The sequence below is a fragment of the Pseudoalteromonas sp. bablab_jr011 genome (assembly GCF_016464045.1).
GTDB classification, from domain to species: Bacteria; Pseudomonadota; Gammaproteobacteria; order Enterobacterales; family Alteromonadaceae; genus Pseudoalteromonas; species Pseudoalteromonas lipolytica.
On sequence record NZ_JACDWU010000166.1, the window covers coordinates 1 to 57671 of the forward strand.

A 57671-nucleotide genomic window follows, 5' to 3' on the forward strand; every position below is an offset into this window, starting at 1 on the left:
GTTACGTGCTCATGAACAGCAGGCAATGTTAAGAGAAGAGCAAAATATTTTAAGCTACAAAAAAGCCGCGCTATAAAATTTTATAGCGCGGCTTTTAAATGTTTAATAATACCAATCCGCAAAAATACTTAATCATTTTGAATGATCAAACCAGTCGCTACCTGCGTTAAAAATTTCTGATTTAGAACAACTAAATAACTAAATTTTTGCCTTGTTATCAACGCGGTTTTATTGCCTCAAAATAGACCACTTAATTAAGCGGAATGGTATAAGAAGTGTTATTTAACTTCTTTACCTGCTGCCTGTTGATCAGCATGGTAGCTTGAGCGAACAAACGGGCCACATGCAGCATGTGTGAAGCCAATTTCGTCAGCATAAGCTTTTAAGCCATCAAACTCGGCTGGTGGCACGTAGCGTTTAACCGGTAAGTGGTGCTTTGAAGGCTGTAAGTATTGACCTACCGTGAGCATATCTACGTTATGTTCACGTAAATCACGTAATACTTCTTCAATCTCACTGATTTCTTCGCCTAGACCGACCATTAGGCCAGACTTTGTTTTCACTTCTGGGTGCGCTTCTTTAAAGCGACGAAGTAGCTCTAATGACCATTTATAATCAGCCCCCGGACGCGCTAGTTTGTATAATCGTGGTGCCGTTTCTAAGTTGTGGTTGAACACATCTGGCGGCGTTTCAATTAAGATATCAAGCGCTCTGTCCATACGGCCACGAAAATCAGGTACTAGAATTTCAATGGTGATATTTGGGTTATGCTTACGAATTTCACGAATACAGTCAGCAAAGTGTTGTGCACCGCCATCACGTAGGTCATCACGGTCAACAGACGTAATAACAACATAGCTTAACTTCATATCTTTAATCGTTAGAGCTAGTTTTTCTGGTTCTGCCGCATCAGGCTTTAATGGACGCCCATGCGCAACATCACAAAACGGGCAGCGACGCGTACAAATTGCACCAAGAATCATAAAGGTTGCTGTACCGTGATTAAAGCATTCTGATAGGTTAGGGCACGATGCTTCTTCACACACAGAGTGTAAGCCGTGTTTACGCATGGCACTTTTAATACCATCAATACGCTCTGTTGATTTTGGTAAACGAATTTTAAGCCATTCTGGCTTACGTAACATTTCGTTTTTTTCTGTTGGTAAAACTTTCACTGGGATCAGCGCCATTTTCTCAGCATCACGCAGTTTTACGCCTGGTTCCATTTTGACTGGTTTATTCATTCGTTTTCAAACCCTTCAGTGTGCTTAACCACAGTAGCATTAAGCTTTTTAATCATGTGTTTAATAAGCCCTGAACCTGCTTGCTCTAGGTTCTGTGGGCCATTGAGATCGGTTGTCTGCACCATGTTCATACCAGCATAACCGCATGGATTGATACGTAAAAATGGGCTTAGGTCCATATTTACATTCAGTGCTAAACCATGGAAAGAGCAGCCGCGACGAACGCGTAAGCCTAACGATGCAACTTTACTGTCGTTAACATAAACGCCAGGTGCATCCGCCTTTGCATAGGCTTCAATATCATAATCTTTAAGTGTATCGATAATACACTCTTCCAACCAAGTGACGAGTTCACGAACGCCAATATTTAAACGGCGAAGGTTAAACAGCACGTACATCATTTGTTGACCCGGTCCGTGATAGGTCACTTGACCACCTCGGTCTACTTGAATCACTTCAATATCACCGGTGTTTAAAAGGTGCTCTGCCTTACCTGCCTGACCCTGTGTAAATACAGGTTCGTGTTCCACAAGCCAAATTTCATCAGCTGTGTGCTCATCGCGGGTATCGGTAAATGATTGCATTTTTTGCCAAATTGGCATGTAACGCTGTCGCCCTAATTGGCGAACGATTAATTCTCTCTCGCTCACGATTTACTCCGTAATCAGTCTATAGCATATGACGTACGTCATCGATGTTGCTGATCACGTTATAGATTTCTTCGATGTGCTCTTTGCTTGTTACCGTAGCAACAAGTGTGACTGACTCATAATTCCCTTTACTGCTTGGTTTGATCTTAGGTGCGTAATCGCCCGGTGCAATGGGTTGCAGCTTTTCTAGGATCTGATCTGTCAGATTTACATTAGCTAAGCCCATGATTTTAAATGTGAATGGGCAAGGGAAATCTAAATACTCGTCAAACTTAGTATCTTTTACAGGTTGAACCACGACGGTGACTCCTCAAACAATGGTCTGCTTAATAGACGTTTTCTTTGCCATTTCTTGGCGTTAAGCAAACTGGATTACGACGCACTCGACCCAGCGCGACTGATATGGGGCGCATTCTATCATTTTTCAGGCAAAAAAAAACGCCTTGCAGTGCAAGGCGTTTATAATCTTTTTTACGGGTTTACATTATTTGTAAACGTAAGTAATCGTAAATTTTGCTAAAGAAGCTACCTTCTTCCACTTCTTCTAAGGTAACAAGTGGATATTGCGCAATTTCTTCACCTTCAAGCTGTAAGAAAAGTGTGCCTACTTTAGTGCCTTTCGCCAGTGGGGCTTCTAAGGTTTTATCAAGCTCAAAGTTCGCTTTTAAGTTTTTACGTTGACCGCGTGGGATAGTAATGGGTGTATCTTCTAAAATACCTAACGATACGTTTTCTTTATTACCCATCCAAATACGTTGCTCTGCAAAACTGTCACCTGCTTTATAGGGTGTGATTGTTTCGAAGAAACGGAAACCGTAGTTAAGTAGTTTTTTACTTTCTACCTTACGTGCACGCTCGCTTTCAGTTCCCATTACAACTGCAATTAAACGCATATCATCTTTGGTTGCTGAGGTAACTAAGCTATAACCCGCTTCTGAGGTATGGCCTGTTTTAATTCCGTCTACGTTTAAGCTCTCATCCCATAACAATGAGTTACGGTTGTATTGTTTAATGCCGTTATAAGTAAATGATTTTTTTGCATAAACTTCATATTCATCAGGTACATCACGGATAAGTGCAGCGCCTAATGTTGCCATATCACGTGGCGTGGTAAAGTGCTCGTTGGTATCTAAACCATGGCTATTAACAAAGTGACTGTTGCTCATGCCTAGTTTTTCAGCATGGGCATTCATTAAATCAGCAAATGCACTTTCGCTGCCTGCAATGTGCTCTGCCATTGCTACGCACGCATCATTTCCTGATTGGATTATGATACCGTGGTTAAGATCATCAACACTGATTTGTTTACCCACTTCGATAAACATTTTTGATGACTCTGGAAAGTTCTTTGCCCATGCTTTTTCGCTCACTGTTACCATATCGGTCGGTGAGATATTACCTGCTTTAATTTCTGTACCAATGACATAACTGGTCATCATTTTGGTCAGACTTGCTGGTGCTAGTTTTGTATCAGCTTCGCCTTCGGCAATTACTTTTCCTGTGGTGAAATCAACCAAAAAGTAACCTTTAGCATTAACTTGAGGTGGGGCGGGGATGATTTGGGCTGTTGCAGAAAATACGCTAGCAGTGCAAACAAGGCCACAAACGCCACTTAAGATTTTATATTTTATAGATTTCATCGTACTCATTAATGGTTGAAGTTAAACATGTCGCGTTAACCTATTCTAAAGGTCTTACTCACTGTAAAGCAAGAACGCGTTCTGAAATTGGTTTTGTTTTAATTTATCTAAAACGGATTGTGCTTCTGCAGCATCTTTAATTGGCCCTAGACGCAGACGATAGATCCCGTCTTTTTCAACAATGTTTGTTGGCACATGGTATTGCTGGCGAAGTTGAAACGCGAGCGCTTCGACATTAGAAAGAGTACTTCCCGCTGCAACCTGTATGTAACTTAAACGAGGGGCAGAATTTGCAAGTGTAATAGCTTCAACCTTAACACGGGCTGTACCTTGACGATAGTAGCCAAGCTTATATGCTGCAGAATAAGATAAATCGATCAGTCTATCGTCATGAAAAGGGCCGCGATCATTAACACGCACAATCACTGATTTGCCATTATCTAAATTCGTGACGCGAGCAAAACTTGGCAGCGGCAGTGTTTTGTGAGCTGCAGTCATGGCAAACATATCGTATATTTCGCCGTTCGAAGTGTGGTAGTTGTGAAATTTTCGACCATACCAAGAAGCGATGCCTTCTTCTGAGTAGCCCGTTTCATCTAGCATGGGCGTGTAGCGCTTTCCTCTCACCTCGTAGGGGCGGCTTGCACTGGCGCTTTTGATAACAGCAGTGACCACAGCATCTTGCATTTCAAGTTCTGTCGGTGTTCGCAATGGCGCTGCATCATGCTGCATTGCATAGCGTCCTTGTTGTGACGACGGTGAGCTACATGCGCTGAGCACAACACAGATAAGCGCGATTAAAAGGGCATTTATTAAGTGGGTCATTATTTTAACAGCATCCTTTTATCGGTGGCGATAGACATAATAATGCCAAATCCAGCCATCAGGGTCACCATAGAAGTCCCCCCGTAACTAATTAAGGGTAAGGGGACACCAACGACAGGTAATAGGCCAGAAACCATTCCTATATTCACAAACACATAGACAAAGAAAGTCAGGGTTAAGGCCCCTGCGAGTAGTTTACCAAATGCGTCTTGTGCATTAACGGCAATGTACAAGCCACGCCCAATAATAAATAAATACATGCACAGCAGTAAGCAAACACCAAATAGACCAAATTCTTCACTGAGTACCGAAAAGATAAAGTCAGTATGGCGTTCGGGTAAAAACTCAAGTTGTGATTGAGTCCCTTGCAACCAGCCTTTACCTTCAATTCCCCCGGAACCAATGGCTATTTTTGATTGAATAATGTGATAACCCGAGCCTAAAGGGTCACTTTCTGGGTCTAAAAAGGTAAGTACTCGCTGACGTTGATAGTCATGCATTCCGTAATGCCAAAATGGCCATGCAGCGAGTGCAACAACGGCTGAGAAAAAGCCAATTAAGCGCCAGCTTAAGCCTGATAAAAACAACACAAATATACCTGAACTGGCAATTAAGATTGACGTTCCTAGGTCTGGTTGTTCTTTAATTAAAATGGTCGGCACCATCACAATTACAAAACCAATGATTAAATGAATCGCGCGTGGGGGCAGGTGATTACGGCCAATGTACCAGGCAACCATCATTGGCACGGCTATTTTCATTAATTCGGAAGGCTGGAAACGCGTGATACCTAAATTAAGCCAACGTTGCGCGCCTTTGGAACTGACACCAAAGAACAACACGCCAACGAGCATTAATAAGCCCAAGCAATACAGAGGAATGACCATGCTTTTTAAGGTATTCGGTGAAAACTGCGCCAGAATAAACATGCCCAGTACAGCACCAAACATACGTGTAGCATGGCGGATCATCATCGCAGAATCTTGACCACTGGCACTGTATACAATAGCAAGGCTTGCGACCATCATGAGCATGAGCGCAATCAGTAAAGGTACATCAAGATGAAGGCGCTGCCAAATCGAGCGTTTTTTATTTAATGGGATCATGGCGCATCACTTTGAGCAAGTTTTATAGGGTTAGCAGAAAAGTAGTAATCCATTAATTGGCGCGCAATTGGCGCACCAACAGTACTTCCCCCACCGGTATTTTCGACGACCACCGACACCACAATTTGTGGGTCATTATAAGGGGCAAAGCCAACATATATTGCGTTATCTCGTTGGCGTTCTTTGAGTGATTCTGCATCATATCGCTCGCCTTGAGCAATACTGACTACCTGCGCCGTTCCGGTTTTACCGGCTGGGTCATAGGTTGCACCTTTAAACGCTTTGTGTGCTGTACCGGTTACTTTATGCACTGTGTTGTGCATTGCATCGAGGGCCATTTGCCAATGATGTGGGTTTTTAAGTTGTACAGGGGGCTTTTCATCATTATTGATTTGCGTTACTTCGTTTTCTTTTTTGGCTACTTGCACAAGGTGAGGTGGATGATCAATGCCTTTATTCACCAAAATGTTAGTTGCATTGGCTATTTGCATCGGGGTCGCGGTCCAATAACCTTGTCCGATCCCCACCGAGATTGTATCGCCTCGCCACCATGATTCTCTGAAACGGGCTTCTTTCCATTCTTTAGATGGCATAATTGCCGTTGTTTCTTCATGAATATCAATACCAGAGAGCTCGCCAAAGCCAAATTGAGTCATAAAGTCACTGATTTTAGTGATGCCTAGTCGGTAGGCAACATCGTAAAAGTAGGTATCACATGACTCTTCAATCGCTTTGTAAACATCGACATGACCATGGCCCCAACGTTTCCAGTCACGCCATTTGTGTTCAACATTCGGAATTTGGAAAAAGCCCGGATCCCACATCTGTGTTTGTTCTGTTACCAAACCTTCTTCGAGGGCTAAAATGGCCATATGGGGCTTAACCGTCGATGCCGGAGCATAGCGACCCTGCGTAGTACGGTTAATAAGTGGGCGGTCTGGATTTAATAATTCTTTGTAGTTTTTACTGCTAATGCCATGCACAAATAAGTTTGGGTCATAACTTGGGTTTGAATACATTGCCAGCACGCCCCCGTCTTTTGCATCAAGCACGACCACTGCGCCACGCATGTCTTTTAAGGCATGCTGGGCTATTTGTTGCAAGCCAATGTCCAAGGTTAACACTAAGTCGTGGCCAGGCTCTGGCGGAGTCAGACTGAGAGTACGGATAACGCGACCACGGTTGTTTACTTCAACGCGTTGTGAGCCAACAACACCGTGTAGTAACTCTTCATAGTATTTTTCGATACCAAGCTTACCAATGTCATGAGTGGCGCGGTAATTCGTTGCTTGGTCTTCGGCTTCAAGTTTAGTGAGTTCTTTTTTGTTTAGCTTGGCAACATAACCTAAGGCATGAGTGAGTGTATCGCCATACGGGTAGTAGCGGGCTAAACGCGCTTCAATACTGAACCCTGGAAATTTATGTTGGTTTACTGAAAACGTGGCTACTTCGGTTTCGTTTAACCGTGCTTTAAGCACTTGGCTTTTAAAGCGGCGATTATGTTTGATATCGTCTAAAAAGTCGGCTTTTTGTTGTTCGCTTATCGTAATTAGTTGCTCAACAGCAGCCAATGCTTTGTCAAGATCATCAACTTCTTCAGGAATGACTTCAAGGTTGTAAACGGGCTTGTTCTCGGCAAGTAACACCCCATTTCTGTCGTAAATCAGGCCTCTATTAGGCGCAATTGGTATTACTTTTATGCGGTTGTCGTTTGAACGTGTTTGATAGTCTTGGTGATCAATAACCTGAATGTTATATAAATTTGATAACAAGACACCAATAAGCAGGGTAACAAACACAAAACCCACAAATGCTCGACGGGCAAATAAATTTGCTTCAGCCGAGTGGTCTCGAATGGTGGGTCTGTGTTTTCGCATGGGCTTTACTACTCGCGATGATAAGGGTGGTTGTTATTTAAGCTCCAGCCACGATAAAGGCTTTCAGCAACAATAATACGCACCAACGGATGCGGTAGCGTTAGGTTCGATAAAGACCATTTTTGCTCTGAGGCTGCGATACACTCAGGTGCAAGCCCTTCAGGACCGCCAATCAGTAGGCTGACATCTCGGCCATCAAGCTGCCATTTTTCCATACTTTTAGCGAGCTGATGCGTATCCATCGGCTTACCGGTTACTTCAAGTGTAACAATGCGGTTTCCTTTGGGGATAGCCGCCAATGTCTTTTCACCTTCAAGTTGTAAAATACGTTTGATATCCGCATTTTTACCACGCTTTCCTGCTGGGATTTCAATGAGTTCTAACGGCATATCACGCGGAAACCGGCGTTGATATTCCGTAAACCCTGTTTCTACCCATGCTGGCATTTTCGTGCCAACGGCAATCAATTGTATCTTCAAAATGCTTTACCTATGTCCTTGCTAAGGGTTAGCCCCAAAGTTTTTCTAGATCATAGAAGTCGCGAGTTTGGTCTTGCATTACATGCACAACCACATCACCGAGGTCTACCAGTACCCATTCACCTTCATTTTGGCCTTCGTAGCCGAGTGGCTCTTCACCAGCATGGCGTGCTTCTTTTGCGACATGATCAGCAATAGACTGAACGTGGCGTTTAGAATTACCTGAACACACCACCATGTAGTCAGTAATGTCAGATTTTCCACGAACATCAAGTTGTACCACGTCACGGGCTTTCATATCGTCGACTTTATCAAGGGCAAATGCGAGTAGTTGTTTAGAATCCAAAGTGTTTTCTCAAAAGTAAATAATCGTAATGTGTTATTTTATCACGCAGATAGTATTTATTCATCTGTTTGGTAAAGATGATGCTGCGCAATGTATTGACTGACGCTAGCGGGTAAAAGTTCCGCGGCCTGTTCATTTAAATATAATTGTTTTCGAATCTGACTCGATGCAGCATCTACTTGTAAGCCATTTAAAAAGAATAACTTGCCAGCAGGTGATTGTTTTAGTTGCGCGAGTTTGTCAGTCAACGCATCGGCTTTGTAAGCGGCCAGTTCACCCTCAACATGGCATATTTGGCCAGGGCGCTGATACACCACAATATGGCACAGTGTGACTATTTCTTGCCATTGATACCATTTATCTAAGTTATTAAACGAATCCATGCCGATTAAAAACAGAATAGGGGCGGTCGGGTGTTCGCTGCGAAGCTCTTTTAAGCTCAGTAATGAATACGATGCACCGCTGCGGTTAAGCTCTCTGTAGTCGATGGCAAATTGCGGGTTAGACGCTATCGCAAGCTTGAGCATATTAATCCGATGCTCGTCGCTTATCCCCGGTTTTGCTTTATGAGCGGGGATAGCGCAAGGCATAAAATAGAGGGTATTCAATTGGCACTGTTTAACACACTGTTCAGCCATATTTAAATGGCCTAAGTGAATGGGATCAAACGTGCCACCGAAAATAGCAATCATCAGTTACGACTCTCAGTCAGAATGTGGATGACAAGGTAAGGGGATTGATAACGGCTGACAAAACACTAAACAAATATGAGTCAACGCTTGATAAGGGGCAATTAAGTTACCTTGTTTGTAAGCGGCATCAAATTGAGCGAGTTGTTTAATTATTTGCTCAAGTACCTTGCTGTTTAAACGATTCAGCGCGTGTTGGATTGTCGCTTGTTGATTCTTCCAAATATTAAACTGCTTGTATAAGTCAGTCATATTGGCGCCCGTTAGTCTGGCATGCTGCATAGCAAGTAGGTTGCTGGCTTCTTTATTAATAGCCCAAAAAATACTCATGGCTTCGGTATTATCCGCAGCGAGTTTGGTCATGACTTTGACTGCTTGCTCAGCGTGACCTTTGAGTAATGCATCGCTCAAATCGAAAATATCAAACTTTGATTGATTGAGCAGCCCTTGCATAACGGCTTGTTGGTCAACTAAGTCACTGCCATAAAGCAGTGAGAGCTTTTCAAGCTCTTGATGACACGCAAGCAGGTTGCCTTCAGTTGCTTCTATGAGGCTTTGCTTAGCATTGTTATGCAGGTTTAAATTTAAACGATAACATTGCTCATCTAACCAGCGGGTTAGGTGATTGCCTGTTAGCGGATAACAAGGCACAAAGATGCCTTGTTTATCGAGTGCTTTAAACCAAGCGCTACGCTGGATATCTTGGCTGGCTTTGGCGCCTTTTAACACTAAAATAGTGTCATCATTGACCAGCTCAGTGAGCTGTTTAAATATTTGACTGCCCGTGGTGCCCGGTTTTTGCTCGTTTAAATCAAATTCAATCAGGGTGCGTGCACTGAACAGTGACATACTTTGATATTGAGCAATAATCTCTTGCCAATCAAAGCCCTGCATCAATGTGAATTTGATGACTTCGTCAAAACCGTGCTGTTTAGCTGCTTGACGTATCTGTGATACGCATTCCGCTATTTGGTAGGGCTCCTCACCAAACACCATGTAGAAAGGGGCGAGGCCTTTTTTTAGTTGGCTGGTGAGTTGATTCGCATAACAACGCATTACAGTTGCGATAACTCTCTAACAATACGGCGGCTTGCTTGCTTTCTGATTTCACTCAGCAGCAGCTCAAGTTCTTTGGCTTTTGCAAGTGCGTTATCAGGATCGTCTTGGTAGTTACGATACAGCTCAAAACGTTGGTTAACCGCTTCTTGGCCTGGTCGTTTAAGGGTGTAACTGACACTATAAGCAAGCTCATATTCTGCGACCTGACCGTTATCAAATAACGACAATATTTGTCGCTCTAAGCGGTCTTTGTGAATAGTGAGCTCAGGCGTTGAACTGTCGCCGTGGTCAAATTCTACTTTACTGGCTATTAGCTCTTTTTCGACTAACTCGAACAGGGTTGATTTTTCGTCATCACCAACCAGCGAGATCACCTTTAAGTCATCCGGTAAGTTAGAGGCTTTCTTTAAATGAAAGCCACAGCTTGTTACCAGTAAACAGACTAGCACTAAAGCTAGTCTGTTTTTCAGTGCATGAAGCGCTGCCATCTTAGTTAGCAACCACATTCAGAAGCTTGCCTGGTACGTAAATTACTTTACGGATTGTCACGCCGTCTGTGAATTTAGTCACATTATCTTCTGCGAAGGCGAGGGCTTCAACTTGCTCTTTAGTGGCATCTGCTGGCACTGTTAACTTAGCACGAAGCTTGCCGTTAACTTGTACGATGATTAGCTTTTCATCTTCAACAAGTGCCGACTCATCCACGGTTGGCCAAGAAGCATCTAAGATGTCACCTTCTTTGCCAAGGTCTTGCCATAGTTGATGACACATGTGCGGCGTAATAGGTGCAAGCATGATAAGTAATGCTTCAAGCGCTTCGTTTGCTATCGCGACATCTTGTTTATCAGCAAGTGGCGCTTTTAATAACTTGTTTGAAAGTTCCATAATGGCAGCAATTGCTGTGTTGAACGTTTGACGGCGCTCAACATCATCGGTCACTTTTGCAATGGCTTTATGAAGCTCACGACGAAGTACTTTTTGATCGTTGCTTAAAGCGGCTTTATCAAGTGCTTGATAACCTACGGTTTCAACATCGACTGCGTATTTCCAAACACGTTTTAAGAAACGCATTGCGCCTTCTACACCTGAATCAGACCATTCAAGAGTTTGCTCTGGAGGTGCTGTGAACATCATGAATAAACGCACCGTATCGGCACCGTATTCGGCAATAACTTGTTGTGGGTCGATACCGTTGTTTTTCGATTTCGACATTTTACTCATGCCTGCAGAGAATACCGGCTCACCATCTACTTTATGCCATGCTTTTGTCACACGACCTTTTTCGTCAGTTTCAGTTTGTACGTCGGTTGGTGATATCCACACATCACCGCCTTTCTCATCTTTACGATAGAACGTTTCTGCTAATACCATGCCTTGGCACAGCAAACGCTCGAATGGCTCGTCAGAGTTAACTAAGCCAAAATCACGTAATAGTTTGTGGAAAAAGCGAGAGTAAAGTAAGTGTAAAATCGCATGCTCAATACCACCGATGTATTGGTTTACAGGTAACCAGTAGTTTGCAGCGCCAGGCTCAATCATTCCTTCGTCAAAACGAGGGCTACAGTAACGTGCGTAGTACCACGATGATTCCATAAAGGTATCGAATGTATCAGTTTCGTGAAATGCAGGTACGCCATTTACGGTTGTTTTAGCCCATTCAGGATCCGCTTTGATTGGCGATGTAACACCATTCATAACCACATCTTCAGGTAAGCGTACTGGTAACATGTCTTCAGTAGCGGCAATCTCTTGGCCATTTTCGTCGCTTAACATAGGGATTGGAGAACCCCAATAACGCTGACGGCTCACGCCCCAATCACGTAAACGGAAGTTTACTTTACGCTCACCAACGCCCAGTGCTTCTAACTTGTCTGCTACCGCATTAAATGCTGCATCAAACTCTAGACCATCAAACTCACCTGAGTTTACTAACACGCCTTTTTCTGTGAAAGCTTGATTTGCAAGGTCAACCGTATCTTCGCTGCCAGCTGCAGGTGCAATAACTTGCGTAATTTCTAGGCCGTAAGTACTTGCAAACTCGTAGTCACGTTGGTCATGCGCAGGCACCGCCATTACCGCACCTGAACCATAGTCCATCAGTACAAAGTTAGCGACCCAAATAGGGACTTGCTTGCCTGTTAATGGATGGATTGCGTAAAAGCCAGTTGCAATGCCTTTTTTGTCCATGGTTGCCATGTCGGCTTCAGCAACTTTGGTGTTTTTACACTCATCAACAAACATCGCAACAGCATCGCTATTTTTAGCCGCTTCTTGTGCAATTGGGTGACCGGCTGCTACAGCAACGTAAGTCACACCCATAAAGGTATCTGGGCGTGTTGTGTAAACACGGAATGTGTCATCGTTGTCGGCACGTTTGAATTCAATTTCTAAGCCTTCAGAACGACCAATCCAATTGCGTTGCATGGTTTTAACTTGCTCAGGCCAGTGATCAAGTTTATCTAAATCATCTAAAAGCTCTTGAGCATAATCAGTGATTTTGATGAACCATTGTGGAATTTCTTTTTGCTCAACAATCGCACCTGAACGCCAGCCACGACCATCGATTACTTGCTCGTTGGCAAGCACTGTTTGGTCAACTGGATCCCAGTTTACTGTTGACATCTTTTTGTATACTAAGCCTTTTTCATACAGCTTAGTGAAGAACCATTGTTCCCATTTGTAGTACTCTGGGTGGCACGTCGCGATTTCGCGATCCCAGTCATAACCAAAGCCTAATTGCTTTAATTGGTTACGCATGTAGTCAATGTTTTCGTATGTCCACTTAGCCGGTGCCGTGTTATTTTTAATTGCGGCATTTTCAGCTGGAAGACCAAACGCATCCCAACCCATAGGTTGCATTACGTTTTTACCTTGCAAGCGTTGGAAACGTGATACTACGTCACCAATAGTGTAGTTACGAACGTGACCCATATGCAGTCGGCCGCTTGGGTATGGGAACATTGATAAGCAGTAATACTTTTCTTTGCTCTCATCTTCAGTGACTTTAAATACTTGGTTTTCATCCCAGTAGGCTTGTACTTTTGACTCTATGTCTTGCGGGTTATATTGCTCTTGCATCTACGATTCCAGACTTCTTGCAAATTGATAAAAAATTGTCGCTAAGGATAACCCAAAATACAGGCTAATCACAGCGGCAAATAAGGGCTTTTCCGAAATTATCACTTTCAGGGCAGGTTAACCTATACTCAACTATAGTAAGTATTGATTTTTCATCACTTTTGAAGGAGTAAACGATGGCAGATTATAAAACATGGCTCAGCGATTTAAGTGCATGGCTTAAAGATGTAAAAGACCACGAGTTGAAGGAGGCAATGGAGAAGTTTGTTGAATCTGAGCAGGCACTTAAAGATCTAGGGAAAGAAAAACTTGAGCTGTATCGCGACTACCTTAAACGCGATATTGATCACATCAAAGAAAACGATAAACATTATGACTCCTTAGCGTGGCTTGAACTAAAAGAGTCGCTTTGGTACGAGTTATCGCACATCGAAGACAAAACCCAGTTAGAATGGCAGGCCCTAAATCAAGATTTTAAGCACAATGGTGTCTATCATCAGGGAGAATGGATAGCCATGGGCACATTAGTATGTAAAAATTGCCAACATAGTTACGATGTTTACCATGCTACTCAAATTACCCCTTGTACTGAATGCGGTGGTATTTACTTTAGCCGTAAGGCATTACAACCTTAATCTGTAACGCAAGCAAAAGCTGGGCGTTACCCATAATGCCCAGCTAATCCTGGGAAATAAGAAGTTAGAATGACAAAAAAACTAATCCCATTGCCAGTCTCTACCTTAGCGCCAGAAATTGCCGCCAGTCATGTTGCTACATGCATGAATAATCCATACCCAGAGGCTTTAACGTTTATTGGCCAACAACGTGCTCAAAGTGCGCTCGATTTTTCATTAGGTATGGAGCTACCTGGTTACAATGTTTATGTTATGGGTGAGGCTGCACTGGGTCGTTTTACCTTAGTGAAAGACAAGCTAACAGCCCATTCAAAAGGCCGCCCAACGCCTAATGAGTGGCTGTATGTCAATAATTACGACGACCACCGCGAGCCTATCGCGCTGTTTATGCAAGCTGGGCAAAGCAAGCAGCTTGCAGATGATATTGATTCATTTATTGATGAAGTGCTTGATACATTCCCAGCAGCATTCGATAACCCAGGTTATCAGCGTAAGAAGAAATCAATAGACCGTGAATTCACCGATACTTACGATGCAGCTATAACCGCAGTAGAAATTGCCGCGCTTGAGCAAAGTGTAGCGCTTATCGAAGAAAATGGCGTGGTGGGGTTTGCGCCTTTGGTTAATGGTAAGCAATTAAGCGACAGTGAGTTTGCGGCACTCGAAGAGCCATTGCGTATTGAATTTTATGACGTGATTGAAAAACTCGAAGATGCGTTAATCGAAGCGCTGATTGAGTTACCGCGTTGGAAACGTGAATCATCTGAAAAACTGCGTAATCTTAAAAAATCAACGGCTGAGTTAGCGACCAAGCCACTTATTAAAGCGCTCGAGCACAAATATGCAACGCATATTGGTGTGCTGCGTTATTTAAAAGACATACGTGAAGAAATCATTGATGCGGTGCTGGAGTGGCTCGACGATGATGACAACGACGAAAACAAAGAAGACTTTGACCGCAAGGGCATGCTAACCGACTTTTTCGCACCCAATATTTTAGTCGAATTTAAAGAAGGGGATGCAGCGCCTGTTGTTTACGAGCCTAACCCAACGTTTGGCAATATTTTTGGCAAAATTGAATACGCGACATCGCAGGGCTCGCTCATAACCAGTTATCGCTCAATTCAGCCGGGTGCACTGCACCGTGCTAATGGCGGCTACTTGATTATGGACGCTGAAAAAGTAATGGCGAATCCACAAGTGTGGGATGGCCTAAAACTGTCTTTAAAAACGCATCAAATTAAGAACGACTTACCGTATCAAGACAGTTCAGTGGGGAGCAGTTTTACTTTACGTCCGCAGCTTATTCCGCTGGATGTAAAAATTGTGCTGCTGGGTTCACGTGATTTGTATTACACCATTGGTGAGTACGATGAAGAGTTTGCTGAGCTGTTTCGTGTGCTTGCTGACTTTGATTATTACTTACCAAGCAGCGATAAGCTGCAGTACCAGTTTATTACCAAAGTGACTGAATACTGTGAGAAAACCTTAAATTGCACTGCAAACGAAGCGGCAATGGCACGTTTACTCAAGTTTAGTTATCGCCAAGCTGAGCATCAAAATAAGCTGTCTGCACGTTTTGCAGAAGTTCTTGAGTTGGTGGCCGAAGCCAGTTTTTATGCCAAGCAAGATGGACATACACTGATTGATGCGCACCACATTGATGAAGCCATTCTTGGTAAACAGTACCGTACTGGGCAAATTTCAGAAACCATGCTTAGCGATATTAAAGAGGGGCAGATCCTCATTGCTACCGAAGGTCAGGCTGTGGGTAAAGTAAACGGCTTAACGGTGCTGCATATCGGTGATACATCGTTTGGTACGCCTGCACGTATTACTGCCACGGTTTATGCCGGTGCCGATGGGGTCATTGACGTTGAGCGTGAGGCTGAGTTGGGTAAAGCAATTCACTCAAAAGGGGTGATGCTTCTAACCGGCTACTTAGGTAACAAATATGCGCAGCAATTTAGTTTAACGCTCAGTGCTAATATCGCGATTGAACAGAGTTACGGTTATATCGACGGTGATAGTGCGTCACTGGCCGAGCTCTGTGCGCTTATCTCGGCAATAACCAACTTACCTATTAGCCAGTCAATTGCGCTTACAGGCTCAATTAACCAACATGGTGACGTGCAATCTATTGGTGGTGTTAACGAGAAAATCGAAGGCTTCTTTAAACTCTGTAAAATGCGTGGCTTAACGGGCGAGCAAGGCGTGATCATTCCAAAGTCAAACCAAGTGAACCTGGTGCTTGATGATGAAGTGCTCGACGCCGTTGAAAAAGGCCGCTTTAATATTTATGCCGTTGAAACAGTAGATCAGGCGTTAAGTCTATTAATGGACAAAGACGCGGGTGAAATGACGGAGCAGGGCTATCAAGACGGCTCTATTAATGCCTTAGCATTAGCCCGACTTGCAAACATTGCCGATATTGTTAATGGCGATAATGATGATGAAAAGGAAGCGGAATGATTAACTTAATTCTTTTATTGGTCATAGGTGTATTTTGTTTTTTGATTTTTAAAAATAGCAAAAAAGCGAAATTACAAGCACTCGAAAATGAAACGTTGGCCGCTGATTTTTTAGCGACAAATGGTAAAGCTGATGATGTCCATGAAACAACTTCTGGGCTGCAATACAAAATTGAGCACAGCGCGGGTAATGAAGCTAAGCCACATGCTAGCAGTAAGGTGAAGGTGCATTACCATGGTACGCTCATGGATGGCAGTGTATTTGACAGTTCAGTCGTACGCAATTCGCCAATTAGCTTTGGTTTAAACCAAGTGATTGCCGGCTGGACTGAAGGCTTACAGTTAATGAGCGAAGGCGATAAGTTCACCTTTTATATCCCGCCACAGCTTGCCTATGGGCGTAAACGTGTTGGCAGCATTCCGCCAGGCTCGTTACTAATATTTGAGGTTGAACTTCTTAAGATTGAATCGTAAGCGCCAGCCAAACGACAAAAAAGAAAGGGCTTCATAAATGGAGCCCTTTTTTGGTTTAATTCCGCGGGATTAATGAGGCTATACCCATTAGGTATAGCCTCAAAATAGTACTCTAATTAAACGCAGTCGTATTCTTTACGCGTTTGCTTTGGTTTTTCTTACTAACCCTATGACAGTTAGTAATAAAACAGCCAGCCATACCGGCCAATTACCTAAACGACTGTATAGCGTGTCACCTTGAATTAGGGTGATATTCGCTTCAAGCACATCGGCTTTAAACTGTGGCATGCTCAATTGCGATTTTGCGATAGGGTCGTACACAGCGCTAATACCGGTATTCGTTACGCGAATAAGCGGGCGCTGAAGCTCAAGGGCGCGCATACGGGCTATTTGCATATGCTGATGCGGGCCATGAGAATCTCCAAACCAGGCATCATTACTAACAGTAAACAAAATATCAGAATCACTTCTGTAGTTTCCACGCACTAAATCGGCAAAGGCAATTTCGTAGCAAATAGCAGGCAAAATATTTAAACCATTGGCGCGCAAGTTATCTTGTACTTCATCACCACGGGTGAACGATGACATTGGTAAGTCAAATAGAGGGGCGATAGGGCGCAGTAAATCTTGAAATGGCACAAACTCACCAATGGGTAACAATTGATGCTTTTGATAGCGGTTATGCCCTAAATACTGATAGTGACCTTCATTGTCACTGGGCTCTTTTTTACCAAGTACAATGAGGGTATTAAAAATATTGCGGGTGTCGTACTGGTAATCAACAATGCCAGTGATAAGTGCGGTGTTATTAAATGTTGCGGCACTGTCAAGGCCAGATAAATATTGCGTCGCAAGGGCTTCTAGCTCAGGCACGGCGGCTTCAGGCCAAACGATTAAATCAGCATTCCAATGCAGGCGTGTCATGTCTTGGTATTTGCTCATGGTATTCCAAAACTCAGACGGCTCAAACCGTAAATGTTGCTTGATGTTACCCTGTACGAGCACGGTTTTAATCGTTTTATCTTGGTATTTAACTGGGCTGTTACCTGCAATAAAATATAAGCCAATGAGCACGGCGACAGAGACTATCAAAGGTTTAATGTCTTTACTTATTAAGCGATATAGCGCAAAGGCGATTAATACACATATAAGCGTGATACCAAACTCACCAATCACAGGGGCTAAAAAGTTTAGTGGGCTGTCTGTTTGTGTATAGCCAAAACTAAGCCATGGAAACCCGGTCAGTAGCGTGCCACGCAGATACTCAGTGACCGCAATACTTGCCAATAATAAGCACACAAAACTATAGGGCCCTGAAGCCAGTCGAGTACTAAGCCAAGCAGCTAAAGCTGGATAAAGTGCAAGGTAGGCGCATAAAACAACCATTAAACCAAGAGAGGCAATTAATGGCATTCCACCAAAGGTGGCTATTGAAACATGCACCCAGCTGATACCGGCACCAAACCACCCTAAACCAAAGATGAAGCCATATTTTGCGCTGCGCTTTGCTGCGTCTTTACCGTTTGCAAGAGGGTTGATGCAATAAAGCAGTGCACTAAGAGAAAGAAAGGCAATGTGCCACAGATTAAAGGGGGCGTAACTTAAGGTTAAAAAGAGGCCCGCAATAAGTGCGAGCCAGGCTTTTTTATCTTTTGCAAGAACGCAGAGGTTAGTTAGCAGTTTCTTCACTGTCGTTATCATCAGCCTTAGGAATGGTGACTTGCAATTGTAAGATGCGACGATTGTCAGAATTGGTGACTTTAAATTGTAAGCCTTCAATGTCTATCGTCTCACCACGGCTTGGCATATGACCAAACGCATGTAAAACCGTACCACCAATTGTATCGGCGTCAGAGGTGCTGTAACCCGTTTTAAAATATTCGTTAAAGTCATCAACAGGTGTTAGAGCTTGAACTGCGTAAACATGTTTCGCAACTTGTCGAATATCTTGTTGTTCCTCTTCTTCATCGTGTTCGTCTTCTATTTCACCCACAATGATTTCGAGAATATCTTCGATGGTTACTAATCCTGACACACCCCCGTATTCATCAATAACGATGGCCATGTGATAACGTTGTTGACGAAACTCATTTAACAGCGTATCAACTCGTTTGCTTTCAGGAACCACCATAGCAGGACGTAAATAGTCACGTAGTGATGGCAATAGTTCATCTTTATTTAGAATTAAAGGCAATAAATCCTTTGCGAGTAATATACCTTCGATGTGATCTTTATCTTCACAAACCACGGGGAAACGAGAATGTGTAGAGTCAACCATCATCGGGAGTAGCTCTTCTAATGGGGCGTCAATTTCAAGCGTCACCATTTGAGAACGTGGTATCATGATGTCTCGAACTTTTAGTTCTGACACACCTAATACCCCTTCAATCATTTCTTTTGTTTCAGGGTCGATAAGGTCGCGTTCTTGCGCATCGGCAATTACTTCTACCAGCTCTTCTCTATTCTGGGGTTCCCCTTGTAACATCTGGGCTATGCGGCCCAGCCACGTTTTACCAGAAGAACCCTGGCTAGTTTGCGAGTTGTCGTCGCTCATTGCGTCTAATTGCTCCGTAAATTTAAATATCGTCTCGATATGGGTCAGCAATGTTCAGATCGGCAAGTAATTGCTTCTCTATGCTTTCCATTTCGAGTGCATCTTCGTCCTTTATATGGTCAAATCCAAGTAAATGCAAGCATCCATGGATCACCATATGGGCAAAATGGTCGTGAAAGGTTTTTTCTTGCTCAATTGACTCAGCTAAAACGATAGCTGGACATATGATTAAATCACCCACTAAAGGTAACTCAATACCAGGGGGGGCTTCAAATGGAAACGATAAGACATTAGTCGGTTTATCTTTACCACGGTAGTCATTATTGAGTTGTTGGCTTTGTGCCTCATCACTGATCACAATTGTCAGTTCAGCATCTTCACGGTAGTGACTGAGGACTTTATCAGCCCACAGTTGAAATTGTTCAAAGCTTGGTAAGTTGTCAAACTCACACGCTATTTGTAAATCTAATTCGGTCACGAGTTTGCTTCTTGTTGGTTTGCTTGCGCTTCTTTTGCGCGTTGTTTTTCAGCCCGTTTTAAACGTTCAGCTTCATCGTTGCGCTCATAGGCTTCAACAATACGCGCCACAACAGGGTGGCGTACCACATCATGTGATTGGAAAAAGTTAAAGCTAATTTCATCGACACCGTTAAGTACCTCAATCGCATGGCGAAGGCCCGAGCGCGCACCACGCGGTAAATCTACTTGGGTGATATCGCCTGTAATAACGGCCTTAGAATTAAAACCAATACGGGTTAAGAACATTTTCATTTGCTCTGCGGTGGTATTTTGGCTTTCATCAAGGATGATAAATGCGTCATTCAATGTACGTCCACGCATGTACGCTAACGGTGCTACTTCGATAATATTTTTTTCGATCAGTTTTTCAACGCGCTCGAAGCCGAGCATTTCAAATAATGCATCATAAAGAGGGCGTAAATAAGGGTCGATTTTTTGGCTCAAGTCGCCAGGTAAGAAACCCAGTTTTTCACCTGCTTCAACGGCAGGGCGAGTAAGCAGAATACGGCGAATTTCTTGACGCTCCAGTGCATCAACAGCAGCAGCAACGGCAAGGTAGGTTTTACCTGTGCCTGCAGGGCCAATACCAAAGGTAATATCGTGATGCAGAATATTAGCCACATACACGCCTTGGTTATCGTTACGCGGTTTAATAACGCCACGGCGAGTTTTTATCACCATGTCTTTACCATAAACGCCCGGGTTGTCGTCTTGATCAAGGGCGTTTGATTCGCTAATCGCTAAGTGCACAGCGTCGGGTTCAATTTCGCCAATTTCACCACGAACTGGTTGAGTATCAACATAAAGGTTTTTTAAGATTTCAACACTGGCTGCTGCACAGTGAAGTTTACCAGTGACTCTAAAAAAATTATCGCGATGGGCAATTTCAACACCTAGTCGGCGTTCAATTTGTTTGATGTTTTCGTCAAACGGACCACATAAAGATGAAAGGCGTTTGTTGTCGGCGGGTTCTAAATAAATCTCTAAAGTTTTTAATTGATTACTCAAAATTGCTTCCTATTGATGGGTGCTGGCAAGGGCCAGCACCAAAATTCACCCTAAGGGACGAAAGTTGCAACGCCAATTTCGTTAGGGGCTTGTGCAGCGTCTGCTTCGGCTGCTTTACTAAGAATAGACGATGGCGCAATATCACGGCGCAGATTCATTTCTGATTCTGTACGAATTAATTCACCGCGTAAAGAGTTTGGCAACGCTTCAGTAATACGTACATCAACGAATTGACCGATCACTGAATGTGGGCCTTCAAAGTTAACCACACGGTTGTTTTCAGTACGGCCACGTAACTCCATAGGGTTCTTCTTAGAAGGACCTTCAACTAAGATTCGCTGTTCAGTGCCAAACATTTGGCGGCTGATTTGCTGTGCCATTTGCGTAATACGGTTTTGTAAAAGGTATAAACGCTCTTTTTTTTCTTGCTCTGATACGTCGTCCGGTAAATCAGCTGCTGGTGTACCAGGGCGTGCACTGTAGATAAAGCTGAAGCTCATATCAAAACCAATATCATTGATAAGGTTCATTGTTGCTTCAAAGTCTGCTTTGCTTTCGCCAGGGAAACCAATGATAAAATCAGAAGACATACTTAAGTTAGGGCGAATTTTACGTAATTTACGAATCGTTGATTTGTACTCTAGAGCTGTATGACCACGTTTCATTAAATTAAGAATACGGTCAGAGCCACTTTGCACTGGTAAATGTAAGTGGTCGACAAGCTCTGGTACATCGGCATATGCATCGATGATGTCAGGAGTAAACTCTACTGGGTGCGAAGTGGTGTAACGAATGCGGTCAATACCATCAATTGCGGCAACATAACGCAGTAGGTCAGAGAAGTAACAAATTTCGCCATCATGCGTTTCACCGCGGTAAGCGTTTACGTTTTGACCTAGTAAGTTTACTTCACGCACGCCTTGCTCTGCGAGCTGGGCGACTTCGAGTAGTACGTCATCAAGTGGACGGCTTACTTCTTCACCGCGCGTGTATGGCACAACACAGAAAGTACAGTATTTAGAACAGCCTTCCATAATCGATACGAACGCACTTGGGCCTTCTGCTTTTGGCTCAGGTAAACGGTCGAACTTTTCGATTTCAGGGAATGATACGTCAACAACAGATGTGCTGTCGCCACTTTGCACTTGCTTAATCATCTCTGGTAAACGGTGTAACGTTTGCGGGCCAAAAATTACATCGACAAACGGCGCACGTTGACGAATTGAGTCACCTTCTTGTGACGCTACACAGCCACCTACACCAATGATAAGGTCAGGTTTATCGTCTTTTAATAGCTTCCAACGGCCTAGCTGGTGGAATACTTTTTCTTGCGCCTTTTCACGAATTGAACAGGTGTTGAGTAAGATCACATCTGCATCTTCAGCTTCATCAGTTAACTGATAGCCGTTAGTCGCATCCAGTAGATCCGCCATTTTCTGAGAGTCGTACTCGTTCATCTGACAACCCCAGGTTTTAATATGCAGCTTTTTACTCATTGAAATATAGCCTCGTTTTCAATTCGGTAGTGACACAAAAATGTGTTAGAAACAGGATTAAGCGGCTTTAATGCCGACTTAAAGGACGCGTATTTTAGCTGGATACCCGCACAGATCCAAGTATAGTTTTTATCTTTGTGGTGTGAAATCAAACAAGTCACTGTTTTAAAATTCTTAACGCGTAAATGCACTGACACAGTTTAGTGAATTACGTTACAATTTATGCCGTATTCAAATAGCCAAATGAGCGACTATTAAATGAAGAAAAATAAGGTAATTGTTGTTGGTGGTGGCATGGTAGGTGCTGCCACAGCTGTTAAACTGGCACAGCAGGGCAGGGACGTCACTATTATTGAAAAGCACCTTATCGATGCTGATGACATTCTCAGTTCAGATAAGGTGGATATTCGCATTTCGGCTATTAATCGTTTTTCAGAAGACTTACTTGATGAGCTGGGGGCAATGCCGTTATTGCGCCAAAATCGTATCGCTCCATACCAACAGCTTGAGGCGTATCAGCAACAAGGCGAAAACTTATTGTTTGATTGCCATGATATTGGTGAAACACATCTGGGTCATTTAATCGAAAATAGCCTAATTCAAGCGAGTCTTTGGCAGCAATTTTCTCAATATGGCATCGAGGTCATTGAGCAGACAACACCGGTTACAGAGATAAGCCAAGAGAGTGATTCAATCACGCTTCATTACGATGACACCCAATATACGGCTGATTTAGTGGTTGCTGCAGATGGCGGACAATCACAATTACGTAGCAAAGCTGGCTTAGGTGTAACAGGGTGGCAATATGGTCAACACTGTATGGGTGTGTTAATTAAACTGGATGCGCCGCAACAAGTTAAAACGTGGCAACAATTTACACCAACGGGCCCAGTGGCGTTTTTGCCTATGCAAGCCCCGTATGCAAATTTAATTTGTTACCACAACGCGTCGGTTTTAAACCGTTGGAATAAACTCCCCACAGAACAACTAAAAGCCCAACTCATTGCGCATTTTCCTGAGTTGCCGGGTGAATTTGAGTTACTTGAGCATGCTGTTTTTCCATTGGCTCGTCAGCACGCAAATGATTATTCGCAAGGGCGTTTAGTCCTAGTGGGCGACTCAGCACACACTATTAATCCCTTGGCAGGCCAAGGGGTTAATTTAGGTTTTCAAGATGTGGTTGCACTGGCTGAGGTTCTTGCTGGCCACGATGATGTTGGTCAGCATGCGGTATTAAAGCAGTATGAGAAGAAACGTCGTCGCGCTAATTTACTTATGATGAGTATGATGGATGCCTGTTACTTCGGATTCTCAAATGAACTACAACCACTCAGTTGGGCACGTAGTAAGTTTTTAAAATTAGCGAACAATATTGGCCCGGCTAAGAACTGGGTATTAAAATATGCCATTAGTGGGACACTCAGTTAAACAAAATAATACACATAAACGATAAAGAAACGGGTTAATGAAAATTAGCCTGTTTTTTTTGCGCTGAATAAAAATGAATTAAATTTTGGAGAAATTAGAAATTAGAAATTAGAAATTAGAAATTAGAAATTAGAAATTAGAAATTAGAAATTAGAAATTAGAAATTAGAAATTAGAAAGGAAGTTGGCTGGGATACCAGGATTTGAACCTGGGAATGGCAGGATCAAAACCTGCTGCCTTACCGCTTGGCGATATCCCAACGCTAAACTTGAAGAGTTTTAGTTCTACTTAAGAACATGGTGCGGAAGGAGAGACTTGAACTCTCACAACCGAAGTTACTGGAACCTAAATCCAGCGCGTCTACCAATTCCGCCACTCCCGCATCATTAAGTTGCATTTTTATACTCTATACAGAGTTTTTCTTATTCACTCTCTTGGTAGAGAAAGTGGCTGGGATACCAGGATTTGAACCTGGGAATGGCAGGATCAAAACCTGCTGCCTTACCGCTTGGCGATATCCCAACAAAGAAAAAGTTGATAGTTTTGGTTCTTATCTAGAACATGGTGCGGAAGGAGAGACTTGAACTCTCACAACCGAAGTTACTGGAACCTAAATCCAGCGCGTCTACCAATTCCGCCACTCCCGCATTTTGTGTTTAAAAACACTGGTAGTTATTTTTAACTCTTCATTGAGTGCAGTTTAAACTCCTGCAGAGCCATTCTAAAAGAAGAATGGTGGCTAAGACGGGATTTGAACCTGTGACCCCATCATTATGAGTGATGTGCTCTAACCAACTGAGCTACTTAGCCATTGTGGCTGGGATACCAGGATTTGAACCTGGGAATGGCAGGATCAAAACCTGCTGCCTTACCGCTTGGCGATATCCCAACAAAAATTTGATAATTTTAGTTCTTATCAGAACATGGTGCGGAAGGAGAGACTTGAACTCTCACAACCGAAGTTACTGGAACCTAAATCCAGCGCGTCTACCAATTCCGCCACTCCCGCATTTTGTGTTTAAAAAACACTGGTAGTTATTTTTAACTCTTCATTGAGTAACAAAAAGAATGGTGGCTAAGACGGGATTTGAACCTGTGACCCCATCATTATGAGTGATGTGCTCTAACCAACTGAGCTACTTAGCCATCTTTTTTGTTAGCACTTCATCGCTGAGTGCGGGGCGTATTATGCTGATATGACCTAAATCCGTCAACACCTTTTTTGCAAAAAAACGTTTAACAGGGTTTGTTTGCATTAAAATTAAGCTAAGCGGCTAAATTTTATTTAAATTGCTGTTTTTTTGACAGACAAAGACACCACTAAAAGTATATTACGTATTGTTGCTAATAAAAGCCCACTTTTAATCTGTTTGATTTTCATACAAAAATTAAGTGTGTAAATTTAAAAACTATTTTGTTGAGAGTTTTTATAACAGATAAACGTATTTACAGTGATAGGAGTAGAATACTATACACAGAGCAAATAGATAAAATGGCTCTGTTTACAGCGCTAAAAATAACCTGCGCGTCGTGGTGTCAATTCAGAAAACAAAAAAGGCTCGTGATAACGAGCCTTTTAAAGAGAGTGTGCTACACAACTTATACGTTAAATAAGAAGTTCATAACATCACCGTCTTTCACGATGTACTCTTTACCTTCTTGACGCATTTTACCTGCTTCTTTCGCACCGCTTTCACCTTTGAACTCAATATAATCATCAAAAGCGATAGTTTGTGCACGGATAAAGCCACGTTCGAAATCAGTATGAATTTTACCTGCCGCTTGTGGTGCTGTTGCGCCGACAGGAATTGTCCATGCACGTACTTCTTTTACGCCTGCTGTGAAGTAGGTTTGTAATTTAAGTAATTCGTACCCACCACGGATCACTAAGTTAAGGCCCGGCTCTTCAAGACCTAAGTCAGCCATAAACTCAAGCTTGTCTTCTTCTTCAAGCTCAGATAGCTCTGATTCGATAGCCGCACAGACAGGAATAACAACCGCATCTTCTGCAGCTGCGATTTCACGCACTTTGTCTAGGTATGGATTATTTTCAAAACCATCTTCTGCTACGTTTGCGATGTACATTGTTGGTTTAATTGTTAAGAAGTTTAAAGGCTTAATAGCTGCTTTTTCTTCTTTTGTTAGTTCTAAAGAACGTAACGTTAAACCTTCATCAAGGTGTGCTTTTACTTTTTCGAGAACAGCGTTTTGTTCTTTTGCATCTTTATCGCCACCTTTCGCTTTTTTCGCATTACGGAAACTTGCTTTATCAGCGCTGTCCATATCAGCCAGTACTAATTCGGTGTTAATGACATCAATATCGTCAGCAGGGTCGATAGTGCCGGCAACGTGAACGATGTTTTCGTCTTCAAAACAGCGCACTACATGACCGATTGCATCAGTTTCACGAATATTCGCAAGGAACTGGTTACCTAAACCTTCACCTTTTGAAGCGCCTTTTACAAGGCCTGCAATATCAACGAATTCCATCGTTGTTGGTAAAATGCGTTGCGGATTTACGATTTCGGCTAATGCATTTAAGCGTGCATCAGGCACCGGTACCACACCTGTGTTCGGCTCAATGGTACAGAAAGGGAAGTTAGCGGCTTCAATTCCCGCTTTAGTTAGTGCATTAAATAATGTTGATTTACCAACGTTTGGCAAGCCAACGATGCCACATTTAAAACCCATAGTAAGATACCTTGTGTAATTTCATTAAAACGGATTAAGGTTTAAATGAATGTAGTCTGTTTTGTGCTTTTAACACACCATCTTTTGCAAGAATTTCCATACAACGAACTGCCTCATCAATAGCGGCATCCATTTTTTCTTGATCTTCTTTAGCGGCTTTACCAAGTACCCAGCCTGTCACCATTTCTCGGTGACCCGGATGACCAATACCGATACGAAGGCGCATGAAATCTTTTTGGTTTGCCATTTTCGCAATAATATCTTTTAAACCATTGTGACCACCGTGGCCGCCACCTTTTTTTAGTTTAGCAATGCCGGGATCAAGATCCATTTCGTCATGCGCTACGAGAATGTTCTCAACAGGGATTTTAAAGAAATTAGCGAGACTACTCACCGCCTTACCACTTAAATTCATGTAAGTAGTTGGGATCAGTAATTTAAATTCTTGGCCTTGAATGATCACTTTGCCAGTGAGGCCGTGATATTTAGGATCGTGTTTGAGTGTGCAGTTATAGCGTGCTGCGAGTTCTTCAATGAACCAAGCACCTGCATTATGGCGTGTATTTGCGTATTCGGGGCCTGGATTAGCCAGGCCCACAAGCATTTGAATAGAATTCAAGGTGTGTACACCTTAAAAATTATTCTGCAGCGTCTTCTGAAGCTTCTTCAGCAGGAGCAGCTTTGTTAGCTTTTACAGTAACAATTGACTGATCGTGGTCTGCACCTTTAGCTAGCTCAACAGATGAAACACCTGCAGGTAGTTTAAGGTCTGAAAGGTGGATTGAATCACCTGCAACTAAATCAGCAACGTTAACTTCAACGAACTCAGGAAGTGACTTAGGAAGACACGTGATTTCGATTTCAGTTAATTGGTGAACAACAGTGTTACCTGCTTTAGTTACTTTCTCTTCACCGATGAAGTGTACTGGCACTTTAGTGTGAAGTTTGTGAGAAGCATCTACACGTTGGAAGTCTAAGTGAGTGATCTTAGGCTTGAACGGGTGACGTTGAATATCTTTAAGGATAGCTTCAACTGACTCACCGCCAATGTTTAAAGTAAGGATGTGCGTGTAGAAACCTTCGTCTTCTTGCGCTTTGATCATATCTTTGTGTGCAAGAACGATTGATGCAGCTTCTTTGTCAGCACCGTAAAGGATTGCAGGAACTTTATCTTCACGGCGTAGGCGGCGGCTCGCACCAGTACCTGTTTCTGTACGTAATTCTGCATTGTATGTATAAGTTGACATAATGTCTCCAAAAATTAAAAGTCTTAGGGCCTTTGCGACCAAGGTCCCCAGCCAAAAGGCGCGCTATCATACCACCACTTTGAGGGAAAATAAATAACGACCACAAAAAAAGCACCTAGACGGTGCTTTTTGGCTATCACTGCGTGTTTATTAGTGTTCAAACATCGCTGAGATAGATTCTTCGTTGCTGATACGACGAATTGTTTCAGCAAGCATATCTGCAAGCGTAAGCACTTTGATTTTATCCAGTGCTTTAAGCTCATCAGACAGTGGAATTGAGTCAGTAACAATCACTTCGTCGATGACCGATTCACGGATGTTTTCAGCTGCGTTGCCAGAAAGTACAGGGTGAGTTGCGTATGCAAATACACGCTTAGCACCATGTTCTTTAAGTGCAGCTGCCGCTTTACACAGTGTCCCGCCTGTGTCGATCATGTCATCTACGATGATACAGTCGCGACCTTCAACGTCACCAATAATGTGCATTACTTGTGAAACGTTAGCTTGTGGACGACGCTTGTCGATGATAGCAAGGTCTGTATCGTTTAATAGCTTCGCGATTGCGCGAGCACGAACAACACCACCGATATCGGGTGAAACAACAACAACGTCATCGAAGTCGCGTTCTTTCATGTCTTCTAATAGCACTGGGCTACCGAATACATTATCAACCGGCACATCGAAGAAACCTTGAATTTGTTCAGCGTGTAAATCAACCGTTAGAACACGGTCAACACCTACACTTGATAGGAAATCTGCAACGACTTTAGCTGTGATTGGTACACGAGCAGAACGTACGCGACGATCTTGACGTGAGTAACCAAAGTATGGGATTACTGCAGTAATACGTCCAGCAGACGCACGACGTAGGGCATCAACCATAACGATAAGTTCCATTAGGTTATCGTTAGTAGGGTTACAGGTTGATTGAACGATGAAAACGTCAGAGCCACGAACATTTTCATTAATTTGAACACTGATCTCACCGTCACTAAAACGGCCAACAACAGCATCGCCTAATTCAATATACAAACGTTTTGCAACTTTTTGAGCTAGCTCAGGTGTTGCGTTACCAGCGAAGAGCTTCATGTCAGGCACGGTAGGGTTCCTCAGGCACTGAATTTTGGGACTAACAGGCTTTGGTAGGCACCAAAGCAGGTTAACTTTTACATTTACTTGTACGTTACTTCATTTCAAAGTGAGCATTTAATGCTGTATGAGCAGGAGAAAGTGTAGCACTAGTTGCTACAAAACCTGTCCACTTTTCTGGCAATTGAGCTAAAACTTGTTCTGCCTCGGCCTGAGTTGAAAACTCAGCAAAGCAGCAAGCGCCCGTGCCAGTCATCTTTGACGGAGCGTATTTTAGCAACCACTGGAGGGCTTTTTCAACCTCGGGGCAGAGCTTTTTGACCAAAGGCTCGCAATCATTGCGTAAATTTTCTGTTTGCCAATCAGCTTTTAGCTTGGCTGTGTCGCGTTTTAAATCAGGGTGAGTAAAGATTTCTGCCGTACTCACATGCTCGCCAGGATGCACAACACAGAACCAACCTGGGGTTAATTCAACATTATGTAATTGCTCGCCAATGCCATGCGCAATTGCGGTATGACCATTAATAAACACGGGCACATCAGCGCCAAGTGTGACTCCTAGCTGTGCTAATTCAGCCAATGACAGATTACAGTTCCATAATCTATTGAGTGCCAGTAAGGTGGTTGCCGCATCTGATGAGCCACCACCAACACCGCCGCCCATAGGCAAGCGTTTAACTAAATGAATGTTTACACCTTGCTGGCACTGACAATGTTGTTGCAATAAAAATGCGGCTTTATATATGAGGTTGTCGTGAGTAGGAATGCCTTGTGTGTCACCCGAGACGGTAATTTTACGGTCATCGGTGAGTGAAAACGTTAAATCGTCACCAAAATTTAAAAACGTGAACAGGGTTTCGAGTTCGTGATAGCCATCCTCACGACGACCATTAATATGTAAAAACAGATTTAGTTTTGCGGGTGCTATTAAGGTGAGTGGAGCGTGCGAAGTTTCTGTCATGATTAATTAAACTGCCAATCATTAAGTTGAATTTTAATACGAATTTGCGGGTTTTTAAGGCTCAGCTTTGTTGGAAGCCAATAGCCATCTTGTTTTATATAATGAGAATAGGTGATTTGCCATTGCTGGCCGTTTTCAGCGTGCCATATTAGACTTGTTAAGCGATTGAGTTCGTCAAATTGGGTGTGTTCGTTGTCAGCGGTCCCTTTGAGCCATGTCGCCGCGTTATCGAGCGGAATAGTGAAACCCGTCAGCCGGTAAAGTAATAATGAGGCATCGCGGTCCGTGTAAACATCACCGTCGTATTCAATTTCAGCGCCATATGCATTTTGTTTTAACGACAAAATACGGGTACCGATAAAACTGGTTAAGATCATGTCGCTGTGTAACTCGTCGTGTTGCCAATTGACGTTAGCTGATTGTCGTTGCTCTGAACTAATAAAGGCAATTTTTCCTTGTACTTGCCACTTGGCATGGTGATCAAGGCGGGTTTTCCAATCAGGGTAAACGTAGTCAATCGTTGATGTTTTTTGGGCGCAACCACTGATAAATAAAAAAAACATGAATAAAATCAAATATTGTTTAATCAAATGTCGTTCCTTACTTTCCATATTCCGCTGATTTTTGGTAAAATTAACGCCTTTACAGCTGGGCTTAGCAATATTTGGTACATATGACCATCGTAGCACTTGGTATAAATCACAAAACCGCATCCGTAGAATTACGCGAAAAAGTCGCGTTTTCGCCTGAGCAAATGTCTGAGGCGTTACAACAATTAAGTGGCCATGCGCATTTTAATGAAGCGGTTATTGTTTCGACCTGCAACCGAACCGAAATCTATTGTAGCCTTGCTGAGCGTAATTCCCAAACACTGTTGCACTGGTTAGCCAGTTTCCATGGTTTGGATGAACAAGAACTGAGCAGTAACACCTATTATCATGAGGGCGAGCAGGCTATTAATCATTTAATGCGTGTGTCGTGCGGCCTTGATTCCTTGGTATTGGGTGAGCCACAAATTTTGGGGCAAATAAAGCAAGCCTACCATAATGCAAAAACGCATGATGCCATTGGTGTGACATTTGACCGCTTGTTTCAAAAAACGTTCTCGGTAGCAAAACAAGTTCGCACAGAGACAGACATTGGTGCCAGTGCAGTATCCGTGGCTTATGCTGCTGTTAATTTAGCCAAGCATATTTATGGTAAGTTAGATAAAACCAATGTATTGCTGATTGGGGCAGGCGAGACCATTGAACTGGTGGCTAAACATTTATACCAAAATGATCCGCAAAAAATCACGGTGGCAAACCGCACCATCGAGCGTGCAAAAAGTTTAGCTGTCGAAGTTGACGCTGATGTTATCGCTTTGGCGCAACTACCTGAGCGTCTCCACGATGCCGATATTGTTATTAGTTCTACCGCGAGTACTTTGCCAATTATTGGTAAAGGGGTGGTTGAGCAGGCTTTAAAAAAACGTCGTCACAAGCCCATGCTGTTTATTGATATTGCTGTCCCTCGGGATATTGAGAGCCAAGTAGGCGAATTAGATGCGGCCTATTTGTATTCAGTAGATGACTTACAAGCGATAGTGAGCGAGAATATCGCCGCGCGCGAACAAGCGGCGCAGCAAGCGCAAATAATTATTGATGCGCGCACCAATGAATTTGTCATGTGGCTGCGCTCTCTCGATTCGGTCGATATTATTCGTTTGTATCGAAATGATGTACAAGATATTAAATCAGAACTTGTCGAAAAAGCACTTGGCCAGCTGCAAGCAGGCAAAGACGCAGAAAAAGTGATACTCGAGTTGGCAAACAAACTGACCAACCGCTTGATGCACGCACCTACCCGTGCTATTCAAGATGCGGCTAAAAATGGTGAAGCCGCTGAGTTAAGTCAATTAAAGAAAATGTTAGGTATTGATCAGGAATAGCCGTTAAATGAAAGAGTCTGTTTATAGAAAGTTAGAAACCTTAGTCGAGCGTTATGAGGAAGTGCAAGCGCTGCTAAGCGACCCCTCTGTGATCAGCGATCAAAATCGCTTTCGTGCCTTATCTAAAGAATATTCAGAATTAGAAGAAATTGTTAAAGCGTTTTTAGCGTACCAGCAAGCACAAGATGATGTCGCTGCAGCAGAAGAAATGCTAAAAGACTCTGATCCTGAGATGCGCGAAATGGCGCAAGAAGAATATAAAGAAGCAAAAGCACAAATTATTGCATTAGAAGATGAAATTCAGATCTTAATGCTACCAAAAGATCCGAAAGACAATAACAACGTCTTTTTAGAAGTGCGCGCAGGCACGGGGGGCGATGAAGCCGCTATTTTTGCGGGCGATTTATTCCGCATGTACAGCCGCTACGCAGAAACGAAAAAGTGGAAAGTCGAAATAGTGAGCACCAACGAAGGTGAGCACGGTGGCTATAAAGAAGTTATCGCACATATTTCGGGTGAAGGCGTGTACGGCCAGCTTAAGTTTGAATCAGGGGCGCACCGTGTTCAACGTGTACCAGAAACTGAGTCGCAAGGCCGTGTTCATACCTCGGCGTGTACCGTTGCGGTTATGGCAGAAGTGCCTGAGGCAGAGGCTATCGAAATTAACCCTGCAGATATTAAAGTCGATACATTCCGTGCGTCGGGTGCCGGTGGTCAGCACGTAAATAAAACTGACTCAGCAATTCGTATTACCCACCTTCCAACGGGTGTGGTCGTTGAATGTCAGGATGAGCGTTCACAACATAAAAACCGTGCGAAAGCGATGTCGGTACTTGGTGCACGTTTACAACAAGCTGAAGATGAAAAACGCCAAGCGGCTGAAGCATCAGAGCGTCGTAATTTAGTGGGCAGTGGTGACCGTTCAGAGCGTATTCGTACTTATAATTACCCGCAAGGTCGTATTACTGATCACCGTATTAATTTAACACTGTATCGTTTAAATGAAGTTGTTGCAGGTGATTTAGGCTGTGTTATCGAGCCCCTAATGCAAGAACACCAAGCTGATTTACTTGCTGCGATGGGCGATGAATAATCGTGCCACAAAGCATAGAACAAGCACTGATTGCTGCGACGGCGTTATTAACGCCTAGCAGCGACAGCGCGAAACTAGACGCGCAAGTCCTGCTACTTTCTATTCTCGATAAACCCCGTAGTTACTTATTTAGTTGGCCTGAAAAACACCTAACGGAACAGCAAGAAGCTGAGTTTAATCGTGCATGCCAGCGTCGCTTGCAAGGTGAACCTGTCGCGCATATCACCGGCATTAGAGAATTCTGGAGTTTGCCACTAAAGGTGAATGCCACCACTTTGATACCTCGTCCTGATACGGAAACGCTGGTTGAGTATGCACTGGGGCTTGAATTACCCCATGCTGCAAACGTGCTCGATTTAGGAACCGGGACGGGGGCAATTGCGCTTGCACTCGCCAGTGAAATGCCCAATTGGCAAGTATTAGGGGTTGATAGAGTACCCGAAGCCGTTGCGCTTGCTAACGAGAATCAACAACGACTTAATATTAACAACGCCACTTTTGCTTTAAGTAATTGGTTTAGCGCTGTAAACCATAAAAAGTTTGATCTGATTGTTAGTAACCCGCCGTACATTGAATACGATGATGAACATTTGAGCCAAGGTGACGTGCGTTTTGAGCCCTTGTCAGCCTTGGTGGCTGATGATGATGGCATGGCTGATATTAAGCAAATAATTACAATGGCACGTGACTATTTAGCAACAAATGGCTATCTTTTAATTGAACATGGCTACCAACAAAGTGTTAAAGTTCAAGAATTTTTTGCACAAATGTCGTATAGCCATATACTTACAGTTAAAGATCTTGGCGGTAATGACCGTGTAACGTTAGCACAATGGCCTAAATAAAATAACAGAGCACTGTGCGCATATAGCCTTTGAGGGTCCCAAACAATGGATGATTTTTTGTTTTCGGATGAAGCACTTGATGATGTATCAGAAGTGATTCAGGGTAGTTGGAAAGTCATCGTCGTTGATGACGAACCAGAAGTACATGCCGTAACAAAGCTTGCGCTCAGTGACTTTGAATTCCAAGACAAACGTCTTGAATTTATTAGTGCTTACTCAGGTGAAGAGGCAAAGCAATTAATAGAGCAGCACCCAGATGCAGCCATCGTATTACTCGATGTAGTAATGGAAACCGATGACGCTGGCCTGCGGGTTGCAAAATATATTCGTGAAACTGCAAAGAACAATCATATTCGTATTATTCTTCGTACAGGCCAACCCGGTCAGGCACCGGAAAGACAAGTAATCGTTAATTATGATATTAACGATTACAAATCTAAGACAGAGCTGACAGCACAAAAGCTCTTTACAGTGGTGATGTCGAGTTTGCGTTCGTATCGCGATATCTTATCTATAGAGCAATCACGCCAAGGCCTTGAAAAAATTATAAAAGCATCGCGTGATATTTTTTCTACTCATTCATTAGAGCACTTTATTGAAGGCGTGATGCAACAACTCACCTCATTGCTCGGTACAGTAGAGCAAGCCGTGTATGCTACGAGTCTGGTGGCAAGTAACCCGCTCGATAACCAGAAAAAGCTCGTTGTATTCTCAGGCAAAGGTGAGTTTGAACGCAGCGAAGGCAAAGCGATTGAAGAGGTGCTCAATGAAGAGCAGCTACAAGCTTGTCAGCAAGCGCTAAGAGAAAAAACCATCGTTTACCGTGAAAACTACCTATTTGCGTATTGCAGCAGTGAATACAATCATAATTCTATGCTGTTTATTTCGGGTATTCCAAAGCACTTATCCGATACACAGCGCCACCTCATCGAGATATTTTCACAAAACGTGCAACTTGCTTATGAAAACGTTCAGCTTCAGGCTGAAATAGAAGCAACTCAACAAGAACTGGTGTTTAGATTAAGTGAAGCGCTTGAACAACGCTCTACCGAAACAGGAAACCATGTAAAACGTGTGTCGCACATTTGCTACGAATTGGCTGTGGGCTATGGATTACCGAAGCGCGAAGCTGAATTAATTCGACATGCAGCTCCTCTTCATGATGTTGGAAAGGTAGGGATACCCGACGCTATTCTCAATAAACCAGGGCCACTCAGCGATGAAGAGTGGGCAATCATGAAACAGCATGCAGAAAAGGGGCACCGAATATTAAAAGACTCGTCACGTGATATTGTTAACACAGGGGCTGTTATAGCGTTATCTCACCATGAGCGCTGGGATGGCACAGGCTATCCTGCAGGCTTAAAAGGGGACGATATCCCGATTGCTGGGCGCATTGTTGCACTGGCCGACGTGTTTGATGCACTACGACACAAGCGTTGTTACAAAGAGCCTTGGTCTCTTGAAGATGTTGTAAAAGAGATAAACGCTCAGCAAGGAAAACAGTTTGATCCAAAGTTAATAGATGTGTTTAATCAACGCATTAAAGAAATAGAAGACGTACTTGTACGTTACCCAGATTAATGACAATTAGAATTGAGGCATATGGATTATTTAGCAGTTAAACACACTCACATGTTACTCGCTGTGTTGAGTATCATTTTATTTTACGTTCGCTCTTTTTCGCGGTTAAAAACAGCCACATTAGCAAAGAATAAAATCGTTTTTATTGGCAGTCATAGTATCGACACGTTGTTGTTGGTTTCTGCTATTGCATTGATTGTAATGGCTGGGTTTAACCCGCTAGAGCAGTCGTGGTTGCTTGAAAAAATTATTTTAGTGATTGCCTATATCGCTTTAGGAATTGTTGCAGCCAGACAAAGCTCACAATCGGCACGTGTCATTTTACTTGTTGTGACAACCTTCATTTTACTTGCGATTGGTTATCTCGCCTCTGCAAAGAACGCTTTTATCCTGTAAACATTGAAACGCGGTATATCGACTGTTAACCGTTATACCGCTGCTCACTTTCTCTTTTCAAGATTGGCAACTGACGCTAAAAGTAGGTAAACTAGCCTCTCGTTTTCGAAAGAGATGTTGCAGTATAAATGACCACCCCTTGGTTTGAAGATCACAATGAATCCTATCAAGATGAGGCCTTTGACGCATTTTCTTCAAACGTGCTTTATCGTTGTATCGATGCTGAATTAACGTGGGACACACAGGTAGATTTAACTGCTTGTTATGACACATTAAATGAGTTTGAAGATACCGTATCAGCACTTTGTACTGAATTTAAAGAGCCACACGAGCGTCTAGATAAACTTCTTGATACCTTTTATCAGCAATGGTTGTTCAGTGCCTCAAGCCTAAAAGTGCCTGAGTACACGTTAAACAGCTTTAGCTACACCATTACGATGCGTAGTGGTACACAAACCACACTGGCGATATTACTTTGTCACTTATTACAGCACGCTGAATTTGATGCCACAGTGACTTTAAGTCAAGGTGAAGTTCATATTCATGTCGCAATAAGCGAAGAAGAGGGCTATTTAATTGAGCCAAGTACGGGCCAGCAAAGTTGGTATATTACCCCCGAAAATGCCTGTGAAGAGAATGGTGATGAACAAGAACCACTTGAGCTAATTTTTGAAGAAGAGCTTTATAAGCTGTATTTAGCACAGCAAAAGTGGTCGTTTATCAGCGAGAGCAAGTTTGGTCATGCCCTTCATTGCGTTGACATGTTAATGGAACTACTCGGTGATGACCCCTATGAACGCCGTGACCGAGGGTACCTGCTTAATCAATTAGATTGCCCTAAAATGGCCCGTGACGATTTGCAGTATTTTATTAATGAATGCCCAGATGATCCGGCCATAGAGATTATTCAGCATCAAATTGCTGAAATCGAAGATAACAATAATACACACCACTAAATTAAAGGAACATTTATGACTGACGCCCACAGTGCGCTTATTACCAATGACGCAGTCGTACTTGGTTTGCTTGCCGTTATTTTGGGGTTTATCTTTAAAACCTCACACAGTAATAATGCGGCATGCCGAAAATTTTATAAATATGTACCCGCACTCCTGCTGTGCTACTTTTTACCCTCGTTATTAAATACTTTTGGGATTGTTGATGGTCACTCGTCGAATGTTTATTTTGTAGCATCTCGCTACTTATTACCGGCTTGTTTAATTCTGTTAACCATCAGCATTGATTTAAAAGCCATTTTAAACCTTGGTCCGAAAGCGTTAATCATGTTCTTAACCGGTACCATGGGGATTGTGATTGGGGGTCCGTTAGCGATTTTAGTGATGAGCGCGGTCTATCCTGAAGCCGTTGGTGGTCATGGCCCCGATGCGGTTTGGCGCGGTATGACAACTATCGCAGGTAGCTGGATAGGCGGGGGCGCTAATCAGGCCTCAATGAAAGAAATGTTTGAAGTTGGTGGGGATATTTTCTCGGCAATGGTAACGGTTGATGTCATTGTGGCTAACTTATGGATGGCTGTACTGTTACTGATGGCTGCTAATCACAAAGCCATTGATGCCAAAACCGGGGCAGACACCCGTGCAATTGAAGAGCTTAAAGAGCGTGTTGAAGCCTATCATGCTGAACATGCACGTATGCCAACACTTAATGATTACATGACCATTATTGCGATTGCCTTTGGTATAACGGGCTTGGCGCATTTTTGTGCGGACTTTTTAGGGCCGTATTTTGGCGCTAACTTCCCATGGGCACAAGAATATAGTTTAAACAGTAAGTTCTTTTGGTTAATCGTAATTTCGACCACAATCGGGATTAGTTTATCGTTTACTAAAGTACGTCATATCGAAGCATTTGGTGCATCAAAAGTGGCTTCAAGCTTCTTATATATTTTGGTGGCATCAATTGGTCTTCACATGAATATTACGGCTATTTTTGATTCGCCAATGTACTTTGTTTTGGGTGTGATCTGGATGTTGACACACGCAAGCTTAATGCTGATTGTAGCGAAATTAATTAAAGCGCCTTTATTTTATATGGCCGTTGGGTCTCAAGCGAATGTAGGCGGGGCAGCATCAGCGCCCGTAGTTGCCTCAGCGTTTCATCCATCACTTGCCCCTGTTGGTGTTTTACTGGCAGTTTTGGGCTATGGTGTCGGAACCTATATGGCATATATTTGTGGATTAATGCTGCAAGCTGTTGCACCTTAAGGAATAAAAAATGAACAACCAGTTAATTAAAATCAACGAGATTGAATTAGCGAACGACAAACCCTTTGTGTTGTTTGGTGGTATGAACGTGCTTGAGTCTCGCGACCTAGCAATGCGCATTGCTGAGCACTACGTCGAAGTAACCTCGAAGCTAAATATCCCGTATGTTTTTAAAGCGTCATTTGATAAAGCAAATCGCTCATCAATTAACTCTTATCGTGGCCCGGGGATGGAAGAAGGGTTAAGAATCTTCGAAGAAATTAAAACAACGTTTAACGTGCCACTCATCACCGACGTGCATGAGCCACACCAAGCTGCGCCAGTGGCAGAGGTAGTTGATGTTATTCAATTACCTGCTTTCTTAGCACGCCAAACTGATTTAGTTGTCGCGATGGCGAAAACAGGCGCAATTATTAACGTGAAAAAACCACAGTTTTTAGCACCGCACGAAATGCGTCATATCATTAAGAAATTTAATGAAGCAGGCAACAATAATGTGGCGCTGTGTGAGCGTGGTACAAGTTTTGGTTACAATAACCTTGTTGTTGATATGCTCGGTATGGATGACATGAAGCCAATGGCTCCGGTTATTTTTGATGCAACGCATGCGTTACAACGCCCGGGTGGCCGTGCTGATTCGGCTGATGGTCGTCGTGCGCAAGCGGCAGAGCTTGCTCGCAGTGGTATGGCATTAGGTATTGCGGGTCTGTTTATTGAGGCGCATCCTAACCCTAACGAAGCAAAATGTGATGGCCCTTGCGCCCTTGCACTAAGTAAGCTTGAAGGGTATTTAACACAAATGAAAGCGGTTGATGATTTAATTAAAAGCTTTGCACCGTTAGACACCAGCGCAAGCGATTTATAGAATACTCAGTATTAATGAGTATTTAATGACGAAAAAGGCGACCAAGGTCGCCTTTTTTTATTTGTATCGCTATAATCGACGCATAAGAAAAACTAATTCTAAGCTTGGTGTTTATGTCTCGTCGTGTCCCTCCCCTAAATGCACTAAAAGCGTTCGAAGCTGCAGCGCGTCACTTGAGTTTTACCAAAGCAGCTGAAGAGCTGTATGTGACACAAGCCGCGGTCAGCCACCAAATTAAAACGCTGGAAGAGCATTTAGGCCTTAAATTATTTCTTCGTAAAAATCGTTCGCTATTATTAACGGAAGAAGGGCAAGGGTACTTTCTCGATATTAAAGAGATATTTACTCAGCTGATTGATGCCACTGAAAAGTTATTAGCACGCGGGGCAAAAGGGTCTTTAACGGTTAGTTTAACGCCCAGTTTTGCTATTCAATGGTTGGTGCCAAGGCTTAGTTTATTTAATGAGTTACACCCTGAAATCGATGTGCGAATAAAAGCACAAGACCAAGACGAAAATTCATTGTCTGATGATGTAGACATTGCCATTTACTATGGTCGTGGTCATTGGAGTGGCGTACAAACTTACAAGTTACACACAGAATACCTTGTGCCGTTATGCAGTCCCATGCTGCTAACAGGGCCTAAGCCTTTAAATCAGCCGAGTGATTTGGCTAACCATACTCTGTTGCATGACACAACGCGTAAAAATTGGAAAACGTGGATGAAAACAGCCGGAGTGCGTAATGTCCAAGTAAACCAAGGTCCTATTTTTAGTCACTCATCAATGGTGCTCCAAGCGGCAGTGCATGGTCAAGGCGTGGCAATTGGGAATAGTGTCTTAGCAAAACCCGATATTGATGCCGGGCGCTTAGTGATACCGTTTAATCACTCATTAGAAAGTAAAAATGCCTATTATTTAGTGATACGCGAATCGCAAACAGAACTGGGGAAAATAGTTTCTTTCAAAGACTGGATGCTGAGCTTAGTTGAACAAGAACAAGAGTATTAACATGTTACAGTGGTTTAAAAGTGCAACGGGTGATGCCCGTGCACAGTTTATATTTGCTCATGGCGCAGGGGCGGGAAGTGACTCAGCGTTCATGCAAAATATGGCAACGTTAATTAGCCAGCATCAGATTGATGTGGCGTTATTTGACTTTCAGTATATGCAAATCGCAAAACAGACCAATAAACGCAGGCCCCCAGATCGTGCCCCTAAACTGCTGGCTTATTTTGCTGAAGTGTTAGCGCATCGTCAGCCAGATTTACCTGTATTTATTGGCGGAAAGTCGATGGGCGGTAGAATGGCTTCTATGCTTTGCACACAAGAGGACGCTGTAGAGGTTGCTGGTGTTGTTGCGTTTGGCTACCCGTTTCACCCTCCCGGAAAACCCGATAAGCTTCGTATCGATCACTTCATCGATATGCCATGCCCCTTTTTAGTACTTCAAGGTGAACGCGATACTTTTGGTAATCAGCAAGAATTAGCCGAGCTTGAAATGAATAATCCGCCAGAAATTAGCTGGCTAAAAGACGGTGATCATTCATTAAAACCGCGTAAGAAAAGTGGTTTAACTGAAGACGATAACTTACAACACGCTGCGAACCTTGCGGCCCAATTTATACTTAAGTTGATTGATGGAGATTCACAATGATCAAATTTTATTTAATCGCGGGGAGTCTGTTTTGCATGCTGTCGGTTGTGCTAGGCGCGTTTGCTGCGCATGGTTTAAAAAGCCGCGTATCCGACTATGCATTAGGTATTTTTAAAACAGCTGCAGAATATCAAATGATGCATGGTTTGGGCTTAATCGCCATCGCGATTTTAATTAAGTGGGGAATGAACTTAAGTTGGGCTGGTGGCTTTTTTATCGCCGGTATTTTGTTATTTAGTGGCAGCCTATATTTACTCGCATTAACAGGTGCGAAATGGCTTGGCCCAATCACACCCCTAGGCGGTGTGTGCTTTATTATTGGTTGGACTATTTTATTAGTTCAAGCCGCACGGTATAAATTTTAAGGGTTATCTATGTCGAGTGTTGTTATTTATTGTCGCAGTGGGTTTGAAAGCGACGCTGCCGCTGAAATCACTTTTCAGGCTGCGGAACAAGGGATTGCGGGCTATGTAAAAACGAAGCCGAACACTGGAATTGTCGTCTATGAATGTTTTGATCCGAGCCATGGCGATGAAATTATAAAAAAAATAGATTTCAAAAACATGGTCTTTGCCCGCCAATGGTTTACCGGTACTTTAGTCGATAATATGCCGCTTGAAGACAGGGTCAGTGCGATTGTGAATGCAACCGTTGATTTTCCATCCGGTGGTGACTTACGAGTTGAAACCCCAGATACCAATGAAGGTAAAGAGTTGTCTAAATTTTGTAAAAAGATTTCGACACCGCTAAAAAAAGCCCTCGAAAAACGCGCGACGGTTACGCGTGAACTTGCTGATAAAAAGCCTGTGCTGCATGTACTCTTTTTAAGTAATGACACTGCGTATGTAGGGTATTCGTATACTTTTAATAACTCGCCATTTTTTATGGGTATCCCACGCCTGCGTATGCCAAATGACGCACCAAGCCGTTCAACTCTTAAACTTGATGAAGCGTTTAATGTGTTTATTCCGCCTCATGAAGCCGAAGACCGTTTGCAGCCAGGAATGCGAGGCGTTGATTTAGGGGCGTGTCCGGGTGGTTGGACATACCAATTGGTTCGTCGTGGTATGTTTGTTAGTGCCATAGATAACGGCCCAATGAACGATGATTTAATGGAAACTGGACAAGTAAAACATTTCCGTGTTGATGGCTTTAAATACCGTCCTGAAAAGCGAAATATTCATTGGTTAGTATGTGATATGGTGGAAAAGCCAGCAAAAGTTACTAATCTTATGATTGATTGGGCCGTGAATGCGTACGCAAAAGAGCTTATTTTTAATCTTAAACTGCCAATGAAAAAACGCTTCGACAGTGTTTATGAATGTTTAAAGATGATTAAGGAAGAGCTTGAAAAATACGGCGTTAGTTATGAGCTTCAGGCAAAACATTTATACCATGACCGTGAAGAGGTTACGGTTCATTTAAATGTCACAAAGGTGCCGCAAAGCCTATACAGTTAAATAGAGGATAGCAAAATGGGGAATAGAATAGTAACGGTTTGGTTGTGTATTTTATTCCTTATTTTCTTAACCGCGTGTGGGGGCGGAGGCGGCAGCGATGAGCCTGCATCTGCCAGCAACCAAGCGCCACAAGTCACGGTGTCGGGCAATAGCCAAGTTAATGAACTTTCAACACTGACAGTTTCGGCATCAGCAAGTGATTCAGATGGCACTATTAGCCGCTTTACATGGCAGCAAACAAGCGGCCCTACAGTCAGTATAACCAGCAGTAATGAGCAACTCACTGTTGCTATTCCCGCCGTAAACGAAAATACCCCCATCAGTTTTTCAGTCACCGTGACTGATAATCAAGGTGCGACAGCCAGTGCCTCGTATACAGCGACCATTGTTAATGTTAATCAAGCACCGAGTATCGTTGTACAGGGCCCACAAACCTCCCCCTCTAGCAATATAATAACACTCAGTGCAAATGCCACCGATGTTGACGGTGAAGTCCTGAGTTATAACTGGCGTCAAACAGCTGGGCCAAGTGTGGCATTTAGTAATGGCAGTAGTGAAATCAGTTTTACGACCCCTTCAGTGAGCAGTAATACAGAATTGGCATTTACTGTGCGCGTGACAGATAACTTTGGTGAGCAAACAAGCACAGATTTTAGTGTTGTGGTCAGTGCCAATATTGCTCCTACAGTATCAATTTCTGGGCAGCAAACAATCCGAGAAGGGGTGGAGGGCACATTAAGTGCGGTTGCCGTTGATAGCGATGGCAGCATTACAAATTACAGTTGGAGCCAAGTATCAGGCCCTACAACTTCATTTACTGCCAGTGGTAGCGAATTGATGTTTACAGCCCCTGAAGTCGATGCAGATAGCGGCGTGCGTTTTCAAGTCATTGTTACAGATAACGACGGGGCTACACGCTTGGCCGAATATGATGTCGTGATTGAAAATTTTGTAAATGTAGCCCCTGTGATTACGGCTGACCCTATTGCCAATATTACTGAGCTCACTGAGGCGTCAATCAGTGTTATTGTGACCGACACTGATGGCACAGTCAGTGAAATTGCGTGGCAGCAACAAAGTGGACCCACACTAAACTTTGTTCAAAATGGCCAAGCAATTAGTTTTACAGCCCCCGAAGTGTCTGTAAATAGTGAGGTCGTATTGTTAGTCACGGCAACCGATGACATGGGGGCGATATCATCGTTAACGCTGACGTTTACGATTGTACATGTCAACAAAGCGCCCACTATTGACGCTATTGCCTTTACTACGGAGTTTAATCAACCGAGGGATTTCACGGTTAACGTAAGTGACGCTGACGATGATGAGTTATCGGTTACTTTTGCCAGTGACATTGGGGGAGCAACCATCACTACGCTCAATGCGACACGTTTTAATTACCAATATCAGCCAGCAGAAAATAGTATTGCTCAAGCCCCCTTCAAAGTGACCGTATCAGATGGTGTTGACAGTAACGAGGCGACAGTCAGCGTTACAATCACAGACACAACAGCAGCCACTGTCGTGAATGTGAGCCCACAGGATAACAGTCAGGCGGTGAGTGCAAACGCGCGTATCTCATTTTCGTTATCTGACGTAATGAAGACCACAAGCTTATCGTTTAATGAAAACGAAGGGGTGTGTACTGGCTCAGTGCAATTATCAGCAGATAACTTTAACAGTTGTTTAGCGCTTAGCTCACTGGTCTTATCAGGCCCAGAAGCGAATACCAGTGAATACTTTAACGGTGCTGAATTTACGGCTGCTTTGAGTGAGTCAACACAATATCAATTAAGGCTGACCAGTGACTTAGTTAATTTTGCCGATACGCCCGTGTCTGCGCAGATTATTACAACATTTACGACGGGCAGCGAAGATTTAAAAATCACCGAGGTGGTGGCGATTCGATTTACGAACGACACCCCATGGTTTGAACTTTACAATGGCACTAACAGTGATGTGAATTTGGTTGATTACAGCGTCAGGGTTAAGAGTCGTGATAGCGCGGATAATAGCGTTGCGGCTTCTACGATTTTTACTCTACCTAATCAAATTCTTGCTGCCGGTGAGTATGTGATTATTCACAGCCGCTTTGGGGATTCATTATTTTATGATGCTGCTGATCAGAATAAATACATTGCCTTTATTGGAGACATTGGTTCCACCGTTCGCCCTTATTGGTTTTTGAATGGGTTTATTGAATTACTGACGAGCGATCAAGCTCAAACTATTGACTTTGTTCGCTTTGGAAATGATACAACGGAACCGACATCGGTGGGTCAATGGCAAACGGGAGCGGCACCCACAATCTTGAACTTTACGGGCTCAAGTATCAAGCGTGACCAGAGCAGCACAGATACGAATAGTGCCACCGACTGGACATACAGCACCTTTACCACTCCTGGGGGGGTCAATGATATCACGTGTTCGTTAGATGAAGACGAAGACGGTATTCCTGATTGCTCAGAGCAACCAGGCTCAACATTTGCTGGATTACCACTTTATGATTGGGGAGCCAGAGCAAATCAAAAAGATATCTTTATTGAAGTAGATTACATGGACAGCAGTGATGCAGGCATTACACCTCACAGGACGGCGCTTGAAAAAGTGGCATCGTCATTCGCTGCAGAAAACATCGTGGTGCATTTTGATGTGGGTGATTTATTTCACCAAGCTGAGGGGGTATCACCTGCTGATCATGATTTAGGTGGCGGTGACCGTGTTATCTTTAGGCAATATACACCGTATAGCTTTAACCAAGGCGTTGAGAGTTTATTTCATTATAAAATGGCTAATTTCGATATGCGCCGTAAACCGATTTTTCATTACATGTTAATGGCGAATAGCCGCAATGTTGATGGCAGCGCAGGGTCATCTGGCGTTGCCGAAATTAACGGTAACGATTTAATGATAAGCCTTGGTAACTGGGGCTTGTCGTTGGACAATCAAATCTCAACCAATTTAGCCTATAACTACCAGGCTGCGACAATCATGCATGAACTGGGTCATAATTTAGGGCTTGATCATGGCGGTAATAATGCCGTGAACTATAAGCCGAACCATCTAAGTATTATGAATTATCTTTATCAATTACGCGGTTTAGCGACAATAGGAAATAATGAAGGTGACCGTTATTATTCAAGTCGTTATAGAAACAACCCAAATTGTGGTGTGCAAACAGCCGACCTTATTAATGGCCCACAAGGGTCGCCCGATAACTTTGTGATGTCGTTTTCTCATGGTTTGGGAAATGCACTCGACGAAGCAAATATTAATGAAGCAAATGGCTTGGGCTACCCAGGTTCCACTGCGATAGACTATAACTGTAATTTAGATCTTACTGAAACCTTAAGCCAAGACACCAATGGCGATAGTAACCTTTCAACGTTGAGTGATGTCGATGAGTGGAGCCTTATTGAGCTGCGCTTTTATACCTTTTTCTCGGGTAACCGTTTAGGAATTAATACTGTTCAAAATGATCAATCTGATGTGTCTCAAGTGCCTGTTCAACACATCATTGAAGAGCAAGCTCCTCCACGTTATTTATTAGAAGAGATCCAAGCAGTAAGAACATCACAAGGTGAAAACCCATGAAGTCCTTCGTGTATATAAGTGTGATGTTCGCGCTCTGTGGCTGTAAGCCTGCTGCAGATTCTGCATGGCAAATGTCATCAAGACTTAGCTTTGATGGTTACCCGATTAATTGGCAAGCAGAATCAATAAAAGGGTGTGAACAATGTGAGTTTAAAAAAGAGCGTCTGTTGGAGCCCGATGGTGTCAGTGATGTTATTACTGTTTTTCAGCAAGGGCATTGGCGTGCAGAGCACCGACAATCTCATCAAGCTCGTATTGTCTTTGAAAACGGCGCGCATTTTTTACTTGTTAAAACACGGGAAGATGGCTTATTAGAATTAGAAAACAAGCACGCTGAACTTAAAATAATCACCAAGCTTGCACAACCGTTCACAGTCAATATCGGCGAAAATACGTATGATGCGGTTATTAGTAAATTTGAAGAACCGCGTTCTGATTTAGGTCTTTCAGACCCTTTACCGGTGAAACTCGATTACACGGTACTAAAAAGCCAATAGTGTCACTATTGGCTTAATGGCTTTTAAGATTTAACGGCGGTATTTACTGCGGTAATTATCAACCCATAAACGGGTGCCTCCGCAGACTGCAACAGGCATCACAATTAAATTAACAAAGGGGATTGCTGTAAGCACCATAACGGCAAGGCCAAAACCATAAGAGAGAGTTTGTTTTTCTTTTAAATCATCTTTCATATCATTAAAGCTGACTTTGTGATTGTCAAATGCGTAATCCTCATATTGAACGGCATACATCCAACACGTAAACAACACCCATAAGAGCTGACCAATAACAGGTAAAATCCATAGCAAGATAAAAAAGCCAATTGCTCTTGGTAAGTAATAGCAGAGTTTTGTCCATTCACGCCCAAGCATTCGTGGCACATCTTTCATGGTATCAAGTAGCCCATCATCATTGACTTTTTGACCCGTCAAAAATAGCTCGACTTTTTCACTCAGCAAGCCATTAAAGGGGGCGGCAATAAAATTGGTGATGACGGTGAACAACATACTGTAGCTAAATAAAATCACTAATACGGCAATAGGCCACATTAACCATTCAAGCCAACTAAGCCACTCTGGTAACAGCGAGTTTAAATAGGCAAAGCCATCGGTAAGCCAGCCGTATAAAAAGAACAGTGAGCTGCCAAAAAGTACGATGTTGATTAATAAAGGAATAAGTACAAAACGTTTTAACCCTTTTTGGCTAATTAATTTAAAGCCAGAAAAGAAGTATTCCATACCTTGAGTAAACTGCACGCGATAACCTCTCATTATTACTTCGTGTTTGCAGTATATGATTTTCACTGTATTTGAACAGCCTTTTTCCGTAACAAAGTGTTTTTTCAGTTACATAGCAAGGAACTACGCGGTAGTATGGTAGTCATACGTACCGATAAGAACGAATAATGAAAACAGCACTAGAGGATCAGACGATGATCCGATATTATTGTTAACAGAATTAACAAAAATGACATATTCAAGATGGGAGTTTTATGCAGTTAGTCGATTTAAATCCACATGATCCTGAAGTAGTACACGTGTTTTCTGATATAGACCGACTTATAAACTCTTTATATCCAGTTGCAACAGCACAATCATTAAGCGTCGAAGAATTAGCAGAACCTAACGTGTATGCAATTGGCTTAAAAAACGAGGATGGTATTGTTGCCTGCGGTGCTATTGTGATGCAAGAAGGGAATCCGCCTTATGGCGAAATTCGCCGTTTGTATGTAAAACCAAGCTATCGAGGTAAAGGGTTATCACGTCGTATTATGCAAATTTTACTGCATCATGCGGGAGAGCAACAAATTCCCCTTATTCGCTTGGAAACAGGCCCTAAGCAAACAGAATCAATTAGTTTGTATGAGAACTTGGGGTTTCATCGTTGTGGGCCGTTTGGTAATTACACTGAAAACCCACAAAGTTTATTTATGGAATTAGGGCTTAATCAATAACGAGTTAACCTAATCACATTATTTATGGGGTTATTGTTATAGTTAAATTATGTGCGCGTCTGTTTGGCTTTTTGTCGCTTATTGTACTCAGTGCATGTGGCGATAATAAACAGTCAGACACGGTGCGTGTATCCCCCGAGCAACGTAATAAACATAGCCCTTCTGACCTTGTTGTTGGCAGTAATACCTTTTATTTCAATTCATGCCATTCGGTAACCGGTGTTTTTAATGACAAGGGTGAAATTACCTCGCGAATTATATTGAAAATACCGCCTCGCTTTTTGAGTACTTGCTCCAGTTCAACTGAAAACCCGCGCCAGTTAGAGTTTGATGGCACCTACCTGATTGTTAAACTCTGTCGTGTTGCCTTTGGTGCCGGAGGATGTGGGGTTGAAAAATACAGAAGTAAAGACTTTGAACATTGGCAAGAGTATATCGGTATCACGTGGCGTAATGGTGAGCAATATGAAGCGTGGCGACAGTTAGGGTCTTCCTCTGCAAAGGCTGACGAAATTATTCACGTTAAGCACTGAGAACGCCACGTACTAAACACGTTATTAAATACGCTGATTCTTCAGCCAATGTAATCTACAACTTAATCAGTTTCTCACATCAAAAATCACTCGTTACGAGTAAAAATACTTGTTGGACTTAAGTCACTATTTTTCTTTTAATGCGCGGCAATACCCTTGCCGATTTTGGCACCATTAAATAAAAGAGAAAGATAGATGAAAGAGACAACATCACTAGAACAAGCTCGCACGAGCTACAATGTTCGTCATTGGAGCCAAGGATTCTTTGGTATAAATGATCAAGGTGATGTGTATGTTGCGCCAAAGGCCCATGCCCCAGAGCAAACCATTGCACTTATCGATATAGCACAGCAACTACAAGACAAAGGTTTAAGTTTGCCGGCGCTTGTGCGTTTTCCTCAAATTTTACATCACCGTGTACACAGCCTGTGTCAGGCATTCAATACGGCGATTGAAAACTATGGTTATCCGAGAGATTACCTGCTTGTTTACCCAATTAAAGTGAATCAACAACGCGAAGTGGTTGAGGAAATTGTGGCAAGCCAAGCCGATGTTGAGAAAAAACAATTAGGTTTAGAAGCGGGCAGTAAACCCGAACTACTGACCGTTTTAGCGATGGCAGAAAAAACCAGTGCAGTGATTGTATGTAATGGCTACAAAGATCAAGAGTATATTCGTCTGGCACTTATCGGCGAAAAGCTGGGTCATAAGGTTTACATCGTACTGGAAAAGCTATCTGAATTAGACATGGTGCTCAGCCAAGCAAAAGAGCTAAACGTGAAGCCTCGTATTGGTATTCGTGTTCGTTTAGCGTCACAAGGTAAAGGCAAGTGGCAAGCGAGTGGCGGCGAAAAATCAAAGTTTGGTTTATCGGCATCGCAAGTACTGAGCGTGGTAAATCGCTTAAAAGCGTCTGAACAATTAGATTTAATTCAGCTTGTGCATTTTCACTTAGGGTCGCAAATGGCCAATATTCGTGACGTACGTTTAGGCGTGAGCGAAGCGGCACGCTTTTACTGTGAGTTGCGCAAGTTAGGTGCGCAAATAGAGTGCTTAGATGTGGGTGGTGGCTTAGCAGTTGATTACGATGGCACACGCAGTCAATCACATAACTCGATGAACTACAGTCTTAGCGAATATGCGAATAACATTGTTTACACCATTGGTGATACCTGTAAGCAGTATGAGCAACCAATGCCGCGTATTATTTCTGAATCTGGCCGTGCGCTGACTGCGCATCATGCGGTATTGATTTCGAATGTGATTGGTACTGAAAGCTACGAGCCTGAAGATATTCTTGCGCCTGCGGCCGATGCACCTCTTTTATTAAACAATATGTGGACATCGTGGCAACAGCTAAGTGGTGATAACGACGACCGTGCGTTGATTGAAATCTACCATGATAGTCAAAGTGATTTAGCCGAAGCGCATAATCAGTTTGCACTGGGTTTACTTGATTTAACAGAGCGTGCATGGGCGGAACAAGTTAACCTTCGTGTCTGTTATGAACTTAACAAACACATGGATAATAAAAACCGCTTTCATCGTCCAATTATCGATGAATTGAACGCGCGTTTAGCAGACAAGTTTTTTGTGAACTTTTCATTGTTTCAATCTCTACCCGATGCATGGGGTATTGACCAAGTGTTCCCTGTTTTGCCATTGAGTGGTTTAACAGAAGCACCACAAAAACGTGCTGTACTACTTGATATTACGTGCGATTCAGATGGTGCCATGGAGCACTATGTGGATGGCCAAGGCATTGAAAGTACGCTACCTGTGCCTGCATATAGCGAAGAAAAACCATATTTAATGGGCTTTTTCTTAGTGGGTGCTTATCAAGAAATTTTAGGCGATATGCACAATTTATTTGGTGACACACACAGCGCAATTGTGAAAATGGATGAGCAAGGTCAGGCAGAGATCACTGAAATTAACGAAGGTGATTCGGTGGCTGACATGATGCGTTATGTGCATTTAGATGTAGAGAGCTTCCAGCAGTCTTATGCTCAGCTGGTGGCTACAAAACTGCCAGAAACTGAACAGCAAAGCGTGTTAGACGAGCTGCAAGCTGGCTTAAGCGGTTACACTTATTTAGAAGAGTTATAAGCAATGTCGACATTGTTTGACCATACAGATCATTCGTTATATTCAAACGGCATGACGTTTTTACGCCAGCCAATGGTGCAAAACATCACTGCAATTGATGCGGATGTCGTGGTATTAGGTTTACCTTTTGACTTAGCAACATCGGGGCGTCCAGGTGCACGACTAGGTCCAGACGCTATACGCCGCGCCTCTGTACACCTTGCATGGGAAGAAACCAAATACCCTTGGACATTCCCATTGTTTGAGCGCTTAAAGTTAGCGGATGCAGGGGATTTTACCTACCCCGTAGGCGACCCTGAGTATTTCACTGCGCAGCTTGAATTAGCGGCTGAGCAAATTTTACGTCAAGGTAAAACGTTACTAGGTTTAGGTGGCGACCATTTTGTGACGTTGCCATTGTTGCGCGCACATGCCAAACAGCATGGTAAAATGGCTTTGGTGCATTTTGATGCGCACACAGACACTTACAGTAATGGTTCACGCTATGACCACGGTACTATGTTTTATCATGCGCCGATGGAAGGGCTGATTGACGTTGACCACAGTATTCAAATTGGTATTCGCACTGATTTTGATCAGAGCAAACATGAATTTGCGGTCATTGATGCCATGGCAGCAAATGACCTGTCGGCAGATGTGATTGCAGAGCAAATTAAAGCGCGAGTAGGGGACTTACCTGTTTACCTGACTTTTGATATTGATTGCCTTGACCCCGCATTTGCACCAGGAACTGGTACACCAGTATGTGGCGGTTTAACCAGTGATAAAGTGTTAAAAATATTAAGAGCGCTTAAAGGCATTAATATGGTGGGTATGGATGTGGTTGAGGTTTCACCCTCGTATGATCAAAGTGAGCTTACAGCCATTGCTGCAGCCACGATTGCTAATGAATTACTGCATTTGTGGGCCTTAAAACACAAATACTAAATGTGAGATGCAAAGAGCGCCCTTAGGCGCTCTTTTTTATTGGCAGTAAGTTTAAACTTAGGCGCTGCGAACATCGACCCTTAATTTTAACTTTTGGCCTGGTTGAATGTATTTTTGCCCAGCCAACGAGTTCCACTTTATAATATCATCCACAGAGACATTAAACTTAGCAGCGATACGTGCTAATGAATCGCCACGGCGAACTTTATAGGTAATGGTGCGCTCGGTCGTTTGAGTCGCTGCAAGCTGTGTTTTTTCATCTTTATACACCGTTAGTGTTTGACCAACACGTAACACGGCATTTTTCTTAAGATTATTCCACTTAGCAAGTTCAGCAATTGTGACATCGTATTCGCGGCTTATGTCCCACAACGTGTCACCACTGGCTACTTTATGGCTCAGTTTTTTTCGCGTTGCTTTATTTGCAGCCATGCGAACAGAGTCTGGCAGGTGTTGGCTGTTAATTTCGCCATCACTTAAAGGCACTAATAATTGTTGCCCAACACGTATTGTGTTTGATGACAATTTATTGAGTGTTTTAATCGCTCCCGCACTGGTTGAAAACTTTTTCGCAATAACCGATAAGCTATCGCCGCGCGCCACAACATACTGTTGCCAGCGTAAACGATCTTTTTGCTCTGTTTTTGCCAATTTCTCAGAGAAGGTGTCTATTTTATCTGATGGTAATAATAAGAAATGCGGCCCATTCGGATCGGTTGCCCAGCGGTTAAAACCGGGGTTCAAACGGTATAACTCCGTTAAGCTAATACCTGCCATATCTGCAGCGAGGGCTAAATCAATTTGACTTCCTACGTTAACGACATCGATAACTTGTGCATTAATAATCGGTTGCCACTTAATGCCAAATTCATCGCTACGTTTAACAAGATCAGAAAGTGCGAGCAGCTTTGGTACGTAAGAGGTGGTTTCTTTGGGTAAATCTAACGACCAGAAATCGGTCGGTAAATGCTTCTTACGGTTCTTTTTAATCGCTCTTAGTAAACGACCTTCACCTGAATTATAGGCTGCAATTGCATTTAACCAGTCACCTTCTAAGGTCTTGTGCAAATAGGATAAGTAATCTAAAGCAGCCCGCGTTGATTGCACGATGTCGCGACGACCGTCATACCACCAGTTTTGTTTTAAATCGAAACGCTCGCCTGTTTGTGGCATAAATTGCCATATGCCTGATGCACTGCGATGTGAATAACCAAAGGGATCAAATGCACTCTCAACAATTGGCAGCAGTGCAATTTCGATAGGCATTTCACGTTTTTCGACTTCTTCAACAATAAAGTAAAGATAAGGCTCGGCACGTTTGGCGATACGATCTAGGTATGCTTGATGGCGTGCATAGTAGTTACGCTCGGCGACAACAGGGCGATTTTGCGGTACATCAATAGATAGCTGGTAGCGAATACGCTCCCATACATCATCAAATACTGGGGGGGGCTCATCAGTATCAGCTAATTGCTGATACTGTGCGTTGAGCATCAATGCATCATTGATGTCACTGGGGCTTGCGCCTGCAAGCTGTTGCTCAACACGGTTGTCATTATCTGACCCAGCAGTGCCAGTTGCTGTTAATTGACAGCCACTCAAAACCAGCGCAAGCGTTAAAACTAAAGGAGACTTATACATACCCATACATCAGGTAAAAAAACTCGGCGAATATTACCTGCTCAGAGAACATATTGCCACTTTATGACCAATTTATGTCAGCTTATTTTTACAACGTACTGATCTAAAAATACAAAATTGTAACCAAGATAATACACGTTTTAAAAATTATCTTTCCACGCCCTGAGACTAGCAAAACGTTGCCAAGGTTCATTTAAGTTAAAATTAATTTTTAGCGTGTCGGGTAGCTGGTCAGTTATGTGGGGCAAATGACTGCGTAAAAATGGATTTAGCTGTTTTTCAGTGGCAATGGTGGTGGGCAGACTGATGTCATCATTCGCTCTTAATGCGTCTATTTTATCACTGTACGTCAATAATGCTTCATTTGTTGGCTCAACCGCCTTAGCAAACGCTAAGTTGGCTTGCGTATATTCGTGGGTACAGTAGATTTTACAGTCATCAGGCAGCGATTTAAGTTTACATAACGAGTGCCACATTTGTTCTGCACTGCCTTCAAATAAGCGGCCACAACCAGCACTAAAGAGTGTATCGCCCGTAAAGCTCAATTCATCATTAACATAACAAATGTGATCCAAAGTGTGGCCAGGTGTCGCAAGCACTGTAAATGTGCGATCATAAACCGTGACTTTGTCTGTTTCTGAAAGCGGATGATTAATCCCTTTAAACGGACTGTGTCTTGGCCCGTATACGGGAATGTCACGGTTGGTTTTGAGCAATGGCTCAACACCATCAGTGTGATCATAATGGTGGTGTGTAATTAAAATACCTGCCAAGGTGAGGTTATGCTCATCAAGATACTGGTTAACGGGGTCTGCTTGGCCTGGATCAACGACCCAAGTGCTTTGTTGGTCATTATTTACAATGCACCAGATATAATTATCAGAAAAGGCTTTAATTGCTTTAACTTGCACCATGTTTAATTGCTCTATAAAGTGACAGTTAAGATACAGTATAACGAGCTCAGAAAATGAAACCAGCCCTTAGTTTTCAAGAAGGTCCTAAGCCGTACTCGTGGCAGCAGTTCCCTCATGGGGACTATTTGCGTGCTGAAATTGAAAGAAAGTTAACACCTTGGTTGCCACGCATGTTTGGTTACCACATGCTTAAATTAGGTAATTTAAGTGGCGAGCTTGCTACGAGTGAGAGCCCCATTAAGCATCAGGTTTGTGTTGCTGAGCCGGGCTTATTTACCGGTGTTATTGCCGATGTTGATGAACTGCCTTTTTATGAGCACAGTGTCGATGCGTGTATTTTATCTCATTGCTTAGAGTACCATTCTGACCCGCATCATATATTGCGAGAAGCACACCGTACGCTGATCCCAGGTGGATACATTGTAATAAGCGGTTTTAATCCATTTAGTTTATGTGGCTTGGCTCAATTGTTGCCGTTTAGCCGTCAAAAGCTGCCTTGGACGGGGCGCTTTTTTACCCCTTCACGCGTGAAAGACTGGCTGAATTTATTAGGGTTCGAAATTATTTCTGATGAGCGATTTATCCATTCGTCGCTTGCACGAGGTAATCGATTATCGCGATTTGCGGCATGGCGTCGCTTTGGTAAACATTACTTAAAGCCCATGGGCAGTGTCTATTTACTCGTGGCACGCAAGCGAGTAGCACCACTGACGCCAATTAAACCTAAATGGCACGCAAGACCTCAATTTTCACCTGTAAAAGGCGCAGGTCTTCGCCAAACATCAAAGCAGCACTGTGAGCGGGATAGCTAAATAGTGCTGTTTGTCATCGCTTTTAAGCGGGTACTGGCCAGCGCGAATATTTAATTGAATCGACGGATGCAACAATTTTGGCACTGCTAACGTTGCATCTCGGCTTTCACGTATTGCAATAAAACTCTGTTTATCACCTTTTAAATGCTCGTTTTGCTCTCGCTGTTCTTTAACCGTTGTTTTATACGCGAGTGCTCGGCCGTCGGGTTGATAGTCGTGACACATCCAAAGCACGGTATCATCCGGCAGTGATAAAATACGTTGTAAAGAATCATATAACTCAGCCGCACTGCCGCCTGGGAAATCACAACGTGCTGTGCCGCTGTCTGGCATAAAGAAAGTGTCGCCAACAAATACATTGCCATTTATGTGATAACACACGCTATCAGGGGTGTGGCCGGGGGTGGCAATAACATCGACTGTAAATTCCCCTAACTGAAACTGTGCTTTATCAGCGAATAGTTGCTCAAAGGGTTCGCCATTACATGGCATATCAATATTATAAAGCTTACTGAAATGTGCTTGTACGTGAACAATGCCTTCACCGGTGCCCAGTTTACATGGGTGAGCGTGTTGCAGTTGCTGTTTAATATAGCTTGATGCGGTAATGTGATCTGCATGAGCATGTGTTTCGAGCAACCACTGTAATGAGAGCTTATGCTGCTTTATGTAGGCGATAATTTCATTGGCAGTGCTAAAACTTAATTCTCCACTTGGCATATCAAAATCAGCTGGTGCATCAATAAGTAGGCAGTGTTTGCTGTGTTCACACCATACTAGATAGCACAAAGTTGCGCTTTGTTGATGAAAAAAAGAGTGAATGCGCAGAGCCATAATGAGTCCTTAATTATTGTTATAGCTAAATCTTATAACATATAACAAAAACTTTAAATGCTCTGCGTTAATTTTTAACTTGCTTCGTCGTAACCGGTGTCTTCAAGTAGGGCATCGCCACCTGCTGCTTCACGGGCAAGGTCATCAACGAGTTCATTGTATTTATTCCCGCTGTGACCTTTTACCCAGCGCCACTCAATGGTGTGTCGTTGGCAAGCTGCATCAAGGCGTTTCCACAAGTCGACATTTTTGACGGGTTTTTTGGCTGCGGTTTTCCAGCCTCGTTTTTTCCAGTTTTCAACCCATGACTCAATACCTTGTTTGACATATTGGCTGTCGGTAGTAAGGATAATATGGCAGGGGCGGGTTAATGTTTCGAGTGCAACAATGGCTGCGAGCATTTCCATCCGATTATTTGTAGTAAGGGTATATCCTTGGCTTAATTGCTTCTCATGACCGTTATACCGCATCACTGCGCCATAACCTCCTGGCCCCGGATTACCTAAACATGACCCATCGGTGTAAATCTCTACGGTTTTTTGCACTGTTTTACCTTGATATTATGTACAATAAAGTGATTATAGAAAGATACCAGAGTCAGGCTTAAGACGATATGGCACATAGACAAATAGTTTTAGATACAGAAACCACGGGTATTGACCCAAAGCAAGGCCATCGGATTATTGAAATCGGGTGTGTAGAGCTTGTAAATCGCCGCCTTACTGGCAACAATTTTCACGTGTATATTAATCCACAGCGTGACATTGAAGAAGAAGCCATCGATGTTCACGGTATTACTAATGAGTTTTTACGTGATAAACCGTTGTATCACCAAATAGCGCATGAATTTCTTGAGTACATAAAAGGCGCAGAACTTGTCATCCACAACGCGGCGTTCGATATCGGCCATATGGATAATGAGTTTGCGCTGTTGAATCAGGGCTATCCGAATACTGAAGATGTCTGTCAAGTTCTTGATACCTTGAAGATGGCGCGTGATTTGCATCCTGGTCAAAAGAATAACCTTGATGCGTTATGTCGTCGTTATGATATTGATAACTCAAAGCGAACCTTACACGGCGCATTACTGGATTCCGAGATTTTAGCCGACGTTTACCTCGCCATGACAGGTGGGCAAGTTAAGCTAAATTTAAATCAGAATAAAGATGAAGGTTCAGAGCAACAAATGGGTGGTATTCGACGCGTGAGCGCTGATAGAGCGCCACTGGTTGTATTAAAGGCCACAGAGCAAGAGCATGCCGCTCATGAAGAGCGTTTAGACTTGGTCGCAAAAGGCGGTCAATGCTTATGGCGTGCAGAATAAGGTAATAAAATGAGAAAACAGCTTCTAGCAGGATTAGTGTGTGTATTGCCCTTGATGGGACTTGCCACTGAGCAAGATAAAATAACCCCGTTACAGCGTGACGGGATTCAAAATGAAATTCCTCTACTAGATAACCGTTTTCGCATTGATCACAAAGTTGATAAAATTACGTTATTATTTTTCCGTAAACGCGGTGCACCCGCCGTGGTGCTTGTACGCCCAGATGGCAGCAAGTACTACGCGACTGACTCGGTGAAGAACGCCAATTTAGACTGGCATGATGAACTAAGCTACGATTTGATCACCATCACAGACCCGATGCCTGGCCCTTGGCAAGTCGTTGGCAGTATTTTGCCAGACAGTCGAGTAATGGTATTAGGCGAAATTGAATTACGTGTAGACCCTCTCCCTCCCATGTTGTTTCGTGGCGAAACCATTAAATTAACAGGCCGAGTACTCAATGATGGTAAGCCAATTGAGGTGGGGCAATTTCGAGATGTCATAAGTCTACATGTTGATTTTGTAAGTACCAATAACAGTGACTTCGCTAATTTTGGAGCGGGCACACAAATTGTTACCGATTTTAAAGATGATGGTCGTGGATTTGATGAGCGCCCCCTTGATGGTGTGTTTACCGGGGAGTTTAAATTAGTCTTCCCAGCAGGGGAGTGGCAACCAGAGTTATATATAGAAACACCTATATTAAAACGCACTGTAGTACAAAAGCCGATTGTTGTTCATGAGCCTCCTTTTAGCTATGACATGGCATTAGCAAAGCAAGATACCGATGAGCATACCTTAACGATTACTTTAAACCCTGAAATCGTCAAACCAGAAACAGTGCTTATTCAAGGTAAAATCTATTACCCCAATAATGAAGAGCAAATGTTTTCAATTGATGCTGATAAATCTCAAACCAGAGAATTAGCAATCAAAAATTATGATTGGGGTCGATACAGTGTCGAGCTATCGGTGTTTGGTAGCAATATAAATGACCGTGAATTTATGGCGACGCTGCCGACGTATAAATTTGAAATTGAACGACCCATTGAGGTTGTACCTGAAATTGTTCGTCCAGAAGTCGATTTAGCAGCGCAAGCTGAGCAGCAAAGAATCCTAGAAGAAGAAAAAAAAGCATCCACTGTGCTAATGGTGACACTTATTGTTGTTGGAAATTTAATCGTTCTTCTATTAGGGTGGTTAGCCATTCGTATTTTTGTGCAAAAGAAACCACTTAAATTCAAATTATCGTTACCGTTTTTAAAGAAAAAAAGCTCATCTGAAAATGTTGAGCAAGCAACGAATGAAAATGAAGTTGGCAAAAATGGTTCAAAAAATGACAAATCAGGTGAAATTTTAAACCTTTCGATGTCAGATGACTAAAAAACCTGTAAAAATACAAAAAAGCC

The 57671-nt window shown here is 43.0% G+C and carries 54 protein-coding genes and 8 tRNA genes; 25 read left to right on the plus strand and 37 right to left on the minus strand.

What is annotated here, in order from left to right; all coding sequences use genetic code 11:
• Positions 1-278: 278 nt before the first annotated feature.
• From lipA to leuS, 13 genes are all read right to left on the minus strand, one after another.
• On the minus strand, positions 279-1244 hold the full coding sequence (gene lipA, locus JIG41_RS07995) for a lipoyl synthase (protein WP_036967331.1): 966 nt from the start codon (positions 1242-1244) through the stop codon (positions 279-281).
• The gene (gene lipB / locus JIG41_RS08000) at positions 1241-1894 is read right to left on the minus strand and encodes a lipoyl(octanoyl) transferase LipB (protein WP_036967333.1); all 654 of its coding nucleotides are present in this window, start codon (positions 1892-1894) and stop codon (positions 1241-1243) included. The genes lipA and lipB overlap by 4 nt, the downstream gene beginning before the upstream one ends.
• 19 nt (positions 1895-1913) lie before the next feature.
• The gene (gene ybeD / locus JIG41_RS08005) at positions 1914-2192 is read right to left on the minus strand and encodes a DUF493 family protein YbeD (RefSeq protein WP_036967336.1); all 279 of its coding nucleotides are present in this window, start codon (positions 2190-2192) and stop codon (positions 1914-1916) included.
• 181 nt (positions 2193-2373) lie between these two features.
• Positions 2374-3534: a serine hydrolase gene (locus JIG41_RS08010; protein ID WP_036967339.1), complete on the minus strand. Its 1161-nt coding sequence runs from the start codon at positions 3532-3534 to the stop codon at positions 2374-2376.
• A gap of 54 nt (positions 3535-3588) precedes the next feature.
• Complete coding sequence (locus JIG41_RS08015) at positions 3589-4359, minus strand: septal ring lytic transglycosylase RlpA family protein (RefSeq protein ID WP_036967342.1); 771 nt, start codon at positions 4357-4359, stop codon at positions 3589-3591.
• Positions 4359-5465, minus strand: coding sequence for a rod shape-determining protein RodA (gene rodA, locus JIG41_RS08020; protein ID WP_036967346.1), 1107 nt, complete (start codon positions 5463-5465; stop codon positions 4359-4361). Before rodA ends, JIG41_RS08015 begins: the two co-directional genes overlap by 1 nt.
• Complete coding sequence (gene mrdA / locus JIG41_RS08025; protein WP_199524546.1) at positions 5462-7342, minus strand: penicillin-binding protein 2; 1881 nt, start codon at positions 7340-7342, stop codon at positions 5462-5464. Before mrdA ends, rodA begins: the two co-directional genes overlap by 4 nt.
• A gap of 8 nt (positions 7343-7350) precedes the next feature.
• The gene (rlmH, locus tag JIG41_RS08030; protein WP_036967350.1) at positions 7351-7821 is read right to left on the minus strand and encodes a 23S rRNA (pseudouridine(1915)-N(3))-methyltransferase RlmH; all 471 of its coding nucleotides are present in this window, start codon (positions 7819-7821) and stop codon (positions 7351-7353) included.
• Positions 7822-7849: 28 nt separating this feature from the next.
• On the minus strand, positions 7850-8167 hold the full coding sequence (gene rsfS, locus JIG41_RS08035; protein ID WP_036967352.1) for a ribosome silencing factor: 318 nt from the start codon (positions 8165-8167) through the stop codon (positions 7850-7852).
• A gap of 56 nt (positions 8168-8223) precedes the next feature.
• Positions 8224-8859 (minus strand): nicotinate-nucleotide adenylyltransferase, encoded by a 636-nt coding sequence (gene nadD, locus JIG41_RS08040; protein ID WP_075593704.1) that lies wholly within the window; start codon positions 8857-8859, stop codon positions 8224-8226.
• 12 nt (positions 8860-8871) lie between these two features.
• The gene (gene holA / locus JIG41_RS08045; protein ID WP_065978079.1) at positions 8872-9912 is read right to left on the minus strand and encodes a DNA polymerase III subunit delta; all 1041 of its coding nucleotides are present in this window, start codon (positions 9910-9912) and stop codon (positions 8872-8874) included.
• On the minus strand, positions 9912-10403 hold the full coding sequence (gene lptE / locus JIG41_RS08050; RefSeq protein ID WP_065978078.1) for an LPS assembly lipoprotein LptE: 492 nt from the start codon (positions 10401-10403) through the stop codon (positions 9912-9914). Before lptE ends, holA begins: the two co-directional genes overlap by 1 nt.
• Position 10404: 1 nt before the next feature.
• On the minus strand, positions 10405-12993 hold the full coding sequence (leuS, locus tag JIG41_RS08055) for a leucine--tRNA ligase (RefSeq protein ID WP_075593703.1): 2589 nt from the start codon (positions 12991-12993) through the stop codon (positions 10405-10407).
• 176 nt (positions 12994-13169) lie between these two features.
• Here leuS and JIG41_RS08060 point away from each other — a divergent pair, with 176 nt between their 5' ends.
• The 3 genes from JIG41_RS08060 to JIG41_RS08070 all read left to right on the plus strand — a co-directional run bounded on the left by JIG41_RS08060 (position 13170) and on the right by JIG41_RS08070 (position 16573).
• Positions 13170-13628 carry a zinc ribbon-containing protein gene (locus JIG41_RS08060; RefSeq protein ID WP_074989684.1) on the plus strand — a complete coding sequence of 153 codons (459 nt, stop codon included), beginning with the start codon at positions 13170-13172 and terminating at the stop codon, positions 13626-13628.
• 69 nt (positions 13629-13697) lie between these two features.
• On the plus strand, positions 13698-16100 hold the full coding sequence (locus JIG41_RS08065) for a Lon protease family protein (RefSeq protein ID WP_199524547.1): 2403 nt from the start codon (positions 13698-13700) through the stop codon (positions 16098-16100).
• On the plus strand, positions 16097-16573 hold the full coding sequence (locus JIG41_RS08070) for an FKBP-type peptidyl-prolyl cis-trans isomerase (protein WP_182395098.1): 477 nt from the start codon (positions 16097-16099) through the stop codon (positions 16571-16573). The genes JIG41_RS08065 and JIG41_RS08070 overlap by 4 nt, the downstream gene beginning before the upstream one ends.
• Positions 16574-16708: 135 nt before the next feature.
• On the opposite strand, the gene lnt is transcribed toward JIG41_RS08070, so the two are convergent.
• The 5 genes from lnt to miaB are packed head-to-tail and all read right to left on the minus strand — an operon-like array spanning position 16709 to position 22150.
• Positions 16709-18262, minus strand: a complete 1554-nt coding sequence (lnt, locus tag JIG41_RS08075; protein WP_199524548.1) for an apolipoprotein N-acyltransferase — start codon at positions 18260-18262, stop codon at positions 16709-16711.
• Positions 18243-19127 carry a CNNM family magnesium/cobalt transport protein CorC gene (gene corC / locus JIG41_RS08080; RefSeq protein ID WP_036967376.1) on the minus strand — a complete coding sequence of 295 codons (885 nt, stop codon included), beginning with the start codon at positions 19125-19127 and terminating at the stop codon, positions 18243-18245. The genes lnt and corC overlap by 20 nt, the downstream gene beginning before the upstream one ends.
• A 22-nt stretch (positions 19128-19149) precedes the next feature.
• The gene (gene ybeY, locus JIG41_RS08085) at positions 19150-19605 is read right to left on the minus strand and encodes an rRNA maturation RNase YbeY (protein ID WP_199524549.1); all 456 of its coding nucleotides are present in this window, start codon (positions 19603-19605) and stop codon (positions 19150-19152) included.
• Positions 19602-20654, minus strand: coding sequence for a PhoH family protein (locus JIG41_RS08090; RefSeq protein ID WP_074989681.1), 1053 nt, complete (start codon positions 20652-20654; stop codon positions 19602-19604). The genes ybeY and JIG41_RS08090 overlap by 4 nt, the downstream gene beginning before the upstream one ends.
• A gap of 50 nt (positions 20655-20704) precedes the next feature.
• The gene (gene miaB, locus JIG41_RS08095; protein ID WP_036967384.1) at positions 20705-22150 is read right to left on the minus strand and encodes a tRNA (N6-isopentenyl adenosine(37)-C2)-methylthiotransferase MiaB; all 1446 of its coding nucleotides are present in this window, start codon (positions 22148-22150) and stop codon (positions 20705-20707) included.
• A 258-nt stretch (positions 22151-22408) separates the two neighbouring features.
• Here miaB and JIG41_RS08100 point away from each other — a divergent pair, with 258 nt between their 5' ends.
• Positions 22409-23578, plus strand: coding sequence for an FAD-dependent oxidoreductase (locus tag JIG41_RS08100; RefSeq protein WP_199524550.1), 1170 nt, complete (start codon positions 22409-22411; stop codon positions 23576-23578).
• Between the two features lie 184 nt (positions 23579-23762).
• Here the strand turns inward: JIG41_RS08100 and JIG41_RS08105 are convergent.
• From JIG41_RS08105 to lolB, 14 genes are all read right to left on the minus strand, one after another.
• A tRNA-Gln gene (locus tag JIG41_RS08105) sits at positions 23763-23837 on the minus strand.
• A 38-nt stretch (positions 23838-23875) separates the two neighbouring features.
• Positions 23876-23960, minus strand: a tRNA-Leu gene (locus JIG41_RS08110).
• 65 nt (positions 23961-24025) lie between these two features.
• A tRNA-Gln gene (locus JIG41_RS08115) sits at positions 24026-24100 on the minus strand.
• 40 nt (positions 24101-24140) lie between these two features.
• Positions 24141-24225: transfer RNA gene (locus JIG41_RS08120), tRNA-Leu, on the minus strand.
• Between the two features lie 86 nt (positions 24226-24311).
• A tRNA-Met gene (locus tag JIG41_RS08125) sits at positions 24312-24388 on the minus strand.
• 4 nt (positions 24389-24392) lie between these two features.
• Positions 24393-24467: transfer RNA gene (locus JIG41_RS08130), tRNA-Gln, on the minus strand.
• 35 nt (positions 24468-24502) lie between these two features.
• Positions 24503-24587: transfer RNA gene (locus tag JIG41_RS08135), tRNA-Leu, on the minus strand.
• Between the two features lie 60 nt (positions 24588-24647).
• A tRNA-Met gene (locus tag JIG41_RS08140) sits at positions 24648-24724 on the minus strand.
• A 453-nt stretch (positions 24725-25177) separates the two neighbouring features.
• Positions 25178-26269 (minus strand): redox-regulated ATPase YchF, encoded by a 1092-nt coding sequence (ychF, locus tag JIG41_RS08145; protein ID WP_036967393.1) that lies wholly within the window; start codon positions 26267-26269, stop codon positions 25178-25180.
• A gap of 34 nt (positions 26270-26303) precedes the next feature.
• Positions 26304-26888 carry an aminoacyl-tRNA hydrolase gene (gene pth, locus JIG41_RS08150; protein WP_036967395.1) on the minus strand — a complete coding sequence of 195 codons (585 nt, stop codon included), beginning with the start codon at positions 26886-26888 and terminating at the stop codon, positions 26304-26306.
• 19 nt (positions 26889-26907) lie between these two features.
• Entirely contained in the window at positions 26908-27516 is a 609-nt protein-coding gene (locus JIG41_RS08155; protein WP_036967397.1) for a 50S ribosomal protein L25/general stress protein Ctc, read from the minus strand.
• Between the two features lie 150 nt (positions 27517-27666).
• Positions 27667-28614 (minus strand): ribose-phosphate pyrophosphokinase, encoded by a 948-nt coding sequence (locus JIG41_RS08160; protein WP_036967404.1) that lies wholly within the window; start codon positions 28612-28614, stop codon positions 27667-27669.
• An 85-nt stretch (positions 28615-28699) separates the two neighbouring features.
• Positions 28700-29566: a 4-(cytidine 5'-diphospho)-2-C-methyl-D-erythritol kinase gene (ispE, locus tag JIG41_RS08165; RefSeq protein WP_199524551.1), complete on the minus strand. Its 867-nt coding sequence runs from the start codon at positions 29564-29566 to the stop codon at positions 28700-28702.
• A gap of 2 nt (positions 29567-29568) precedes the next feature.
• The gene (lolB, locus tag JIG41_RS08170; RefSeq protein WP_036967410.1) at positions 29569-30156 is read right to left on the minus strand and encodes a lipoprotein insertase outer membrane protein LolB; all 588 of its coding nucleotides are present in this window, start codon (positions 30154-30156) and stop codon (positions 29569-29571) included.
• Between the two features lie 83 nt (positions 30157-30239).
• Here lolB and hemA point away from each other — a divergent pair, with 83 nt between their 5' ends.
• The 14 genes from hemA (at position 30240) to JIG41_RS08240 (ending at position 45711) form a co-directional block, all read left to right on the plus strand.
• Entirely contained in the window at positions 30240-31496 is a 1257-nt protein-coding gene (gene hemA / locus JIG41_RS08175; protein ID WP_036967413.1) for a glutamyl-tRNA reductase, read from the plus strand.
• Between the two features lie 7 nt (positions 31497-31503).
• The gene (gene prfA / locus JIG41_RS08180) at positions 31504-32589 is read left to right on the plus strand and encodes a peptide chain release factor 1 (protein WP_036967416.1); all 1086 of its coding nucleotides are present in this window, start codon (positions 31504-31506) and stop codon (positions 32587-32589) included.
• Positions 32590-32591: 2 nt separating this feature from the next.
• Positions 32592-33434 carry a peptide chain release factor N(5)-glutamine methyltransferase gene (gene prmC / locus JIG41_RS08185; RefSeq protein ID WP_074989265.1) on the plus strand — a complete coding sequence of 281 codons (843 nt, stop codon included), beginning with the start codon at positions 32592-32594 and terminating at the stop codon, positions 33432-33434.
• Positions 33435-33479: 45 nt separating this feature from the next.
• The gene (locus JIG41_RS08190) at positions 33480-35018 is read left to right on the plus strand and encodes a DUF3369 domain-containing protein (RefSeq protein WP_036967422.1); all 1539 of its coding nucleotides are present in this window, start codon (positions 33480-33482) and stop codon (positions 35016-35018) included.
• A gap of 21 nt (positions 35019-35039) precedes the next feature.
• Positions 35040-35414 carry a SirB2 family protein gene (locus JIG41_RS08195; RefSeq protein ID WP_036967427.1) on the plus strand — a complete coding sequence of 125 codons (375 nt, stop codon included), beginning with the start codon at positions 35040-35042 and terminating at the stop codon, positions 35412-35414.
• A 128-nt stretch (positions 35415-35542) separates the two neighbouring features.
• On the plus strand, positions 35543-36370 hold the full coding sequence (locus JIG41_RS08200) for a tetratricopeptide repeat protein (RefSeq protein ID WP_036967428.1): 828 nt from the start codon (positions 35543-35545) through the stop codon (positions 36368-36370).
• 15 nt (positions 36371-36385) lie between these two features.
• Positions 36386-37639, plus strand: coding sequence for a DUF819 domain-containing protein (locus JIG41_RS08205; RefSeq protein ID WP_036967429.1), 1254 nt, complete (start codon positions 36386-36388; stop codon positions 37637-37639).
• A 10-nt stretch (positions 37640-37649) separates the two neighbouring features.
• Positions 37650-38504, plus strand: coding sequence for a 3-deoxy-8-phosphooctulonate synthase (kdsA, locus tag JIG41_RS08210; RefSeq protein WP_036967432.1), 855 nt, complete (start codon positions 37650-37652; stop codon positions 38502-38504).
• A gap of 113 nt (positions 38505-38617) precedes the next feature.
• Positions 38618-39514: a transcriptional regulator GcvA gene (locus tag JIG41_RS08215; protein WP_036967434.1), complete on the plus strand. Its 897-nt coding sequence runs from the start codon at positions 38618-38620 to the stop codon at positions 39512-39514.
• Between the two features lies 1 nt (position 39515).
• Positions 39516-40160 (plus strand): alpha/beta family hydrolase, encoded by a 645-nt coding sequence (locus tag JIG41_RS08220; protein ID WP_036967440.1) that lies wholly within the window; start codon positions 39516-39518, stop codon positions 40158-40160.
• Positions 40157-40525 carry a DUF423 domain-containing protein gene (locus JIG41_RS08225; protein WP_199524552.1) on the plus strand — a complete coding sequence of 123 codons (369 nt, stop codon included), beginning with the start codon at positions 40157-40159 and terminating at the stop codon, positions 40523-40525. Before JIG41_RS08220 ends, JIG41_RS08225 begins: the two co-directional genes overlap by 4 nt.
• A 9-nt stretch (positions 40526-40534) precedes the next feature.
• A complete protein-coding gene (gene rlmM, locus JIG41_RS08230; RefSeq protein ID WP_199524553.1) occupies positions 40535-41620 on the plus strand; it encodes a 23S rRNA (cytidine(2498)-2'-O)-methyltransferase RlmM in 1086 nt (361 codons plus the stop codon).
• Between the two features lie 15 nt (positions 41621-41635).
• Positions 41636-45214 carry a PKD domain-containing protein gene (locus tag JIG41_RS08235; protein ID WP_199524554.1) on the plus strand — a complete coding sequence of 1193 codons (3579 nt, stop codon included), beginning with the start codon at positions 41636-41638 and terminating at the stop codon, positions 45212-45214.
• A complete protein-coding gene (locus JIG41_RS08240; protein ID WP_075593694.1) occupies positions 45211-45711 on the plus strand; it encodes a hypothetical protein in 501 nt (166 codons plus the stop codon). Before JIG41_RS08235 ends, JIG41_RS08240 begins: the two co-directional genes overlap by 4 nt.
• 30 nt (positions 45712-45741) lie before the next feature.
• Here JIG41_RS08240 and cysZ read toward each other — a convergent pair whose 3' ends face one another.
• Positions 45742-46452 carry a sulfate transporter CysZ gene (cysZ, locus tag JIG41_RS08245; RefSeq protein ID WP_174403856.1) on the minus strand — a complete coding sequence of 237 codons (711 nt, stop codon included), beginning with the start codon at positions 46450-46452 and terminating at the stop codon, positions 45742-45744.
• 254 nt (positions 46453-46706) lie between these two features.
• On the opposite strand from cysZ, the gene JIG41_RS08250 reads away from it, so the two are divergent.
• From JIG41_RS08250 to speB, 4 genes are all read left to right on the plus strand, one after another.
• Positions 46707-47168 (plus strand): GNAT family N-acetyltransferase, encoded by a 462-nt coding sequence (locus tag JIG41_RS08250; RefSeq protein ID WP_036967450.1) that lies wholly within the window; start codon positions 46707-46709, stop codon positions 47166-47168.
• A 71-nt stretch (positions 47169-47239) separates the two neighbouring features.
• Positions 47240-47701 (plus strand): hypothetical protein, encoded by a 462-nt coding sequence (locus JIG41_RS08255; protein ID WP_051501748.1) that lies wholly within the window; start codon positions 47240-47242, stop codon positions 47699-47701.
• A 195-nt stretch (positions 47702-47896) separates the two neighbouring features.
• Positions 47897-49810 carry a biosynthetic arginine decarboxylase gene (speA, locus tag JIG41_RS08260; RefSeq protein ID WP_036967452.1) on the plus strand — a complete coding sequence of 638 codons (1914 nt, stop codon included), beginning with the start codon at positions 47897-47899 and terminating at the stop codon, positions 49808-49810.
• Between the two features lie 3 nt (positions 49811-49813).
• Entirely contained in the window at positions 49814-50737 is a 924-nt protein-coding gene (gene speB, locus JIG41_RS08265; protein ID WP_036967455.1) for an agmatinase, read from the plus strand.
• Between the two features lie 57 nt (positions 50738-50794).
• Here the strand turns inward: speB and JIG41_RS08270 are convergent, their stop codons facing one another.
• Together JIG41_RS08270 and gloB are read right to left on the minus strand one after the other, a co-directional pair.
• Positions 50795-52378: a LysM peptidoglycan-binding domain-containing protein gene (locus tag JIG41_RS08270; protein WP_036967459.1), complete on the minus strand. Its 1584-nt coding sequence runs from the start codon at positions 52376-52378 to the stop codon at positions 50795-50797.
• A 140-nt stretch (positions 52379-52518) separates the two neighbouring features.
• Positions 52519-53292, minus strand: coding sequence for a hydroxyacylglutathione hydrolase (gloB, locus tag JIG41_RS08275; RefSeq protein WP_199524555.1), 774 nt, complete (start codon positions 53290-53292; stop codon positions 52519-52521).
• 53 nt (positions 53293-53345) lie between these two features.
• On the opposite strand from gloB, the gene JIG41_RS08280 reads away from it, so the two are divergent.
• Positions 53346-54104 (plus strand): class I SAM-dependent methyltransferase, encoded by a 759-nt coding sequence (locus JIG41_RS08280; protein WP_036967464.1) that lies wholly within the window; start codon positions 53346-53348, stop codon positions 54102-54104.
• On the opposite strand, the gene JIG41_RS08285 is transcribed toward JIG41_RS08280, so the two are convergent.
• Together JIG41_RS08285 and rnhA are read right to left on the minus strand one after the other, a co-directional pair.
• The gene (locus JIG41_RS08285) at positions 54075-54938 is read right to left on the minus strand and encodes an MBL fold metallo-hydrolase (protein WP_036967466.1); all 864 of its coding nucleotides are present in this window, start codon (positions 54936-54938) and stop codon (positions 54075-54077) included. The two genes, JIG41_RS08280 and JIG41_RS08285, sit on opposite strands and share 30 nt — an antisense overlap.
• Before the next feature lie 74 nt (positions 54939-55012).
• The gene (gene rnhA / locus JIG41_RS08290) at positions 55013-55483 is read right to left on the minus strand and encodes a ribonuclease HI (RefSeq protein ID WP_036967468.1); all 471 of its coding nucleotides are present in this window, start codon (positions 55481-55483) and stop codon (positions 55013-55015) included.
• Between the two features lie 68 nt (positions 55484-55551).
• Between rnhA and dnaQ the strand changes: the two genes are divergently transcribed.
• Both dnaQ and JIG41_RS08300 read left to right on the plus strand, forming a co-directional pair.
• Positions 55552-56262 (plus strand): DNA polymerase III subunit epsilon, encoded by a 711-nt coding sequence (gene dnaQ, locus JIG41_RS08295; RefSeq protein WP_036967470.1) that lies wholly within the window; start codon positions 55552-55554, stop codon positions 56260-56262.
• 9 nt (positions 56263-56271) lie between these two features.
• On the plus strand, positions 56272-57645 hold the full coding sequence (locus JIG41_RS08300) for a TIGR03503 family protein (protein ID WP_199524556.1): 1374 nt from the start codon (positions 56272-56274) through the stop codon (positions 57643-57645).
• The last annotated feature ends 26 nt before the right edge of the window (positions 57646-57671 follow it).

Coding starts and splice junctions, on each gene's coding strand:
- lipA (WP_036967331.1), bottom strand. CDS start 1,244: ATGAATAAACCAGTCAAAATGGAACCAGGCGTAAAACTGCGTGATGCT.
- JIG41_RS08010 (WP_036967339.1), bottom strand. CDS start 3,534: ATGAAATCTATAAAATATAAAATCTTAAGTGGCGTTTGTGGCCTTGTT.
- JIG41_RS08015 (WP_036967342.1), bottom strand. CDS start 4,359: ATGACCCACTTAATAAATGCCCTTTTAATCGCGCTTATCTGTGTTGTG.
- rodA (WP_036967346.1), bottom strand. CDS start 5,465: ATGATCCCATTAAATAAAAAACGCTCGATTTGGCAGCGCCTTCATCTT.
- mrdA (WP_199524546.1), bottom strand. CDS start 7,342: ATGCGAAAACACAGACCCACCATTCGAGACCACTCGGCTGAAGCAAAT.
- nadD (WP_075593704.1), bottom strand. CDS start 8,859: ATGATTGCTATTTTCGGTGGCACGTTTGATCCCATTCACTTAGGCCAT.
- holA (WP_065978079.1), bottom strand. CDS start 9,912: ATGCGTTGTTATGCGAATCAACTCACCAGCCAACTAAAAAAAGGCCTC.
- lptE (WP_065978078.1), bottom strand. CDS start 10,403: ATGGCAGCGCTTCATGCACTGAAAAACAGACTAGCTTTAGTGCTAGTC.
- leuS (WP_075593703.1), bottom strand. CDS start 12,993: ATGCAAGAGCAATATAACCCGCAAGACATAGAGTCAAAAGTACAAGCC.
- JIG41_RS08060 (WP_074989684.1), top strand. CDS start 13,170: ATGGCAGATTATAAAACATGGCTCAGCGATTTAAGTGCATGGCTTAAA.
- JIG41_RS08065 (WP_199524547.1), top strand. CDS start 13,698: ATGACAAAAAAACTAATCCCATTGCCAGTCTCTACCTTAGCGCCAGAA.
- JIG41_RS08070 (WP_182395098.1), top strand. CDS start 16,097: ATGATTAACTTAATTCTTTTATTGGTCATAGGTGTATTTTGTTTTTTG.
- corC (WP_036967376.1), bottom strand. CDS start 19,127: ATGAGCGACGACAACTCGCAAACTAGCCAGGGTTCTTCTGGTAAAACG.
- miaB (WP_036967384.1), bottom strand. CDS start 22,150: ATGAGTAAAAAGCTGCATATTAAAACCTGGGGTTGTCAGATGAACGAG.
- JIG41_RS08100 (WP_199524550.1), top strand. CDS start 22,409: ATGAAGAAAAATAAGGTAATTGTTGTTGGTGGTGGCATGGTAGGTGCT.
- ychF (WP_036967393.1), bottom strand. CDS start 26,269: ATGGGTTTTAAATGTGGCATCGTTGGCTTGCCAAACGTTGGTAAATCA.
- JIG41_RS08155 (WP_036967397.1), bottom strand. CDS start 27,516: ATGTCAACTTATACATACAATGCAGAATTACGTACAGAAACAGGTACT.
- ispE (WP_199524551.1), bottom strand. CDS start 29,566: ATGACAGAAACTTCGCACGCTCCACTCACCTTAATAGCACCCGCAAAA.
- hemA (WP_036967413.1), top strand. CDS start 30,240: ATGACCATCGTAGCACTTGGTATAAATCACAAAACCGCATCCGTAGAA.
- prfA (WP_036967416.1), top strand. CDS start 31,504: ATGAAAGAGTCTGTTTATAGAAAGTTAGAAACCTTAGTCGAGCGTTAT.
- JIG41_RS08190 (WP_036967422.1), top strand. CDS start 33,480: ATGGATGATTTTTTGTTTTCGGATGAAGCACTTGATGATGTATCAGAA.
- JIG41_RS08195 (WP_036967427.1), top strand. CDS start 35,040: ATGGATTATTTAGCAGTTAAACACACTCACATGTTACTCGCTGTGTTG.
- JIG41_RS08200 (WP_036967428.1), top strand. CDS start 35,543: ATGACCACCCCTTGGTTTGAAGATCACAATGAATCCTATCAAGATGAG.
- JIG41_RS08205 (WP_036967429.1), top strand. CDS start 36,386: ATGACTGACGCCCACAGTGCGCTTATTACCAATGACGCAGTCGTACTT.
- kdsA (WP_036967432.1), top strand. CDS start 37,650: ATGAACAACCAGTTAATTAAAATCAACGAGATTGAATTAGCGAACGAC.
- JIG41_RS08215 (WP_036967434.1), top strand. CDS start 38,618: ATGTCTCGTCGTGTCCCTCCCCTAAATGCACTAAAAGCGTTCGAAGCT.
- JIG41_RS08220 (WP_036967440.1), top strand. CDS start 39,516: ATGTTACAGTGGTTTAAAAGTGCAACGGGTGATGCCCGTGCACAGTTT.
- JIG41_RS08225 (WP_199524552.1), top strand. CDS start 40,157: ATGATCAAATTTTATTTAATCGCGGGGAGTCTGTTTTGCATGCTGTCG.
- rlmM (WP_199524553.1), top strand. CDS start 40,535: ATGTCGAGTGTTGTTATTTATTGTCGCAGTGGGTTTGAAAGCGACGCT.
- JIG41_RS08235 (WP_199524554.1), top strand. CDS start 41,636: ATGGGGAATAGAATAGTAACGGTTTGGTTGTGTATTTTATTCCTTATT.
- JIG41_RS08240 (WP_075593694.1), top strand. CDS start 45,211: ATGAAGTCCTTCGTGTATATAAGTGTGATGTTCGCGCTCTGTGGCTGT.
- cysZ (WP_174403856.1), bottom strand. CDS start 46,452: ATGGAATACTTCTTTTCTGGCTTTAAATTAATTAGCCAAAAAGGGTTA.
- JIG41_RS08250 (WP_036967450.1), top strand. CDS start 46,707: ATGCAGTTAGTCGATTTAAATCCACATGATCCTGAAGTAGTACACGTG.
- speA (WP_036967452.1), top strand. CDS start 47,897: ATGAAAGAGACAACATCACTAGAACAAGCTCGCACGAGCTACAATGTT.
- speB (WP_036967455.1), top strand. CDS start 49,814: ATGTCGACATTGTTTGACCATACAGATCATTCGTTATATTCAAACGGC.
- JIG41_RS08270 (WP_036967459.1), bottom strand. CDS start 52,378: ATGTATAAGTCTCCTTTAGTTTTAACGCTTGCGCTGGTTTTGAGTGGC.
- gloB (WP_199524555.1), bottom strand. CDS start 53,292: ATGGTGCAAGTTAAAGCAATTAAAGCCTTTTCTGATAATTATATCTGG.
- JIG41_RS08280 (WP_036967464.1), top strand. CDS start 53,346: ATGAAACCAGCCCTTAGTTTTCAAGAAGGTCCTAAGCCGTACTCGTGG.
- JIG41_RS08285 (WP_036967466.1), bottom strand. CDS start 54,938: ATGGCTCTGCGCATTCACTCTTTTTTTCATCAACAAAGCGCAACTTTG.
- dnaQ (WP_036967470.1), top strand. CDS start 55,552: ATGGCACATAGACAAATAGTTTTAGATACAGAAACCACGGGTATTGAC.
- JIG41_RS08300 (WP_199524556.1), top strand. CDS start 56,272: ATGAGAAAACAGCTTCTAGCAGGATTAGTGTGTGTATTGCCCTTGATG.